The sequence below is a fragment of the Kitasatospora sp. NPDC005748 genome, from assembly GCF_040630735.1.
Classification (GTDB): Bacteria; Actinomycetota; Actinomycetes; order Streptomycetales; family Streptomycetaceae; genus Kitasatospora.
This window is the reverse complement of the sequence record NZ_JBEXYD010000023.1, coordinates 57,084-102,304: the sequence shown is the minus strand read 5'-3', so window position 1 is coordinate 102,304 and position 45,221 is coordinate 57,084. Positions and strand designations below refer to the sequence as shown.

Annotated in this window: 39 protein-coding genes (1 of these 39 only partly in view); 20 read left to right on the top strand and 19 right to left on the bottom strand. The window is 76.3% G+C overall.

All coding sequences use genetic code 11. From position 1 onward, the window contains the following. The 4 genes from ABZ495_RS18890 to ABZ495_RS18875 form a co-directional block, all read left to right on the top strand. Nucleotides 1-473, top strand: a 473-nt coding sequence (locus ABZ495_RS18890) for a prealbumin-like fold domain-containing protein (RefSeq protein WP_359836971.1), incomplete at its 5' end; no start/stop codon positions are given. 237 nt (nucleotides 474-710) lie between these two features. Beyond that, nucleotides 711-1,964: a D-alanyl-D-alanine carboxypeptidase gene (locus ABZ495_RS18885; RefSeq protein ID WP_359836984.1), complete on the top strand. Its 1,254-nt coding sequence runs from the start codon at nucleotides 711-713 to the stop codon at nucleotides 1,962-1,964. A 125-nt stretch (nucleotides 1,965-2,089) separates the two neighbouring features. Then, entirely contained in the window at nucleotides 2,090-3,913 is a 1,824-nt protein-coding gene (locus tag ABZ495_RS18880) for an alkyl sulfatase dimerization domain-containing protein (protein WP_359807469.1), read from the top strand. 44 nt (nucleotides 3,914-3,957) lie between these two features. Further along, nucleotides 3,958-4,377, top strand: a complete 420-nt coding sequence (locus ABZ495_RS18875) for a PPOX class F420-dependent oxidoreductase (RefSeq protein ID WP_359807468.1) — start codon at nucleotides 3,958-3,960, stop codon at nucleotides 4,375-4,377. Here the strand turns inward: ABZ495_RS18875 and ABZ495_RS18870 are convergent. Together ABZ495_RS18870 and ABZ495_RS18865 are read right to left on the bottom strand one after the other, a co-directional pair. After that, nucleotides 4,361-5,239 carry an alpha/beta hydrolase gene (locus ABZ495_RS18870; protein WP_359807466.1) on the bottom strand — a complete coding sequence of 293 codons (879 nt, stop codon included), beginning with the start codon at nucleotides 5,237-5,239 and terminating at the stop codon, nucleotides 4,361-4,363. The genes ABZ495_RS18875 and ABZ495_RS18870 overlap by 17 nt on opposite strands. An 81-nt stretch (nucleotides 5,240-5,320) precedes the next feature. Continuing rightward, on the bottom strand, nucleotides 5,321-5,968 hold the full coding sequence (locus ABZ495_RS18865) for a hypothetical protein (RefSeq protein ID WP_359836969.1): 648 nt from the start codon (nucleotides 5,966-5,968) through the stop codon (nucleotides 5,321-5,323). Nucleotides 5,969-6,451: 483 nt separating this feature from the next. On the opposite strand from ABZ495_RS18865, the gene ABZ495_RS18860 reads away from it, so the two are divergent. Both ABZ495_RS18860 and ABZ495_RS18855 read left to right on the top strand, forming a co-directional pair. Continuing rightward, nucleotides 6,452-8,740 (top strand): heavy metal translocating P-type ATPase, encoded by a 2,289-nt coding sequence (locus ABZ495_RS18860; protein ID WP_359836967.1) that lies wholly within the window; start codon nucleotides 6,452-6,454, stop codon nucleotides 8,738-8,740. Further along, a complete protein-coding gene (locus ABZ495_RS18855; RefSeq protein ID WP_329486115.1) occupies nucleotides 8,737-9,243 on the top strand; it encodes a copper chaperone PCu(A)C in 507 nt (168 codons plus the stop codon). The genes ABZ495_RS18860 and ABZ495_RS18855 overlap by 4 nt, the downstream gene beginning before the upstream one ends. Nucleotides 9,244-9,384: 141 nt before the next feature. Here ABZ495_RS18855 and ABZ495_RS18850 read toward each other — a convergent pair whose 3' ends face one another. Further along, nucleotides 9,385-10,248 carry a universal stress protein gene (locus tag ABZ495_RS18850; RefSeq protein ID WP_359807457.1) on the bottom strand — a complete coding sequence of 288 codons (864 nt, stop codon included), beginning with the start codon at nucleotides 10,246-10,248 and terminating at the stop codon, nucleotides 9,385-9,387. Nucleotides 10,249-10,605: 357 nt separating this feature from the next. Here ABZ495_RS18850 and ABZ495_RS18845 point away from each other — a divergent pair, with 357 nt between their 5' ends. Beyond that, nucleotides 10,606-12,303, top strand: coding sequence for a GAF domain-containing sensor histidine kinase (locus tag ABZ495_RS18845; protein ID WP_359807455.1), 1,698 nt, complete (start codon nucleotides 10,606-10,608; stop codon nucleotides 12,301-12,303). Between the two features lie 34 nt (nucleotides 12,304-12,337). On the opposite strand, the gene ABZ495_RS18840 is transcribed toward ABZ495_RS18845, so the two are convergent. From ABZ495_RS18840 to ABZ495_RS18815, 6 genes are all read right to left on the bottom strand, one after another. Then, nucleotides 12,338-12,799 carry a pyridoxamine 5'-phosphate oxidase family protein gene (locus ABZ495_RS18840; protein ID WP_359836965.1) on the bottom strand — a complete coding sequence of 154 codons (462 nt, stop codon included), beginning with the start codon at nucleotides 12,797-12,799 and terminating at the stop codon, nucleotides 12,338-12,340. Between the two features lie 82 nt (nucleotides 12,800-12,881). Further along, complete coding sequence (locus tag ABZ495_RS18835; protein ID WP_359836963.1) at nucleotides 12,882-13,607, bottom strand: response regulator transcription factor; 726 nt, start codon at nucleotides 13,605-13,607, stop codon at nucleotides 12,882-12,884. Between the two features lie 195 nt (nucleotides 13,608-13,802). After that, nucleotides 13,803-14,336 carry a hypothetical protein gene (locus ABZ495_RS18830; protein ID WP_359836961.1) on the bottom strand — a complete coding sequence of 178 codons (534 nt, stop codon included), beginning with the start codon at nucleotides 14,334-14,336 and terminating at the stop codon, nucleotides 13,803-13,805. 187 nt (nucleotides 14,337-14,523) lie between these two features. Beyond that, nucleotides 14,524-16,335, bottom strand: coding sequence for a cytochrome c oxidase subunit I (gene ctaD / locus ABZ495_RS18825; protein WP_359836959.1), 1,812 nt, complete (start codon nucleotides 16,333-16,335; stop codon nucleotides 14,524-14,526). 313 nt (nucleotides 16,336-16,648) lie between these two features. Then, a complete protein-coding gene (locus ABZ495_RS18820) occupies nucleotides 16,649-17,065 on the bottom strand; it encodes a pyridoxamine 5'-phosphate oxidase family protein (protein WP_359836982.1) in 417 nt (138 codons plus the stop codon). Between the two features lie 101 nt (nucleotides 17,066-17,166). Next, on the bottom strand, nucleotides 17,167-18,018 hold the full coding sequence (locus tag ABZ495_RS18815) for a sigma 54 modulation/S30EA ribosomal C-terminal domain-containing protein (protein ID WP_359836957.1): 852 nt from the start codon (nucleotides 18,016-18,018) through the stop codon (nucleotides 17,167-17,169). Between the two features lie 375 nt (nucleotides 18,019-18,393). On the opposite strand from ABZ495_RS18815, the gene ABZ495_RS18810 reads away from it, so the two are divergent. The 3 genes from ABZ495_RS18810 (at nucleotide 18,394) to ABZ495_RS18800 (ending at nucleotide 25,118) form a co-directional block, all read left to right on the top strand. Then, a complete protein-coding gene (locus ABZ495_RS18810; protein ID WP_359836955.1) occupies nucleotides 18,394-21,489 on the top strand; it encodes a type 2 lanthipeptide synthetase LanM family protein in 3,096 nt (1,031 codons plus the stop codon). Nucleotides 21,490-21,602: 113 nt separating this feature from the next. Beyond that, entirely contained in the window at nucleotides 21,603-21,794 is a 192-nt protein-coding gene (locus tag ABZ495_RS18805) for a hypothetical protein (RefSeq protein ID WP_359836953.1), read from the top strand. Between the two features lie 297 nt (nucleotides 21,795-22,091). Further along, the gene (locus ABZ495_RS18800) at nucleotides 22,092-25,118 is read left to right on the top strand and encodes an AAA family ATPase (RefSeq protein WP_359836951.1); all 3,027 of its coding nucleotides are present in this window, start codon (nucleotides 22,092-22,094) and stop codon (nucleotides 25,116-25,118) included. A gap of 94 nt (nucleotides 25,119-25,212) precedes the next feature. Here ABZ495_RS18800 and ABZ495_RS18795 read toward each other — a convergent pair whose 3' ends face one another. After that, on the bottom strand, nucleotides 25,213-26,097 hold the full coding sequence (locus tag ABZ495_RS18795; protein ID WP_359836950.1) for a virginiamycin B lyase: 885 nt from the start codon (nucleotides 26,095-26,097) through the stop codon (nucleotides 25,213-25,215). Between the two features lie 90 nt (nucleotides 26,098-26,187). On the opposite strand from ABZ495_RS18795, the gene ABZ495_RS18790 reads away from it, so the two are divergent. Further along, the gene (locus ABZ495_RS18790) at nucleotides 26,188-26,760 is read left to right on the top strand and encodes a hypothetical protein (RefSeq protein WP_359836948.1); all 573 of its coding nucleotides are present in this window, start codon (nucleotides 26,188-26,190) and stop codon (nucleotides 26,758-26,760) included. Here ABZ495_RS18790 and ABZ495_RS18785 read toward each other — a convergent pair. The 6 genes from ABZ495_RS18785 to ABZ495_RS18760 all read right to left on the bottom strand — a co-directional run bounded on the left by ABZ495_RS18785 (nucleotide 26,751) and on the right by ABZ495_RS18760 (nucleotide 32,328). Beyond that, a complete protein-coding gene (locus ABZ495_RS18785; RefSeq protein WP_359836946.1) occupies nucleotides 26,751-27,914 on the bottom strand; it encodes an AI-2E family transporter in 1,164 nt (387 codons plus the stop codon). The two genes, ABZ495_RS18790 and ABZ495_RS18785, sit on opposite strands and share 10 nt — an antisense overlap. A gap of 258 nt (nucleotides 27,915-28,172) precedes the next feature. Beyond that, nucleotides 28,173-29,279 (bottom strand): winged helix DNA-binding domain-containing protein, encoded by a 1,107-nt coding sequence (locus ABZ495_RS18780; protein WP_359836943.1) that lies wholly within the window; start codon nucleotides 29,277-29,279, stop codon nucleotides 28,173-28,175. Beyond that, a complete protein-coding gene (locus ABZ495_RS18775) occupies nucleotides 29,276-30,001 on the bottom strand; it encodes a glycerophosphodiester phosphodiesterase (protein WP_359836942.1) in 726 nt (241 codons plus the stop codon). Before ABZ495_RS18775 ends, ABZ495_RS18780 begins: the two co-directional genes overlap by 4 nt. 8 nt (nucleotides 30,002-30,009) lie before the next feature. Further along, the gene (locus ABZ495_RS18770) at nucleotides 30,010-30,456 is read right to left on the bottom strand and encodes a hypothetical protein (RefSeq protein ID WP_359836940.1); all 447 of its coding nucleotides are present in this window, start codon (nucleotides 30,454-30,456) and stop codon (nucleotides 30,010-30,012) included. Nucleotides 30,457-30,522: 66 nt separating this feature from the next. Continuing rightward, entirely contained in the window at nucleotides 30,523-30,939 is a 417-nt protein-coding gene (locus tag ABZ495_RS18765; protein ID WP_329486130.1) for a helix-turn-helix transcriptional regulator, read from the bottom strand. A 195-nt stretch (nucleotides 30,940-31,134) separates the two neighbouring features. Then, nucleotides 31,135-32,328: an ROK family transcriptional regulator gene (locus ABZ495_RS18760; protein ID WP_359836938.1), complete on the bottom strand. Its 1,194-nt coding sequence runs from the start codon at nucleotides 32,326-32,328 to the stop codon at nucleotides 31,135-31,137. Nucleotides 32,329-32,485: 157 nt separating this feature from the next. Here ABZ495_RS18760 and ABZ495_RS18755 point away from each other — a divergent pair, with 157 nt between their 5' ends. The 9 genes from ABZ495_RS18755 to ABZ495_RS18715 all read left to right on the top strand — a co-directional run bounded on the left by ABZ495_RS18755 (nucleotide 32,486) and on the right by ABZ495_RS18715 (nucleotide 40,411). After that, nucleotides 32,486-33,760: an MFS transporter gene (locus ABZ495_RS18755; RefSeq protein ID WP_359836936.1), complete on the top strand. Its 1,275-nt coding sequence runs from the start codon at nucleotides 32,486-32,488 to the stop codon at nucleotides 33,758-33,760. Nucleotides 33,761-33,882: 122 nt separating this feature from the next. Beyond that, nucleotides 33,883-34,668: a dienelactone hydrolase family protein gene (locus ABZ495_RS18750; RefSeq protein WP_359836934.1), complete on the top strand. Its 786-nt coding sequence runs from the start codon at nucleotides 33,883-33,885 to the stop codon at nucleotides 34,666-34,668. Between the two features lie 39 nt (nucleotides 34,669-34,707). Next, on the top strand, nucleotides 34,708-35,256 hold the full coding sequence (locus ABZ495_RS18745; protein ID WP_359836932.1) for an RICIN domain-containing protein: 549 nt from the start codon (nucleotides 34,708-34,710) through the stop codon (nucleotides 35,254-35,256). Nucleotides 35,257-35,299: 43 nt separating this feature from the next. Continuing rightward, nucleotides 35,300-35,866 (top strand): RICIN domain-containing protein, encoded by a 567-nt coding sequence (locus ABZ495_RS18740; RefSeq protein WP_359836929.1) that lies wholly within the window; start codon nucleotides 35,300-35,302, stop codon nucleotides 35,864-35,866. Between the two features lie 121 nt (nucleotides 35,867-35,987). Further along, nucleotides 35,988-36,722, top strand: coding sequence for a VTT domain-containing protein (locus ABZ495_RS18735; protein WP_359836927.1), 735 nt, complete (start codon nucleotides 35,988-35,990; stop codon nucleotides 36,720-36,722). 91 nt (nucleotides 36,723-36,813) lie between these two features. Next, on the top strand, nucleotides 36,814-37,344 hold the full coding sequence (locus tag ABZ495_RS18730; protein WP_359836925.1) for a DinB family protein: 531 nt from the start codon (nucleotides 36,814-36,816) through the stop codon (nucleotides 37,342-37,344). A gap of 268 nt (nucleotides 37,345-37,612) precedes the next feature. Next, nucleotides 37,613-38,005, top strand: a complete 393-nt coding sequence (locus ABZ495_RS18725; RefSeq protein WP_329486140.1) for a cell division protein SepF — start codon at nucleotides 37,613-37,615, stop codon at nucleotides 38,003-38,005. A gap of 214 nt (nucleotides 38,006-38,219) precedes the next feature. Further along, nucleotides 38,220-38,774 carry a helix-turn-helix domain-containing protein gene (locus ABZ495_RS18720; protein ID WP_352292334.1) on the top strand — a complete coding sequence of 185 codons (555 nt, stop codon included), beginning with the start codon at nucleotides 38,220-38,222 and terminating at the stop codon, nucleotides 38,772-38,774. A 65-nt stretch (nucleotides 38,775-38,839) separates the two neighbouring features. Then, on the top strand, nucleotides 38,840-40,411 hold the full coding sequence (locus ABZ495_RS18715; protein ID WP_359836922.1) for an MFS transporter: 1,572 nt from the start codon (nucleotides 38,840-38,842) through the stop codon (nucleotides 40,409-40,411). Nucleotides 40,412-40,487: 76 nt separating this feature from the next. Here ABZ495_RS18715 and ABZ495_RS18710 read toward each other — a convergent pair whose 3' ends face one another. From ABZ495_RS18710 to ABZ495_RS18700, 3 genes are all read right to left on the bottom strand, one after another. Further along, entirely contained in the window at nucleotides 40,488-42,953 is a 2,466-nt protein-coding gene (locus tag ABZ495_RS18710; protein ID WP_359836920.1) for a SpoIIE family protein phosphatase, read from the bottom strand. 150 nt (nucleotides 42,954-43,103) lie between these two features. Continuing rightward, entirely contained in the window at nucleotides 43,104-43,724 is a 621-nt protein-coding gene (locus ABZ495_RS18705) for a TetR/AcrR family transcriptional regulator (RefSeq protein WP_329486144.1), read from the bottom strand. A 68-nt stretch (nucleotides 43,725-43,792) separates the two neighbouring features. After that, nucleotides 43,793-45,221: the 3' portion of a 4-coumarate--CoA ligase family protein gene (locus ABZ495_RS18700; protein WP_329486145.1), read on the bottom strand. Its footprint extends 158 nt past the window's final position; 1,429 of the gene's 1,587 nt are visible here — the last part of the coding sequence; the start codon falls outside the window, past its right edge; its stop codon occupies nucleotides 43,793-43,795.

Sequence of the window (45,221 nt, the reverse complement as noted above, 5' to 3'; positions counted from 1 at the left end):
GCGAAACCACCGCACCCACCGGCTACGACCTCCCCACCGACCCCGTCTTCGGCCCCCTCGTCCTCACCCCCCAGAACGCCACCACCGGCGTCCAGGTGACGGCCCGCGACTGCCCCTCGTCGACGCCGCCGCCGGACGGCTCGATCGAGCTGACCAAGCGGGACGCCAAGACCGGCGAACCGCTGGGCGGCGCGCAGTTCCAGCTCTGGCGGGAGACCAACGGAGTCGCCGGCCTGCAGACCGGCGGAGCGAACCCGGACACCCGCACGGGCCCGGGCTGCACCACCTCGGCCGAGGGCGGCTGCGCCTTCACGCACCTGCCGGCCGGCCAGTACTACCTCCGGGAGACCGCCGCGCCCGACGGCTACCAGCTCCCGCACGACCCGGTGACCGGCCCGTACCGGGTGGACGCCGATGACTGCGTCACCGTGGACCTCACCAACAAGCGGCACCACCACGACGACGACTGCTAGCCGAACGACTGCCGCCCCCCGCCCCCCGGGCGCGGCGCCCGGTACGCCGGACCCGCCGGAGCACCCTCTGCTCCGGCGGGTCCGGCGCGTCCGGGCCGGCCCGCCACGTCCGGGTGCCGGGGCCCGGACGGAGCAGCGCACACGGCGCCCCGGCCGCGCCGCGGGTACGTTCGCGGTGTGCAGCAGAGGTCACACCATGTCAGAGGACCGGCCGCGGCCGGTGCCGTCGCCGCCGCGCTGGTGCTCGCCACCGCGGCGTCCGCGGCCGTCGCGCAGGACGCGACCACCGTGGTCGGCGGCGAGCGGCTGGGCCGCCCCGCCGTCCAGGTGGCCCCGCTGGCCGGGGCGCCCGCGCTGCCGGTCGAACTCACCGGCCGGTCCTGGCTGGTCGCCGACGCGACCACCGGTGACGTCCTGGCCGCCCGCAACGCCCATCTGCCGCTGCCGCCCGCGAGCACCCTGAAGATGCTCTTCGCGGACACCGTGCTGCCCAAGCTGGACCGCTCCCTGGAGCACAAGGTCGCCCCGGCCGAGCTGGCCAACCTGGGCGTGGGCAGCAGCCTGGTCGGCATCAAGGAGAACCTGCCCTACCGGGTGGAGGACCTCTGGCGGGGCGTCTTCCTCAGCTCCGGCAACGACGCGGTGCACGTCCTGGCCCACATGAACGGCGGCCTCGCCCGGACCGTGGCCCAGATGCAGGACCGCGCGGTGGCCCTCCAGGCCCGCGACACCCACGTGGTCTCGCCCGAGGGCTACGACCAGGAGGGGCAGGTCTCCTCGGCCTACGACCTGACGCTGTTCGCCCGGGCCGGGCTGCGCAACCAGGACTTCCGCTCCTACTGCTCCACCCGCACCGCGCGCTTCCCCGGCGGGGTGGACAAGACGACCGGTCAGCGCACCGCCTTCGACATCGCCAACACCGACCGGCTGCTCGGCAAGTACCCGGGCCTGATCGGGGTGAAGAACGGCTACACCACCGGCGCCGGTGCCACCTTCACCGGCGCCGCCGAACGCGGCGGCCGCACCCTGCTGGTGACGGTGATGCACCCGGAGTCGCAGACCAAGGTGTACGACGAGGCGGCGAGCCTGCTCGACTGGGGCTTCGCCGCGGCGGGCCGGGTGGAACCGGTCGGCCACCTGGTGGACGAGCCGGCCGCCGCCGCCGAGGCCCCCACCGAGGCCCCCGCGACGGGCGTCGTGCCGCACGCGATCCAGCAGGCCCACCACGCGCTCGGCCCGGCCGGGTGGACGGCGCTCGTGCTCGGCGGGGCGCTGGCGCTGTGGGCGGCGGGCCGGACCCGGGCCCGGCGACTGCGGCTGCGCCCGGCTGCCGCCGAGGCCGCCGCCGCCCCGCTCGCGTTCGCCCGGACGGGTGCCACCGCGCTGGGCGGCTCGACGGCGGTGGGCGGTCGCGGCCGCCGGCGGGCGGCCCGCGCCCTGCGGTCGACGGTGCGGTCGACCCGTCGGCGGCTGCACAACCACCGGGCCTGACTCCCCGGCGGCCACCGCGCCGCCGACCGCGGCCGTTCGGACCGCGTCGTCCGTCGGGCGGTGCTCCGCCGGCCCGGCGTGCGGCCGGGCGCCGCCCGCACACCACCGATGGAACGGAGCCTGCGATGACCGACCTGCCCTTCGACGACACCACGGACTTCGAGGACGCCGACCGGGGTTTCCTCGGCGCGCTGGTGCCCGCCGTGGTCCGGGCCGCCGACGGGCGGGTGGTCTGGGACAACGACGCGTACGGCTTCCTCGCCGCCGACTGCCCGGACACCGCCCGTCCGAGCCTCTGGCGCCAGGCCCGGCTCTGTGCCCGGCAGGGGCTCTACGAGGTGGCCGAGCGGGTCTACCAGGTGCGCGGCCTCGACCTGTCCAACATGACGCTGGTCGAGGGCGAGCGCGGGGTGATCGTGATCGACCCCTTGATCTCCGCCGAGACGGCCGCCGCCGCCCTCGCGCTCTACCGGGAGCACCGCGGTGACCGGGCCGTCACCGGCCTCGTCTACACCCACTCGCACGGCGACCACTTCGGCGGCGCCCGCGGCGTCCTGCCGCCGGGCAGTGAGGAGGGCGTCCCGGTCATCGCGCCCGCCGGCTTCCTGGAGCACGCCGTCAGCGAGAACGTCTACGCGGGCAACGCGATGACCCGGCGGGCCATGTTCATGTACGGCGACCGGCTGCCGAAGGCCCCCGACGGGCAGATCGGCGCCGGCCTCGGCATGACCACCTCCACCGGCACCATCACGCTCGTCCCGCCGACGGTGGACGTCACCCGCACCGGCCAGGAGGAGACCGTCGACGGCGTGCGGATCGTCTTCCAGCTCACCCCGGGCACCGAGGCCCCGGCCGAGATGAACTTCCTCTTCCCCGACCTGCGGGCACTCTGCCTGGCCGAGAACGCCACCCACACCATGCACAACATCCTGACGCTGCGCGGCGCGGTGGTCCGCGACGCCCGGATCTGGGCCCGCTACCTGGACGAGGCGATCGAGTACTTCCACGGCCGGTACGACGTCGCGTTCGCCTCGCACCACTGGCCGACCTGGGGCCACGACAACGTGGTCGCCTTCCTCTCCGAGCAGCGCGACCTCTACGCGTACCTGCACGACCAGACCCTGCGCCGGCTCAACGACGGGCTCACCGGGACGGAGATCGCCGAGGAGCTGCGGCTGCCGCCCGCGCTGGAGCGGCGCTGGCACGCGCGCGGCTACTACGGCTCGCTGAACCACAACGTCAAGGCCGTCTACCAGCGCTACCTCGGCTGGTTCGACGGCAACGTGGCGCACCTGTGGGAGCACCCGCCGGTGGCCCAGGCGCAGCGGTACGTCGAGGTGGCCGGCGGCGGCGACGCCGCACTGGCCAAGGCCCGGGGCTACGCCGACTCGGGGGACCTCCGCTTCGCGGCCACCCTGCTCAACCACGTGGTGTTCGCCGACCCGTCGAACCGGGCGGCCAGGGAAGCGCTGGCCGGCGTCTACCGGCAGCTCGGGCACGGCGCGGAGAACGGCCCCTGGCGCAACTTCTACCTGGCGGCCGCGGGCGAACTGCTGGACGGCCCCGGGACGGTCCTGCTCGACGCCACCAACCCCGGGATGACGGCGGCCCTGACCACCGCCATGCTGCTCGACTCGATCGCGATCCGGATCGACGGGCCGCGCGCCTGGGACGAGGCGCTGACCATCGACCTGGTGCTGACCGACGAGCGGCTGCGGTACCGGGTGACACTGCGGCACGGCGCCCTCACCCACCGGTCGTTCCCCGCCGGGGACGCGCCCCGGTCGCCGGCCGGGCTGACGCTCACCCTGACCAGGCCGCAGTTGCTCGGCCTGCTGGCCGGCCAGGCCCTCGACACCGTCCGGCACGAGGGCGACCCGGGGCTGCTGCCGCGGCTGTTCGCCCTCGTCACCACCCCGGAGCGGGCGTTTCCGGTGGTCACCCCCTGACGACGGCCACTCCCCCGGCCCACGGCGCGGCCTAGAATGCGGCCATGAGCGCCGCCACCCCCGACCCCGCCTCGCAGGACCGGCTCGCACGCCTGGTCCGGCTCTCCGCCGGGAACTACCTGCTGGTCACCACCTACAAGAAGGACGGCAGCACGGTACCGACCCCGGTCTGGGTGGTCCGCGACGGCGACGCGCTGGGCGTCTGGACCGTCGCCGACTCCTGGAAGGTCAAGCGGATCCGCAACCGCGCCGACGTCCTGGTCGGCCCGTGCGACGTCAAGGGCCGACCGACCGGCGAGCAGTACCCGGCCACCGCCGAGGTCCTCGGCCCCGAGCGGACCGCCGCCTACCGGACGCTGCTGCGGCAGAAGTACGGCCTGCTGGGTGTGCTCACCCTGCTCGGCAGCCGGGTGCGGCGCGGCGAGCGCGGCACGGTCGGCATCCGGATCACGCTGACGGACTGAGCGGCTCCGGCAGGGCCGGCCGGTCCTGCGCCCGGGCGCAGGTGTCCAGGACCACCCGGGCGACCAGCTCCGGGTCGTCGTTCATCGGCACGTGCCCGCAGCCCGACAGCCGGACCAGCCGGGCCGCCGGGAGTTCCCGCAGCGCGCGCACGCCCTGACGGCGCAGCAGGATGCGGTCCCGGCTGCCCCAGGCGACGGTGACCGGCACGTCGCCGGCGGCCCCGGTGAACCGCAGCCCGCGGCCGGCCGCGAGGGTGGGGCCGAAGCCGGTCGCCTCGCGCAGCGCCCTGGTCTCGGCGACGGCGGCGGCGGGCTCCCGGCGGCCGGGGCGGGCGTAGATGGAGCTGACCAGGAGCGCGCGGCCGGCCGCGGAGCGGGCGATCCGGCCCACGGCGGGCGGCGGCAGCAGCCGCGCTCCGAGCCGCATCCCGCCCAGCACCGCGTAGGCGTAGCGGCGTTCGGCCTCGGTCCAGAACCCGGCCGGGGCGAGCGCCGTCACCGAGCGGGCCAGGCCGGCCCGGCCGAGGCCGAGGGCGAGCAGTCCGCCGAGGGAGTTCCCGGCGACGTGCGGGCGTTCGATCCCGAGTTCGGCGCAGAGCCTGCCGAGTACCGGCACCACCGCCTCCAGCCCGTACGGCACGCCCGGCGGCAGGGCGGGCGAGGCGCCGAAGCCCGGCAGGTCGACGGCGATCACCTCGTGCCGCTCGGCCAGCGCGGGCAGCACGGGCTCCCAGGCCTGCCAGTGGTGGCCCACGCCGTGCAGCAGCAGGAGCGGGCTGCCGGACCCGAGCCGCTGGTAGCGGACGGTCACCTCCCCCGGTCCGTGCGGGGCGGGCAGCGCGAAGGTGACGTCGGCGGGCATGCGGCTCCTCTGCTGGACGCGATGTCAGCAAGGATTACCGACGAGTAGCCCGCCCGGCAAGAGGTGCGCCCTGCCGGCCGCTCAGTACCGGACGGCCCTGACCACCACCGGCAGCAGCGTCTCCTCCGCCGGCCGGCGGCTGAACGCGACCGGGGAGGCCTGCGCCCCGACGGCGAGGTGCTCCGCGCCGACGATCGAACTGTCCACGGTCTTCCCGCTGGTGTCGGTGAAGTCGACCTGCACCGCGTACGAGGCGGTGTTCACCCCGTCGTTGGTGATGGTGACCACGACGGCGTGCAGCCCACCGGTCTGCGCCCGCGGCACCCCGGTGATGGTGACGTCGCCCAGCGCGTTGCCGCCGTTCTCCAGCGTGCCCAGCGCGGCCGCCGCGTTCTGCCGCGCCTGCTCGCCCTGTGCCGAGGCGGAGGCCGCGAACGAGGCGGCGGCGGCCGAGCCGGACTCGGCGGCCGCCGACGCCGACGCGAGCGCCGACTCCGCGGTCGAGGCCAGCGCGGACGGCGGCTCCCCCGAGAACGACGACGGGTTGGGCGCCGTACTCAGCGTCGAGGCCTCCGAGCGGGTGACCGACGGATTGGTCGACGAACTGCTGCACGCGGCCAGCACCGCGGCCCCGGTCAGCGCGGCCACCAGCGCCACGGCCCGCGGCCCGGACCACCCCCGGCGAGCACCCTCGGCAGGACGGTTCGGGAAGCTATGGAGTTCACGCACCGGAGTTCCCTCTTCTGATCGGCGTCCAGCGGCCGACGACCGCTCCGTCCCCATGCTTCGCAACGACCGCCCCCGCCGCGAAACCTGCTCCCCCGTTCGGGTACCCCCGGCCTCCACCGACACCGTCGCCGGCGGCGGCCGGCGCTCCTGTTTCCGGCTCGACACCCCGCTGATGGACGGCGGCCCCGGCGCGGTCCCGGGGTGAGGGCCGGGGTGATGGTTCGGGCGTGGTGTTCCGGGGTGATGTGGGGGTGGTGGGAACCGGTGGGGGTGGCGGGCCGACTGGTGGGGGGTGAGTGAGATGACGCCGGGTGGCCGGCCGTGGAGTGTGGTGGCGGGGTTCGCCCTGCTGTTGGTGGTGGTGTTGGTGGCGGCGTTCGCGCTGGGGCGCGGGTCCGGGCCGGTGTCGCCGGGGCTGACGCCCGGGAGCGGCGGGGGCGGGGGCGCGCCGGGGATGAGCGGGCACGACATGGGGGCGGGCCGGTGAGCGCCGTCGCGGACGCGCCGGCCGGGGCGCCGGTCAGCACCGACCTGACGGTCGGCGGGATGACCTGCGCGGCCTGCGTCGGCCGGGTGGAGCGGACGCTGGCGCGGATCGACGGGGTCACGGCCGGCGTCAATCTCGCCACCGGGCGGGCGCGGGTGCTGCACCCGGCCGGGGTGGCCGTCGGGGACTTGGTCGCCGCGGTCGAGCGGGCCGGGTTCACGGCCGCGCCGGCCGGGGCCGGGCAGCCGCCGGTGGACCGCGCCGAGGAGCCCGCGGAGCGGTGGCGACTGCTGGTGACCGCGCTGGCGGCGGTGCCGGTGGTGGTGCTGTCGATGGTGCCGACGCTGCAGTTCCCGGCCTGGCAGTGGGTGTGCTTCGCGCTGGCCGTCCCGGTGGTGACGTGGGGGTCGGCCGGCTTCCACCGGCGGGCCCGGCAGGGGCTGCGGCACGGCACGGCGACCATGGACACGCTCGTCAGCCTCGGCGTGGTGGCGTCCTTCGGCTGGTCCGCGTACGCGCTGGTGTTCGGCGGGGCGGGCGGGCTCGGCATGCGGATGCCGTTCTCGCTGACCGCCGACGGCGGGGGCGGCGCGCACGTCTATCTGGAGGCGGCCGTCGGGGTGCCGCTGTTCGTGCTGGCGGGCCGGCTGCTGGAGGGCAGGGTGCGGCGGCGCACCGGTTCGGCGCTGCGGGCGCTGGCCGAGCTGGGGGCCAAGGAGGTGTGCGTCCGGGATCCGCGGTCCGGGCAGGAGCGGCTGATCCCGATCGAACAGCTGCTGCCCGGCGGGGTGTTCGTGGTCCGCCCGGGCGAGCGGGTGGCCACCGACGGGGTGGTGGTGGAGGGCGGCTCGGCGCTGGACCTCAGTCTGCTCACCGGCGAGAGCGCGCCGGTGGAGGTCGGCCCCGGCGATGCCGTGGCGGGTGCCACGGTGAACGTCGGCGGCGCGCTGGTGGTCCGGGCCACGGCCGTCGGTGCGGACACCCAACTGGCCCGGATCACCGCCCTGGTGGCGGACGCGCAGGCCGGCAAGGCGCGGGCGCAGCGGCTCGCGGACGCGGTGGCCGGGGTGTTCGTGCCGTGCGTCCTGGCGGTGGCGGTCGCGGTGCTCGGCTTCTGGCTGGGGGCGGGCGCCGATCCGCAGGCGGCGGTGACGGCCGCGGTCGCGGTCCTGGTGGTGGCCTGTCCGTGCGCGCTGGGCCTGGCCACGCCGACCGCACTGCTGGCGGCGACCGGCCGGGGCGCGGAGCTGGGCGTCCTGGTGCGCGGGCCGGAGGTGCTGGAGAGCCTGCGCCGGATCGACACCGTGGTCCTGGACAAGACCGGGACGCTCACGACCGGGCGCACCGAGCTCGGTGAACTCACCGTCGTGCCCGGGGTGGAGGCGGACGAGGTGTTGCGGCTCGCGGGCGCGGTCGAGCAACGCTCCGAGCACCCCGTGGGCCGGGCCGTCCTGTCGGCGGCCCGGGCGCGCTGCGGGTCGCTGCCGGCGGTGGCGGCCTTCGCGGCCACCGCCGGGGTCGGTGTCACGGGCAGCGTCGAGGGGCGGGCCGTCCGGGTGGTTCGGCCGGAGGACTCATCGGCGGAGCTGCCCGCCGTCCTGGCCGGAGCGCGGGACCGGGCCGGGGCGGCCGGCCGGACACCGGTCCTGGTGGAACTGGACGGCCGTGCGGTGGCCCTGCTCGCGGTCGGGGACACCCTGCGCTCCGGCAGCTGGCGAGCGCTGCACCGGCTGCGCGCGCTGGGGTTGGAGACCGTCCTGCTGACCGGGGACGGCCCGGGGGCGGCCCGGGCGGTGGCCGCCGAGCTGGGCATCGAGCGGGTGCACTGCTCGGCCTCTCCGGCGCGCAAGGCCGAAGTGGTCGCCGAGTTGCGGGCCGCCGGGCGGACCACGGCGGTGGTCGGCGACGGGGTCAACGACGCCGTCGCGCTGGCCTCGGCGGACCTCGGGGTGGCGCTCGCCTCGGGCAGTGACGCCGCGATCGGGGCGGCCGGGCTCACCCTGGTGCGGGGCGACATCGAGGCGGTGGTGGACGCCGTCCGGCTGGCCCGGCGGACGCTGGCCACCATCCGGGTCAATCTGCTCTGGGCGTTCGGCTACAACCTGGTGCTGATCCCGCTGGCGGCGGTCGGACTGCTGAACCCGATGCTGGCGGCGGTGGCGATGTCGCTGAGTTCGCTGCTCGTGGTGGGCAACAGCCTGCGGCTGCGGACGTGGCAGCCGGGGCGCGGCGCGGGCCGTCCGGGCGGCGGGCCGCGCCGGGGCGCCGCGGGGGTGGCCGGGTGAGCGCCCGGTCCGGCGGCCGGAGGGCCGCACGGCTGCGGGTGGTCGGGCCGCCGGTGGCCGCGGCTGCGGTGGCGCTGGCCCTGCTCGCCGGCTGGACGGCGGTCGGCGGGGCCGGGCGCCAGCGGCCGGTGGAGGCGGGCCCGGGCTGGGTGCTGCTGCCGGCGACCAGCGGGGCGAGCGCCACGGCGGCGTTCTTCACCGTCCGCAACCCGGGCGACATACCCGACGAACTCACCGGTGCGAGCTGGGAGTTCGGCGGCCGGATCACGCTGAAGCGGCATCGGCACGAGGGCGCGGCGGGCCGCTGGGAGCCGGCCGCCGTGCTGCCCGTGCCGGAGCGCGGCGAGCTGGCGATGGCGCCGGAGGACGCCGACCTGATGATCGTCGACCCGCCGGAGCTGCGGGCGGGGCAGTGGGTGGAGTTCACCCTCAGCTTCCGCCACAGTCCGGACCTGCGGGTGCGGGCCGAGGTCGTACCGCCCGGTGGGCGGCGCGCGGGCTGAGCCCGGGCGGCGGGCTGAGTCAGGCGACGGACCGGGGCCGGGCGGCGGGCTGAGAGCAGGCGACGGGCCGGGGCCGGGCGGCGGGCTGAGAGCAGGCGACGGGCCGGGGCCGGGCGGCGGGCGGGCCGCCCGGCCGGGCCCTCACGGGTGCGGCACCACCGCGACGGGGGCGTCCGCGTACGGGAGGACGGCGCTGGTGACCGGGCCGAGCCGCCGGCCGAGGTCGTACGGGCGGTGGCGCCGGCCGACCACCACGAGGTCGGCCGCCCCGGAGACCGCCACCAGGGTGCGGGCGGCGCCGAGCCCGACCTGCTCGACGAGTTCCGTGCCCGGGCGGCGCTCGCGCCACTCGGCGAGGGCGAGCGAGAGCTCCTTCGCCTCCAGTGCTTCGAGTTCCGCGAGTTCGGGCTGGGACGGGACGACGCCCACGGTCGCGAACGCGGCCGGCAGCTCCCAGCCGTGGACGGCCCGCACGCGGGCGCCGCGCAGCTCCGCCGCGTCGAACGCGAAGGCCAGCAGGGCTTCGTCCACCGCCCGGGTGTCGACGCCGACGACGACCTCGGGCACCTCGGGCGGCCCGCCGTTCGCGGCCGGCGGCCGGACCACGACCACCGGTGACGCGCTGCGGGCGACCGTCGCCGTGCTCACCGAGCCGAGCAGCAGCCCGGCGAAGCCGCCGAGTCCGCGCGAGCCGAGGACCAGCAGGCCCGCGTCGGCGCTCTCGGCGACCAGACCGTCCTCCGCGCCGTCGAGCACCACGTCGGCGTGCACGGCCAGGCCGCGGTGGCGGCGGCGGATCGCCTCGGCGGCGCCCTGCACCACCTGCTGGGCGGCGGCGGGCGGCGCCTCGGCGGTGGCGAACCCGGCCCGGCCGTCGGTCAGCCAGGGCCAGGCGTGCACCAGGCGCAGCGGGACGCCCCGGCGCAGCGCCTCCTCGGCGGCCCAGTGGGCGGCGGCGGTGCTCGCGGGCGAGCCGTCGACTCCGGCCAGAACGGGTGGCGTCATCGGTCTTCCTTCCGTTGCGGATCACGGACCACTGCGGCCGGGGGCGGTGCGTCCTGACCCGCCGTCGACTCCCCCACCCTCGTCCCGGGAGCGGCCCCGGTGCCAGGGACCGGCGGGCCCCGGCACCGGGGCCGGAAGTCCCGCCGGGTGTGTACACGACGGACCCCGGCGTCCCGGGCGGGTGTGCACGGGCACTACCGTGAAATCCGACAATCCTCCCGGTCGCTCGACCGGGGACGGCACAGCTGGAACGGGACCCTGAGGAGGACGCCGGTGGGCGGCGCGGACGGTACGCGGACAGGCGCCGGCCCTTCGGCGGACAGGTCGCCCGGCGGCGGCGCGGGCGCCCGCGCGCGGATGCCGCACCTGCGCCTGGACGAGCTGCTGGAGGAGCTCCAATGGCGGATCGACGCGGCGCGCGGCACCCGGGACCGGGTGCACAGCCTGCTGGAGGCGGTGCTGGCGGTCGGCCGCGAACTCGACCTCTCCCAGGCGCTGCACCGGATCGTGGCGGCCGCCGCCGACCTGGTAGACGCCCGGTACGCGGCGCTCGGCGTGATCGGCGCCGACGGCCACACCCTCTCGCAGTTCCTCACGGTCGGCCTGACGGAGCAGGAGATCGCGGCGATCGGCCCGCTGCCGGCCGGCCACGGGATCCTCGGCGAGCTGATCCGCCACCCGGAGCCGCTGCGCTGCCCGGTGCTCTCCGAGCACCCGGCCTCGGTCGGCTTCCCCGCCCACCACCCGCCGATGCACACCTTCCTCGGGGTACCGGTGCGGGTGCGCGGCGAGGTGTTCGGCAACCTGTACCTCACCGACAAGCGCGGCGGCGTGGACTTCGACGCCGACGACGAGGCGGTCATCTCCACCCTGGCGGTGGCCGCCGGGGTGGCCATCGACAACGCCCGGCTGTACGAGGAGGCGCAGCGCCAGCAGCGCTGGCTGCGGGCGAGCGCCGAGATCACCCGGAGCCTGCTGTCGGGCGCGCCCCGGCTCGCCGTGGTGGAGCTGATCGCGCGCCGGGCCCGGGAGATCGCCGGCGCGGAGCTGGCGGACGTCTCGGTCGCGCTGGCCGAGCCCGGCGAGCGGGCCGGCGAGCTCACCGTGGAGGTGGCGCTGGGCCGTGAGCCGGGCGCCCGGCTCGGGGTGACGGTCCCCGTCGACGGCACGCTCTCCGGCGCCGCGTACGCCTCCGGCTCGCCGGTGACCAGTGAGGGGCTGGCGGTCGACGCCCGGTTCGCGGCCGGGCCGCCCGGGCGCTTCGACGGCCTCGGCCCGGCGGTGGCGGTGCCGCTGGGCACCGGGCCCGGGTACGGCCGGGGCGTGCTGCTGCTGGCCCGGGAGTGCGGGCGGCCGCCGTTCACCGCCGAGGAGACCGGCCCACTGCTGGGCTTCGCCGACCAGGCGGCACTCGCCCTGGAGCTGGCCGAACGCCGCCGGGACGCCGAGCAGTTGACGCTGCTGGAGGACCGTGACCGGATCGCCCGGGACCTGCACGACCTGGCCATCCAGCGGCTCTTCGCCACCGGGATGACGCTGCAGAGCGCGGGCCGGCTGATCGAGAGCCCGGGCGCGGCCGACCGGGTCGGCCGCGCGGTCGCGGACCTGGACGAGACGATCAAGATCATCCGCTCGACGATCTTCGGACTGCGCGCCCACGGGGAACCCGACCGGAGCCTGCGGGCCCGCGCGACCCGGGCCGTCGGCGACGCGCAGACCACCCTGGGCTTCGCGCCGCGGCTCAGCATGGAGGGCCTGCTGGACACCGACGTGCCGCAGGAGCTGGCCGAGCACGTGCTGGCCGTCCTCGGCGAGTCGCTCAGCAACGCGGCCCGGCACGCCCGGGCGAGCCGGGTGGAGGTCGCGCTGCGGGCGCTCGGCGGGCGGGTGACGCTCACCGTCACGGACGACGGGGTGGGCGTACCGGCGGGCGGGCGGCGCAGCGGCCTGCGCAACCTGGCCGAGCGGGCGGAACGGGCCGGTGGGAGCTTCGCCCTGCGGGAGGCGGAGGGCGGCGGCACCCGGGTGGTCTGGGAGGCCCCGCTGGGGGTCTGACGGGCCGGTCCGTATACCGCCGGGCGGCGGGGCCTCAGCCCTCGGTGGTCAGCCGCCGGCCCACCACCAGCTCCGGACCGACCCGGATCAGCACCCGCCCCCGGTCCGTGTGCCGGTCCGGTGCGTCGCCCGGGGCCGGGGCCGTCGCCGGGGCCGGGCGCACCTCCGCACGGCCGAGGACGGTGACGCACCAGCCGGTGCCGTCGGTGCCGTCCCACTCGTCGGCCTCGAAGGCGACCACCGCGCCGTCCACCGCCCGGGCCAGCTCGGAGCCGGCCCGGGCGGACAGCAGCACGCCGCCGGCCGCGTCCAGCCGGAAGTGCACCGGGAGCACGGCGGGCAGCGCGCCGACGGTGTAGACCACCCGGCCGACCGCCGCCCCGGCCAGCAGCTCCAGCGCCCTGGTCCGGTCGAGCTCCGGCGGGCCGGGCGGCCGCCGACCCTCCGGTTCCACCTGCACGGACGGCGCGGACGGCGCTTGAGGATCGGGGTTCATACCAGCGATGCTCACCCGCCGGACGGGGCCCGGGCGAGGGCCGATGGTCCCGCCGCGGGTCCCACCTTCCCGAAGCGCGGGGCTATCCCCGCCCGCTGCCGAGGGTGCGCGGGTAGGCCGGCTGGGCGGCGGCGGACTGGCGCAGCTCGGTGGCGATCAGCGCGGCCTGGACGCGCCGCTCCACGCCGAGCTTGGCCAGCAGCCGGGAGACGTGGTTCTTCACCGTCTTCTCGGCGAGGTAGAGGCGCTCGCCGATCTGCCGGTTGGTCAGGCCCTCGCCGATCAGCGCCAGTACCTCCTGCTCGCGCCCGGTCAGCTCCGGCCCGGTGGCGGCGGGCGGCGGCGGGGCCGCGTCGTTGCGCAGCCGGTTGAGCAGCCGGGTGGCGGCGCCCGGGTCGAGCATCGACCGGCCGGAGGCGACCGTACGGACGGCGGTGACCAGGTCGGTGCCGCTGATCTGCTTCAGCACGTAGCCGGCCGCGCCCGCCATCACGGCGTCGAGGAGCGCCTCCTCGTCGTCGAAGGAGGTGAGCATCAGGCAGGCCAGGTCGGGCATCCGGGAGCGCAGTTCGCGGCAGACGGACACCCCGTCACCGTCGCCGAGGCGGACGTCCAGGACGGCGACGTCGGGGCGCAGGGCGGGGACGCGGACGAGGGCCTGCGCGGCGGTGGCGGCCTCGCCGACCACCTCCAGGTCGGGTTCGCAGTCCAGCAGGTCGTGGACGCCGCGGCGCACCACCTCGTGGTCGTCCAGCAGGAACACCCTGACCGGTGCCGGGGTGTCGGTACCGGCCGTCTCGCTCGCCATCTCGCGGCTCCACCTTCCTCGCGCCCGGCACACTGCCGCGGGCCCACCGCATCATCGCCGACCGGAGGGTGCCGGCCCAGGGCCCAAGGACCCCATTCGGGCCGGCTGCCCCGAAGCGGCCCACCGACGGCACGGCCCACCCGGCGCCTCCCACCCGGCGCCTCCCGGCCGACGCCGGCCCGGCGCGGCGCCCGGTCAGGGCCGGTGGCGGCGGGCGTTGGCGAGACCGATCAGCAGGAACGCCGTCGAGACCACCCCCGCGCCGGCTGCCGCTCCGCCCAGCCGGGAGGCGACCGGCCCGCCGGCGGTGAGCAGCAGGGACAGCGCACCGAGCGCGGCGACGGCGAGCCCGACGAGCAGCCAGCCCGCCAGGATCCGGGCCGCCGGGCGCGGGCCGCGTGGCACGGGACCGGCGTCGAGCATCGCCCAGCGCCGCCCGGACTCACGCTGCTCGCCCCGCCGGTGGCGGTACGCGCGGACCCGCAGGACCGCCCCGGCGACCAGGCCCGTCAGGGCGAACCCGGCGGCGGGCCGCCAGTCGGGGACGGCCGGCAGCACTCCCCCGGCGAGCGCGAGCCCCGCCCAGCAGACCACGCAGGCCGCGGCGGCGGTGCGGACGGACCGGGGGCGGTCCTCGCCCGCCCGGAGGTCGGCGACGGCGGGCAGGTACCAGACGTAGCCGGCCGCGGTGAGCGCGGCGGTACCGAGGGCCAGGACGGGGTGGGACATACCGGGTGCTCCTCGACCGGGCGGGCCTCCCCCGGGTCGCCGGGGGCCGCTCCGAAGCGGGTGGAAGGGAAGGGGTGGGACCGGCCCCGCCCGCCCGGGGGCAGCGGAACGGGCGGGACCGGCGTTCGGGGCGGCGCGGGCGGCGGCGGGCGCGGGCCGTCAGCGGGCGCGGGCCGTCAGCAGGCCGTCACCGGTCCGGCGACCGGTCCGGTGGTCCGTCGCCGCGCCGCACCGCCCGGCGGGCCCGCGGGGCGGGGACGTCGTACCGGGCCGGGGTGACGCCGGCCAGGTGCTTGGCCGGTTCGCCGTTGTTCTCCACGAAGTCCAGCGCCGCGATCCCGGGGTGGTGCAGGTCGAACGCCGGGGACTCCGAGCGGATCCGGGGCAGGGTGGCGAAGTTGTGCCGCGGCGGCGGGCAGGAGGTGGCCCACTCCAGCGAGCGTCCGTAGCCCCACGGGTCGTCGGTGGTGACGCGCTCGCCGTACTTGGCGGTCTTCCAGACGTTGTAGAGGAACGGCAGGATCGACAGGCCGAGCAGGAAGGAGCCGAGGGTGGACACGGTGTTGAGGAGGGTGAAGCCGTCCGAGGCCAGGTAGTCGGCGTAGCGGCGCGGCATGCCCTCGGCCCCCAGCCAGTGCTGCACAAGGAAGGTGCTGTGGAAGCCGATGGTGAGGGTCCAGAAGCTGATCCGCCCGAGCCGCTCGTCCAGCATCTTCCCCGTCATCTTCGGCCACCAGAAGTGGAAGCCGGCCATCATGGCGTAGACGACCGTGCCGAACAGCGTGTAGTGGAAGTGGGCGACGACGAAGTACGAGTCGGAGACGTGGAAGTCGATCGGCGGCGCCGCCAGCAGCACCCCGGTCAGCCCGCCGAACAGGAAGGTGACCAGGAACCCGACCGTCCAGAGCATCGGCGTCTCGAAGCTCAGCGAGCCCTTCCACATGGTGCCGACCCAGTTGAAGAACTTCACCCCGGTGGGCACCGCGATCAGGAAGGTCATGAAGGAGAAGAACGGCAGCAGCACCTGGCCGGTGACGTACATGTGGTGCGCCCAGACCGTCACCGAGAGGCCCGCGATCGCCACGGTGGCGGCGATCAGACCCGCGTAGCCGAACATCGGCTTGCGGGAGAAGACCGGGATGACCTCGGAGACGATCCCGAAGAACGGCAGCGCCAGGATGTACACCTCGGGGTGGCCGAAGAACCAGAACAGGTGCTGCCAGAGCATCGCACCGCCGTTGGCCGGGTCGAAGACGTGCGAGCCGAACTTGCGGTCGCACTCCAGCGCCAGCAGCGCGGCGGCCAGCACCGGGAAGACCATCAGCACCAGGACGGAGGTGAGCAGAACGTTCCAGCAGAAGATGGACATCCGGAACATGGTCAGGCCCGGGGCGCGCATGCAGATGATGGTGGTGATGAAGTTGACCGCGCCCAGGATGCTGCCGAAGCCGGACAGCGTGACGCCCATGATCCACATGTCGGCGCCGACGCCCGGCGAGTGGATCGCGTCCGAGAGCGGCGCGTAGAGGAACCAGCCGAAGTCGGCCGCGCCCTGCGGGGTCGCGAAGCCGGCGGCGGCGATCAGCGAGCCGAACATGAACAGCCAGTAGGCCAGCATGTTCAACCGGGGGAACGCGACGTCCGGCGCGCCGATCTGCAGCGGCATGATCCAGTTGGCGAAACCGGTGAACAGCGGCATCGCGAACAGCAGCAGCATCACCGAACCGTGCATGGTGAAGGCCTGGTTGAACTGTTCGTTGGAGAGGATCTGCGTCCCCGGCCGGGCGAGTTCGGCCCGCATCACCAGCGCCAGGACGCCGCCGATCAGGAAGAACCCGAACGCCGACACCAGGTACATCGAGCCGATCGTCTTGTGGTCGGTGGTCGTCAGCAGCCTGACCAGGGCCGAGCCGGGCCGGCGGGCCCGTACTCCGGCCGGCCGGGCGGCCGACGGCGGCGACGGCGGCGCGCTGTCGCCCGGTGCCTCGATGGCGCTCAAGGACGCACTCCTTCGAAGTTCTGCGAATGGATGGTGATCCATGATCAGAACTCGACGGCCCGGCGCCCCAGGGCCGTTGGGCCCGGCGGTCCCGGGTCGGTGGGCCTCCGTCCCGGGCCGGGGCCAGGGACCTCCGACGGGCGTCCGGCGCTCGTCGGATCCCGCCGGGACCCGGGCCCGGGCATCCCGCCGGGGCCCGGACCAGGACGCACCGAAGCGCCGGTGCGGGCCGGAAGCCGGACATGCCGAAGCGCCGGTGCGCCGCCGCGGGGCCCGGGGGCCACCGCGACACCGCACCGGCGGCGGACCGGCGCTACCGGCCGGCGGCCCCGGCCGGGGTCAGCCGGTAGCCCGTCACCAGCTCCGGCCGGATGGCCACGATGTGGTCCGTCCCGGCGTCCACCCAGGGCGTCAGCAGCGCCCGGTACCGGGCCAGCAGGACCGGGTCGGTGACCGGGCGGGCGTAGCCGGTGACGACCACGCTCCAGCCGAGCCTGGTCCGCGGGTCGATGGCGTCGGCCTCGTAGGCGACCACCACGCCCGCCGCGTCGGCCCCGAGCGTGGCCGCGCCCAGCGCCGCCGCGTCGTCCGTCCGGATCACCACGGTGTCGTCGACCAGCAGGTGGTTGACCGGGCGGACGGCGGGCAGCGCCCGCAGCGTGAAGACGATCCGCCCGAACGGCGCGCTGCCGAGCAGCCGCAGCGCCTCGGCCCGGTCGATCGGCACCAGCCGGCGCGGCGGGGCCCCGGTGTGCGGCGGCCGACCGCCGCCGGGCGGCTGCCCCGCGAGGCGGCGCAGCGTCCGCAGCCGGTGGCGGACGGCCCCGGCTCTCACGAGGTGGCCGCGATCAGGCCGAGCAGGCCGTCGAAGCGCCGGTAGAGCACCCGGCCGCGCCGCGTCCCGGGCTGGGCGAAGAACAGGAACGGCAGGTCGGCGGCGCAGAGCCGGTCGACGGCTCCGGCCTCCGTCAGTTCGGGTGCACCGACCGGGCTGAGGGTGAACGGGACGGCCGGGCGGGTGGGCGGCCCGGCGGCGCCGGTGCGCGCGAGCCGGTAGCCGGTGGGGCCGGTCCGGTAGACGACGGCGTCGGTCTCGGTGGCCGGGTCGGTGAACAGGTGGATGTCGAAGTCCATCGCGTCCATGGTCCGGGCCGCCGCGTCGGGCGAGCACCACACCAGGTGGGCCTCCTTGCGCCGCGCGATGTGGCGCGGGCCGGCCGAGGACGCCGCCAGGGCGGGCCGGACGCCGGCGCGCGGCAACCCGGTGCACGGGTGCGCGGCGAAGGGCGCCGCCACGGCGGCCACCGGCGCCCGGCCGGCGCGCGACGGCCCGCCCTGCGCGGGAACGGCGGAGAGCAGACCGGCCCCGGCCGCCCGGCGCGGCCACGGCAGCGGCGTCCAGCCGGTGGTGACGGCCGTGATCCGGGCGCGCAGCCCGTCGGCCAGCCGGTCCAGGGCGGTGGCCCGGTCGGCGGCGGCCTCCTGGACGCGGATCCGCCGCCCGTCCACCTCGGCGTTCACCTGCGCCAGCACGGCCCGCGTGCCGACCGGCCGGATCCGTACCCGGACCGCCTCGACCAGCGCGTCCGCCCCGCCCACCACCGCGGCGATCCGGGCCCTGGCGTCGATCGCGACCCCTCGCGCGAGCCCCTCGTCCACCTGTATCGCGACCAACTCGCCCACCTCAGGCCTCTCCTGTCCCGTCACGAAGTCCGCCGTCCCGTCACGTCTGCCCACCGGTACGCCCCGCACACCCGTCAGGCGCTCACGATCCCGCCGGCGGTCGGAGCCGGAAAGGGCCGAAGGGCCCGTTCGCGCGCGCCGACCGGGCCCGGGCCGCGCCCGCGCGGGCCCCCGGGGGCCCGGGTCGTGCGCACCCCACCCGGCGGGCGGGCCGCCCGGCCCGGATCATGCGGGCGGAGCGCCACAAAGATGGGGGGCCGTCCCCCATGCCCCGGCGGCCGGGGCAGGGCAAGGATCAGCACGAGGGCGGCGGCTTCGACGGCGACGCGGCCCTCTCGCGGCATCGGAGGTGCGGTGGTGGCAGAGGTGGACGCCGTGCGCAGAGCGCACCCCGACGGGGGCGGCGTACCGGTTCAGGGCCCGGTCGCACCGGCGTCCGCCAAGGCCGCCACGACGCCGCACCCTCCGATGCCCGGCGACCCGCCGGCCCGGCTCCACACACCCGCCCCGGCCCCGCTGCACGCCACGGCGCCCCGGGTCCGGCGCACCCGGGCGGACCGGGCCGTCTGGTGGGAGCGGGCGCTGACCCCCGGTCTGCCCCGGCCGCCGGCCCGCCCCGACTGGGCCGCGTTCACCGAGGCCGCCGTCGCCGCCGCCCCCGTGCGGCCGATCGTGCCGCGCGCCGCCTACCCGGGGCTGACCGGCTTCGCCCTGGTCCTGGCGCCGTTCGCCGAGCGCGCCCTCGTCCGGCTGCCGGCCGTGCTCGACCCCGCCGCCCACCGCCCCGGCCGGCCCGGGCGGCTGGACGTCCCCGCCCTGCGGGCCGGCTTCACCGCCCGCCTCGCCCGGCGCCTCGCCCGGATCGCCGCCCGCACCCTGGTCCTCGAACTGCACACCGCGCGGACCGGCGGGCGGCTCGCGGGCACCACCCCGCAGGAACGGTTCCGCTCCTTCCTCGCCCTGACCGCGCGCCGCGACGGTCTCGCCGGGCTGCTCCGCGGGTACCCCGTCCTGGCCCGGCTGCTCGCGCAGACCTGCCTGGACGCCGCCGACGCGCACGCCGAACTGCTCACCCGCTTCGCCGCCGACCGGCCGCTGCTGGTCGCCGGCCTGCTGCACGGCACCGACCCCGGGGCGCTGGTGGCCGTCGACTCCGAGGCCGGCGACCGCCACCGGCGCGGCCGCGCCGTCAGCGTGCTGCACTTCGCCAACGGCTCCGCCGTCGTCCACCGACCCCGCCCGCCCGCCGCCCACCGGCACTTCAACGCCCTGCTCGGCTGGTTCAACGCGCAGCCCGGCGTGCCCCGGCTGCGCGCGCTAGGGCTGCTGGACCGGGGCGACTACGGCTGGACGGAGTACGCCGAGGCCCACCCCTGCCGCACCGGCTACGAGGTCGAGCGGTTCTACCGGCGCCAGGGCGCGCTGCTGGCGCTGCTGCACGCCCTGGACGGCACCGACCTGCACTACGAGAACCTCGTCGCGGCCGGGGACCAGCCCGTCCTGGTGGACGTCGAGACACTGTTCCACCCGCCGGCCCGGGCCTGCCCGGCACCGGACCCGGCGGCCCGGGCCCTGGAGGAGTCGGCCCACCGGGTCGGCCTGCTGCCGCAGTTGCTGCTCGGCGACGAGGGCGCCGTGGACGTCTCCGGCATCGGCGGCGGCCGACGGTCCACCTCCCCGGTGGAGGGCGTGGACTGGACGGGCGCCGGCACCGACGAGATGCGGCTGGTCCGGCGCGCCCGCCCGCTCGCCGAGGCCCGCAACCGGCCCCGGCTGGACGGAGCGCCCGCCGACCCGGCCGAGTACACCGACGCCCTGGTGACCGGCTTCCGGGCCGGCTACACCGCCATCACCGGCGGGCGCCACCAACTCGTCGGCGCCCACGGCCTGCTGCGCTCCTTCGCCGAGGACGAAGTCCGGGTGGTGCCCCGCGCCACCCGGGTGTACGCACGGCTGCTGGACGAGTCGACCCACCCGGACGTGCTGCGCGACGCCGCCGCCCGGGGCGCCGTCCTGGAACTGCTGCGCACCGACGCCGTCGCCGACCCCGGCCGCCCGGAACTCGCCGACCACGAGCTCGCCGACCTCCGCTCCGGCGACGTCCCGCTGTTCACCACCCGCCCCGGCAGCCGCGACCTGTGGACCTCCACCGGCCGCCGGCTCCCCGGCGAACTCGCCGAGACCGGGCTGGCCCGCGTCGAGGCCAAGCTGGCGGCCCTCGGCGAGGTCGACCGCAAGGACCAGGAGTGGATCGTCCGGGCCGCGATGGCCGGCGCCGCCCCGACCCCCGCGCACCGGCCCGGCCGGCCGGCGCCGGAGAACGTCTGGGCCACCGCGCCCGAGCCCGAGCAGCTCCTCGCCGCCGCCCGGGGCGTGGGCGACCAGCTGGTCGCGGCCGCCTACCAGGGGCGGTCCCGCACCAACTGGCTCGGCCTGGAGCTGCTCGCCGACCGCTACTGGCGGGTCCGCCCGCTCGGCGCCGACCTGGCCGGCGGCTACACCGGCACCGCGCTGTTCCTCGCCCAACTGGCCGCCCTCACCGGCTCCGACCGCTACGCCGAGGTGGCCCGCCGGACCCTCGCACCCGTTCCCGGCCTGCTCGACACCCTCGGCGCGCACCCCGACCGGCCGGCCGCCGTCGGCTCGGGCGGCTTCGCCGGGCTCGGCGGCATCGCCTACGCGCTCACCGAGATCGGCCGCACCCTGGACGACCCGCTGATCCGGCAGTGGACCGGCCCGGCGGTCGCGCTCACCGCGGCCGCCGCCGCCCGCGAGACGGACCCCGGTGTGCACAGCGGCACCGCCGGCGGCCTGGCCGCGCTGCTCGCCGTGCACACCGCCACCGGCCGGCCCGGGGCGCTGGCCGCCGCGACGGACTGCGCCGACCGGCTCGCCGCCCTGCCGGTGCCCGCCGCCGCCGGCTTCGCCCACGGCTCGGCGGGCACCGGCTGGGCGCTGCTGCGGTACGCGGACACCGTCGGCGAACCCGCCGACGGACCGCACCACCGGGCGGGCCTGGCGGCCCTGCACGCCGCCACGGCCGCGCGCGCCCGGGAGTCCTCCTGGTGCCGAGGCCGCCCCGGGATCGCCCTCGCGGTGGCCGACAGCCCGTCCGCCCGCGCGGACCGGCGGCTCGCCGAGTGGGCCCAGCGCGCCGTCCGCAACACCGCGCGGGCCGCCCCGACGGCCGATCAGAGCCTGTGCCACGGCGAGTCGGGCGTACTGGAGCTGCTCGGCCGAGGCGGCCCGGCCACCGGCCGGACGCCGTGGGTGCGCCGGGCGGCCTCGCTGCTGGCCGGCGTCGACCAGGACGGCCCGCGCTGCGGCACCCCCGGGTCCGTCCCGCACCCGGGCCTGCTCACCGGCCTGGCCGGGATCGGCCACGGGCTGCTCCGGCTGGGCTTCCCCGAGCGGGTGCCGCCCGCCCTGCTGCTGCGCCCCCGCCCCCCGGCCGAAAGGCCGGCCCCCTGACCGCACGCCGTGTACCGTCCACGACGACCGAAGCGGCGCGGCGGGCGGGCACCGCTCGCCCGGGCCGAACCCGGCCGCACGCGCTCCACCGACGAACGGGAGTACCGCACCGCATGAACGACACCGACCTGGCACCGACCTGGAACCAGCCGGACGCCCGGCCCGAGGAGGCGGTGGACCATCCCGCCGGGGACATCCGGCTGCGGGCCGGCGGCGGGCTGGGCCTGCGCTCGCAGCTCCTGTCCGCCGCCGGCGGCTCCGTCTCCCCGAACTTCGAGTTCCCCACCATGACCGTCCCGATCTGACCGGACCGATCCGAGCGGCCGGGGGCACCGGGCACCGCCCGTGACACCCCGACAGCGATCGCCACGGCCCGGCCGTGAACGGCCCGGCGAACGGGCCGCACGCCACCGACGCCGGACCGTGCGCCCCTGAGGGCGCGGCCGGCCGCCACCGGGGACCGGGCAGCGCCCCGGTGGCGGACCGGAGCGGCGTCTCGCCGATGTGGCCGTACGGTGACCGGCCCGTGCCGGACAGGTGTTCGCTTCGTGGCCGATTCACCACTCTACAGATCGGAGAGGCCGTCAAGTAGCCTGCGGGCCATGCGGACCACTTCGTCGATCACCGTCGGCCGGGCAGCCGAGCTCGGCCGGCTCGGCAGCGCGCTCGCCGCCGCCCGGCAGCGGTCCGGACGGGCGGTCTTCCTGCTCGGCGAGGCCGGGATCGGCAAGTCGCGGCTGGCCGGCGAGTGCGCCTACCAGGCCTACGGGCTGGGCCTGCCGGTCCTGCGCGGGCGCGGCAGCTCCACCGGGACGGTCACCCCGTTCCGGCCGCTGATCGAGGCGCTCTCCTCCCGCTTCCGGGCCGCCGGCCCGCCCACCGACCCCGAACTCGACCCGTACCGGCCCGCCCTGGCCCGGCTGGTGCCCGAATGGCGCGGGGCGGCGGCCTCGGCGGCCGGGGCCGGCGCGTACCCCGAGACGGTGGTCGAGCTCGCCGAGGCACTGCTGCGCCTGCTCGCGGTGCTCGGCCGGGACGCGGGCTGCGTGCTGCTCCTGGAGGACCTGCACGACACCGACGCGGAGACGGTCGCCGTCCTGGAGTACCTGGTCGACAACCTGGCCGGCCTGCCCGTCCTGCTGGTCGGCACCTTGCGGGCCGAGCCGGGCCCGGCGCTGGACCTGGTCCGGGCCGCCGAACGCCGCCGTGCCGCCGCCGTCACCGAACTGCGCCCGCTGCCGCCCGCCGACGTCCGGGCGATGGCCGCCGCCGTCCTGGAGAGCGACGCCGCCGACGTCCCGGCGGCCGTCCTGGAGACGCTGGCCGACCGCGCCGACGGCTCGCCCTACCTGATCGAGGAACTGCTCGCGGACATGCTGGCCGGCGGCGCGCTGCACCGGGCCGGCGGCCGCTGGGAGGTGGCCGGGGGCCTGCGCACCGGCGTGCCGAGCACCATCGTCCGCAGCTGGGGCCGGCGGATCGACCAGCTGGACCCGCCCGTGCGCGACCTGCTGCTCACCGCCGCCACCCTGGGCAGCCGGTTCTCGGTGGCCACCGTCCAGCTGATCACCGGGTACGACGACCGGACGCTCTTCAGCCACCTGCGGTCGGCCTCCGAGGCCAACGTCATCGTGCCCGACGGCGCCGCCCCGGACCGCTACGCCTTCCGCCACACCCTCACCGCCGCCGCCGTCACCGCCGCCCTTGCCCCGGCCGAGCGGGCCGCCGTGGCCCGCCGGGCGGCCCGGGCGATCCTCCGCGCCGATCCGGAACTCGCCGACGAACGACGCCAGTTGGTCGCTTCCCTGCTGCTGGCCGGCGGGGACCGGACGGGCGCCGCCGTGCACTTCGCCGAGGCCGGCCGACGCGTGCTGGAGGCCGGCGCCGCCGGCTCGGCGGTGGTGCTGCTGGAGCGGGCGCACGAACTCGCCGGGGACGCCGAACGGGCCGCCGTGACGGAGCAGTTGCTGCCGGCCCTGGCCGAGGCGGGCCAGCTGGACCGGGCCTTCGAGCTGGTCCGCACGCTGCCCCCGGTCCGGCCGGAGCCGGCGGCGGCCTGCGCCGCGGCGGTCCGCAGCCCGGCCACCGACCGCCGGGTCGACCTGCACACCCGGCTCGCCTGGGCGGCCGTGATGGCCGAACGGGCCGCCGAGGCCGCCGCCCAGGTCGCCGCCGCCCGCGCCCTCTCGGGTGCGCACCCGCGCCCCGAGCAGGACGCCGCACTCGTCGTGGTCGAGGGCCACCTGGCGCTCCTGCCCGACCACGCGCCCACCGCGCCCACCGCGCCCGAGGGCGGCGCGACCGCCGCCGGGGCCCCGGGCGACGAGCACCCCGGACGGGCCCGGCTGGCCCGCACCGAGGCCCTGGCCCGCCGGGCCGCCGAGGTGGCCGAGCGCTCCGGACTGCCGGTGGTCGCCTGCCAGGCCTGGCAGTTGCTCGCCCTGCTGGCCCGGGAGCGCGGCTTCGACGACGCCGACGCCTGCCTGGAGCGGATGCTCGCGGTGGCCGAGGCCCACGCCCTGCCCGTCTGGCGGGTGGAGGCGCTGCTGCGGCTGGGCGCCAACGCCTTCATGCGCACCGGCGACGGCGCCCGCCTCGAACGCGCCCGGCAGGCCGCCGCCGGCCTCGGCGCGATCGTGCTCACCCAGACCCTCGACGGCCTGCTCGCCATGAACGCCGTCCTGCGCGGCGAATGGCGGACCGCCCGCGAGATCGTCGACCGCTGCCTGGACGCCACCGCCCGGCTGAACAACGTCCCCGCGCACCGCTACCTGCTGCTCGGCTCGGCGACCCTGGCCGCCCATCGCGGCCGGGGCCGGGAGATGGAGCGCGAACTGGTCCGGTTCCGCCAGGCCGGCGGCGAGGAGTCCTTCCTGATGCCTCTGCGGCACGGCCTCTGCCGCGCCATCGGCGCGCTGCTCGCCGAGGACCGCGCCGGGGCCCGGTCCGAACTGGCGGCCGGCCTCGCCTGGGAGCAGGAGCACCCCAACGTCTTCTACCTGGCCGGCCGGCACGGGCTGCACCCGCTGCTGGAGGTCGCCGAGGGCCACTGGCAGCGCCCCGACCTGACCCGGGCCATGGCCGCGCCCGCCACCGAACTCGCCTGGAACCGCCAGTTCCTGGGCTTCGCGGAGGCCGTGCTGCTCGGCCGCGAGGGCCGACCGCGGGACGCCGCCCGCGCGGTCGACGAGGCCCGCGCGGCGGCGGCGCCCTTCCCGCTCGCCCACCACCTGGCGCTGCGGCTGACCGCCGAAGCCGCCCTCGCCGACGGCTGGGGCGACCCGGTGGGCTGGCTGCGCACCGCCGAGGAGTACTTCCACGAGGCCGGCGTCCAGCCGGTGGCGGCCGCCTGCCGGGCCCTGCTGCGCCGGGCGGGCGCCAGCGTCGCCCAGCACCGCGGCGGCCGCGACGCCGTCCCCGCCGGGCTACGCAGCTGCGGGGTGACGCTGCGCGAGTACGAGGTCCTCGCCCTGCTCACCGACCGCCCCGGCAACCAGCAGCTGGCCCGGACGCTCTCCATCTCCCCCCGCACGGTGGAGAAGCACGTGGCCAACCTGCTCGCCAAGACCGGCCGCCCGGACCGCGCGGCCCTCTGCGACCTCGCCGCGGAGGTCTGCGCCGGACCGTGACGGTCCGGCCGCCCCGCCGGTGCCGCCTCGCGGACCGCGCGGCTCTCCACGGCCTCGCCGCCGGACCGTGACGGCTCCGGGTCCGGCCCCCGGCTCAGGGAGTGAGCCGGACGATCTCGCCGAGTTCCAGGGCCGCGTACACCGCGCCGTCCGGAGCCACCGCGATGCCGTGCGGTTCGGCGGCCGGCACCGGCAGCTCGTACCCGGCGTAGTGGCCGTCGGCGGTGAGCGAGCCGAGCCGGTTGCCGGCCCACTCGGTGAACCAGAGCCGGCCGTCGGGGGCGGCCGCGACGGCGTGCGGCCGGGCGGCCCGGTCGGGCAGCGGATGCTCCGTCACCCGGCCGTCCACCGTGATCCGGCCGACCTGGCCGGCGCCGATCTCGGCGAACCAGAGCGCACCGTCGCCACCGGCGGCGATGCCGACGGGCGCGGCCCCCTCGGTCGGCAGCGGGTGGACGGTGATCTCGCCGTCGACGGTGATCCGGCCGACGGCCCCGGCCTGGTTGAGGGTGAACCAGAGCGCGCCGTCCGCCCCGGCCGTGATCATCGACGGGAAGGCGCCGGTCACCGGCAGCGGGTACTCCGTCACCCGGCCGTCCAGGGTGATCCGTCCGATCCGGTCCGCGTTCAGCTCGGTGAACCAGAGCGCGCCGTCCGGGCCGGCCGCGATCCCGTACGGCCCGGCGGCCTCGGTCGGCAGCCCGAACGACCGCTCCCGGCCGTCGGTGCCGATCCGTCCGATCCGGTGGTCCCGCATCCGCGCGTACCAGAGCGCGCCGTCCGGCCCGGTCGTGATCACCGACGGTCCGGACCCCGCGGAGCCCGTCCCGAACCGCCGCACCGACCCGTCCGCCGCCAGCCGCCCGATCTCCCCGGCGTGCACCAGCGTGAACCAGACACCGCCGTCCGGCCCCACCGTGATGCCGTACGGACCGGCCTTCCCGTCCGCCACCCGGAACCGCTCGAACTCCCCGCGCATCCCCGCTCCTCGACTGTCGCGACGTGATCGTCTCCATGCTGTCACGCCGTCACCGGCCGTTGTCGGTGGCGTCGTCTATCGTCCTGGGCCATGGGGATCTACCTGGTGAGCGTGGCCGCCGACGACTGGCGCGACGAGGAGGTGCTCGGGCCGGTGGCCGGGGCGGTCGACGCCGAGCTGGGCCGGCGCGGCCTGGCGCCGTTCGTCTGTCCGGAGCCCGTCCGGGCCGGGCGGCGCCCCGGCACCCGGTTCGAGGAGAAGCTCCACCGTCCGATCGGCAGCTTCGACCGGCTCTGCCGGGCGCGGTCCGACGACACCCACGAGGCGCTGCTCGGCTGGGAGGTGCTGCTGCCGGTCGACCTCGCCGACTCCGTGGTCCTGCCGGCGCGGTCGGAGGACGACGACCCGACGACGGTCGGCGGCGCCCGGCGGGCGCTCGCCGCCGCCCGGCGCCTCGCCGACCGGCTCGCGCTGCCCGCCGGGATACCCGAGCACTGCGACGGCCTCGACCTGGGCCGCTGGTTCGACGGCCCGGCGGCCGTCGCGGCCGCCACCGCCCCCGGCCCCTGGAGCGAGGACCTGGACGCCGCCTACTACACCGCGGTCTACCTGCGGGCGGCCGAGCACGCGCTCCGGCGCGGCTGCCCGGTGGCCTACTCCTGACCCGAGCCCCCGCCGGCGTCCCCGCCCGCGCCGGCCGGAGCCGCCCCGCGCAGGCCGCGGCCGACGGGGTCCGCGGTGCCGCGCAGGACGGAGACCACGCCCACCCCGGCGGCGCAGATCGGGACGGCCAGCAGCGCCCCCAGGATGCCCGCGATTCCGGCACCCGCCACCACGGCGACCATGATGGTGGCCGGGTGCAGCTCGACGGTGCGGCTCTGGATCACGGGCTGGAGGATGTTCCCCTCGACGACCTGGACGGCGAGGACGATGCCGAGCGCCCAGAGCGCCGTCCCCAGCCCCCCGTCGGCCAGCGCGACCAGGACGGCGACCGTCCCGGAGAGGAAGGCCCCGACGAACGGGATGTACGCGCCCATGAACACCAGCGCGCCGAGCCCGGGCGCCCCGGGGATGTCGAGCACGAGCAGGCCGACGGTGATGAAGAAGGCGTCGATCAGGGCGATCAGGGTGGTGCCCCGCATGAAGCCGGCCATCGCCTCGAACGCCCGGTCCGCGCAGGCGACGACCGTCTCGGCGCCGCCGCCCGGGAGGTGCGCGCGGAGCGCCTCCGGGGTGCGGTGACCGTCGCGGAGGAAGAAGAAGACCAGGGCGAGCGCCAGCACGGCGCCGGTGAGGATCTGGGTGGCGAGGCCGAGGCCGGAGAGCACGCCGTTGGTCACCGTGGAGATCAGCGAGCTGGTCTCGCCCGAGGCGTTGTCCAGCGCGTGGCGGATCTTCTCGCCGACCGGTCCGAGCCAGTCGGCGAGCCGGTCCCCGGCCTCCTGGAGCGACTCGGCGATCTGCGGGGCGCTGTGCACCAGCGAGTTGACCAGCAGGGCGATCACCCCGCCGACGGCGGCGACCAGGAGGGCGCAGGTCAGCCCGGCGGCGGCGCCGCGGCCGAGCCCGCGGCGGACCAGCCACGGCATCACGGGGTAGAGCAGCGAGGTGCCGAGCAGCGCCAGGATGACCGGCACGGTCGCCGCGCGCAGTTCGACCAGGGCGAAGACGACCAGCGAAGCGACGGTGATCAGGAGGATGACCGCGACCGACCAGGCGGCCGCCGCCCGGACCGGGGGCGGCAGCATCAGATAGGGCCTGCGGTGGTCCGCCCACCGCTCGCCGGGAGCCCTGTCGGGCGGAAGCTCCCCCGCCATGTCCACCTCCGCCTGGCTCGACCGGTCCAATTTCCCCATCTCAGCAGATGATCTGACCGATCGCCCGTTATGTCCGACCCCTGGCGTGCCCGGCGCGACCGCACGGCGGGATCGGGCTTCCGGACGTCCACGCCCGTCGCCGACCACCGGCAGAGCCGATTCAACCGGGCCCGGCCCGGCCGGGCCCGGAGGAATCGCGGAGCCTCACCCCATCGGGAACGGCGCCTCGCACCCCTGTGGCCCGGTCGAACGCCGGACCTACCCGGCCTCCTCGAAGCGGACCGCCCCGCCCCCGCCGGCGAAGGCCAGCACCCGCTCGGCCTCCGCCTCCGCCGCCCGCCGGTCATCCCGGCCGAGCGCCGCGAACGGACGGACCGCCACCGCCCGCTCACCGGCCGGGCCCTCGGTCAGCTGCCAGCTCCCGGCGACCAGGCCGTCGACCAGCACCGTCCCGAGCACGATGCCGTTCTGCGTCATCACCCGCGGCCGGTACTCCTCGGGCAGTACCCGGGTGCGGTCGGCGTGCGAGAGCAGCAGGTTGTCGAAGGGCGCCAGCAACCGGACGGGCGCCGGGACGGCCGGGTCGGGCCGGGGCGCCCCCGGCAGGTCGTACAGCAGCCGGCCGTGCTCGTCGCGGAAGGTGACCAGCTCCGGCGCGAGCCGCTTCAGCACCGCGCCCAGCCGGCTGAGCCCGCACCACTTCTGCAGGTCGGCGACGGTCGCCGGCCCGAAGGCGGCGAGGTAGCGCAGGGCCAGCGCGTCCAGCGAGGGCGCCCGGTCCAAGGACCGGCCCAGCCAGGACTCGGCGGTGGTGTGCGCCGCCGCCCCGCTCCGGCCCCAGAGGCCGCGCGGCGGCACCTGGACGAGCGGCAGCAGGCAGCGCGCGGCCTGGGCCAGGGCGGCGGGGTCGCGGTCGGGCCGGCCGGCGGCGAGCACCCCGCCGAGCTGCTGGAAGGTCAGCGGCCGCTCCTCCAGCAGCACCCGCGCCTCGTCGGCGAGCGCGGTGAGGTCCAGCCCGGCGAGCCGCTTGCCGTAGGCGGAGCGCAGGCCCTGGTCGAGCACCGGCTGGACGAGCGGGCGCAGCGTCCGGCAGTCGTCCGCCGTCACCAGGTGGATGGTGCCGCGGTGGAGGGCGATCCGGACCACCTCGCGCCGCTGGAACAGGTCGTCGAGCAGGTCGGGCGTGAAGCCCTCCAGCCGGCTGAGCAGCCCCAGGTAGGGCGGCTGCGGCACGGCCTGGGCCTGCAGCCCGCCCAGGTGGCCGACCATCGCGGCCGGCGTCATGGCGCTGCGGGCGAGCAGGTGCTGACGGGCCAGCAGGGCGCGGCCGAGCGCGCGGGCCCTGAGGACGGGCGGTCCGGTCACCGGCGGCCGTCCAGCACGTCGCGCAGCAAGCCGATCCGGTTGCTGGTGATCGAGTCCACCCCGGCGGCGCGCAGCCGGCGCATGGTGCGGCGCAGGTCCGCGGTCCAGGTGGAGACGGCGAGGCCGGCGCCGTGGGCGGCGGCGGTGAACTCGGCGGTGGCCAGGCCGAACGGCGGGTTGAGGTAGCGCGGGCGCAGGTCGTCCAGCAGGGCGCGGGCGGGCAGTCGCGGCTGCTTCCAGGTCAGCGCGATCTCGGCGTGGGGGGCGAGCGCGCGGACGGCGAGCATCGCGGTGGCGGGGCCGCAGAAGCCGACCCGGTGCTCGGCGCCGAGTCCGGTGACGGCCTCCCAGGCGGCGGCGACGGGGTGCGGGTCGTCCAGGTCGATCAGCAGCCGGGCGGCCGGGGAGGCGGCCGCGGCCTTGAGCGCCTCGGCGAGCGTGGGCACGGCGAGGTCTCCGTCGCGCAGCTCGTCGAGCTGGTCGAGGGTGACCCGGCGGAGGGCGCGGGGATCGCCCCAGAGCCGTTCGAGGGTCGCGTCGTGCAGCAGGACGGGCACGCCGTCGCGGGTGAGCCGGACGTCGACCTCCACCGCGTCGGCGCCGGCGGCCAGCGCGGACTCGACGGAGGGCAGGGTGTTTTCGCGGTACCGGTACGGGTCGCCCCGGTGAGCGACGGCGAGCACCGGGCGACGGGTGGCGTTGGAGCCGGCGGTGGGGTTCATCGGGGCCCTCATCGGATCAGCCCCGCGAGCCACGGGGACAGGTACTGGTGGGTGACGGACTCGCGGTAGCTCGGCTCGCCCGGCACGGTGACGATCAGCGTGCAGGACGGCGGGAAGGTCCGCTGCTTCACGTGGACCAGCCCGTTCCAGACCGCGTCGAGGAAGGCGGGCACGCTGTCGCGCGGTACGTCGAAGGCGATGTCCTCGACGGTGACGACCGCCTCGTCGTGGACGAAGAGCCGCACGGTGAGCCCGGGGCGGCCGGTGATCTCCAGCAGGGCCTCGTGCGGGATCGCGTCGAGTCCTTCGGCGCGGTCGTGGCCGCCGACCAGTCCGGCGAAGGTCTGGTCGCGCCCGATGTCGTGGGAGGCGCGCACCTCGCGGCCGTGCCGGGCGGCCATCGCCTCGACCGCGAACACGGCGCTCTGGGTGGACGGCAGCGGCGGGTGGGGCATCGAGTGGCGGTCCTCTCGTCGGCGGGGTTCGGCTGTGCGCTCGCCCGGCTCTCCCCGGGCGGGTGGTCAGCGCAGTTCGACCATCACATTGGTCGACTTGATGACCGCCGTCGCGGGCGCTCCGGGCACCAGCCGGAGCTCCTCCGCCGACTCCCGGCTGATCAGCGAGACCACCCGGAACGGCCCGGCCTGGATCTCGACCTGCGCGGCCACGTCACCGAGCACCACATCGGTGACGATGCCGGGGAACCGGTTGCGGGCCGAGGACGGCCGCCCCTCGGCCTCGGCGTTCTCGGGCCGGGCGAGCTCCCGGGCGAAGGCGGCCAACTGGGCGCCGGGGATGATCCGGTGGCCGTGCTCGTCCCGCTCGGCGGCGACCCGGCCGGCGTCCACCCAGCGCCGCATGGTGTCCGAACTCACGCCGAGCATCGCCGCGGCCTCGCCGATCCGGTACGGGTTGACCGGCGCGTCGGACTGGCCCATGTGCGACTCCTGACGGTGGTTCGGTAGCACGTCCGGTGGCACGTGCGGTGTCACGTGTGACACCCCGTCCGGCTTCCCGGCGGGGCGGCGGCGCTGGTCCGGCCGCCCCCGCCATCCTGCCGTACCGGCCGCCCGCCCGGCCAAGCGGAGCACCGTACGCCCGCCGGGGCCGCCCCCGCGCCCGGTCCGGTGCGCCTAGGGCTCGCCGAAGAGGTCGCGCCGGACGGCGTCGCCGGCGGTGAGGACGGCGCCGGCGAGCACCGCGCCGCCGCCCGCCGTACCGGCCCGGACCTCGGTGCGCAGCGGGGAGAGCCCGGCCAGGCGGCGTTCGACCCGGCCGGCGAGTTCGGCCCCGCCGGCCCGGCCGACCTCGCCGCCGAGGACGACACAGCCCGGGTCGAGGACGACGCAGACCGCCGAGGCGCCGACCGCGATCCGCTCGGCCAGCTCGTCCAGGAACGGCCCGCCCGGCTCGCCCTCGCCGCACGCGCCGAGCGCCGTCCGGACGGCGGCCTCGGCGGCCGCGGCGTCGTCGGCCGGGCCGGCGGGCAGACCGTGGGCGCGGGCGAGGCCGCAGACCGCCGCGCTGCCGACCAGGCCGTGGAACCCGCCCTCGCACCCGGCGGCGCTGGGCAGGCCCGCGGTGCCGGGGACGGGCAGGAAGCAGATCTCGCCGGTGCCGCCGGAGGCGCCGCGGCGCAGCCGCCCGTCGAGGATCACCGCGGCACCGACGCTGTGGCCGAGCCAGATCAGGACGAAGGTCTGCTGCCCCCGGGCGACGCCGATCCGGTACTCGGCGCGGCCGGCCAGGTTGACCTCGTTCTCCAGGATCACCTCGGTGCCGGGCAGTGCCTCCAGGGCGGTGAGCAGTTCGGCGTGCCAGCTCGGCAGCGCACCGGTGCTGTAGAGCCGGCCGGTGGCGGGGGCGACCAGCCCGGGGGCGCCGACGGCGACGGTGTGCAGCCGGTCCACCCCGGCCCGGCCCGCGGTCTCGCGCAGGGTGTGGACGATCCGTTCCGCCGTACCGGCGTCGCCCCGGCCCTCGACCGCCAGCTCGGCAGAGGCCAGGGTGTGCCCGGTCAGGTCGGCGACGACCAGGCTGACCCCGCCCGCCCGGACGTCGATCGCGGCGAGGTGGGCGCGCGAGGCGACCAGCGCGTACAGCCGGGCGTTGGGGCCGCGCCGCTGCTCGCCGCGCTCGCCGACCACGGCGACCAGGCCGGTCCGCTGCAGTCGTTCCAGCAGGTCGGCGACGGTGGGGCGGGAGAGCCCGGTGAGGTCGCGGAGCTCGGTGGCGGTCAGTGGCCCCTGGTCGAGCAGCAGGTCGAGCGCCAGCCGGTCGTTGATCGCCCGGGCGGTGCTCGGCGTGGCCGTACGCACGGTGGTCATGGGCGTCATCCTTCCAGAGTGTTTCTATCAGGGTCCCTTCCTGATAATTTATCGGACGACGACACCCGCGCACGAACCACGCGATGGCGGGCATCACTCAACAGGAACCACCCACAGGGCACCGTCGCGCCACGGCGCGGCCGGGAGGGAACACCGGATGACCGACAGCCTGACCACAGGACCACCCCACGGCCGGCCGGCCGCCGGGCCCCTGGCGCACCCGCGCCGCGCCAGGGCGAGCATCGCGCTGGTCTTCGCCGTGCACGGCGCGGTCGGCGGCACCTTCGTCACCCGCATCCCCTGGCTCCAGGACCGGCTGGACCTCTCCCCCGGCCAGCTCGGGCTCGCCCTGGTGATGCCGGCCATCGGCTCCTCCCTCGCGATGCCGCTGGCCGGCCGGTTCGTCCACCGCTACGGGGGCCGGGCCGCGGTGCGCGGGCTGCTGTCGATCTGGTGCCTGGCGCTCACCCTCCCCGCCCTCGCCCCCTCGCTGCCGCTGCTCTGCCTGTTCCTGCTCGTCTACGGTGCGACGGCGGGCATGGCGGACGTGGCGATGAACGCCCAGGGCGTGGAGGTCGAACAGCGGCTGGGCCGCTCGATCATGTCCGGACTGCACGGGATGTGGAGCGCGGGCGGGCTGGTGGCCTCGGCCTTCGGCATCCTCGCCGCCCACCAGGACCTCGACGCCCGGCTCCAGCTGGCCGTCACCGCCGTGGTGCTCCTCTGCCTGGCCCAGCCGGTCTGCCGGGGCCTGCCCGACCTGCGGGCGGCCGAGGAGGACGAGGCCCCGCCGCGCTTCGCCCTGCCGCCGCGCAGCTCGCTCGTGATCGGCCTGGTGGGCTTCTGCGCGGTGTTCGCCGAGGGCGCCTCGATGGACTGGAGCGGCGTCTACCTCAAGGACGTCACCGGCGCCTCGGCCACCGTCGCGGCCGCCTCGTACACCGCGTTCGCGCTCACCATGGCCGCCAGCCGGCTGGCGGGCGACGCGGCGATCCGCCGCCTGGGCGCCGTGCGGGCGACCAGGATCAGCGGCGCGGTCGCCACCACGGGCGGCGTCCTGGTGGTCCTCGCCGACAGCCCGGCCCCGGCCATCGCGGGGTTCGCGCTGCTCGGCATCGGCATCGCCGTCGTCGTCCCGCTCGCCTTCGCGGCCGCCGGCCGGATCGGTACCAACCCGAGCCAGGCCATCGCCGGCGTCGCGACGGTCACCTACACCTCGGGCCTGGTGGCGCCGGCCATCATCGGGGCGCTCGCCCAGGCCACCTCGCTCACCGTCTCCTTCGGCGTGGTCGCGGCGCTCGCCTTCGCCCTGCTGCTGAGCGCCGGCGCCCTGCGCCGGGCCGAGCCGGGCGCCGGGGCGGCGGCCACCGACCACCCGCCGACCACCGGGAAGCGGGCCACCGAGAATGTGATCGCACCGTCCTCGAAATAGCCTTGCCAAGGTAATTGTCGGGCGATATAGTGGCCCCGCACAATTGAATTCTTCGCTAATATCGCCGACTGCCGGATGCATGGAGCATCCGGCAGTTCCGCGACCAGTGGAGGAATTCTCCCGTGTGCTACGACGCCGACTCCGCGCCCCCCGCCTTCACCGCCGCCGGCAGCGCCCTGGCCGAATCCGCCGATCTCACCCTCGTTTCCGGCGACGGCACGGAATTCGCCGCCTTCCTGGCCCGGCCGGTCCGGCCGACCGGCCGCGGCGTACTCGTCCTGCCGGACAACCGGGGCCTTTCCGATTTCTACCGGGCGACCGCCGTCCGGCTCGCCGAACAGGGCCACCCGGCACTCGCCGTCGATTACTACGGGCGCACCGCCGGCGCCGGGCCGCGGGAGCGCGGGCCGGAATTCGGCGAGCTCCCGCACCTGCTGCCGCACCTGCTCGCCCTCACCCCGGACGGCCTCGACGCCGACCTCACCGCGGGCATCGGCCGGCTGCGCGCGACCGGCGTCACCGAGGTCGTCGCCCTGGGCTTCTGCTTCGGCGGCCGCCAGGCGTTCCGGGCCGCCGCCCCCCGGTTCGGCCTCGCCGGTGTGATCGGCTACTACGGCTACCCCGACGCCATTAACGGCGCCCCCGGCCCCACCCAGCTCGCCCCCGGCCTGACCGCCCCCGTGCTCGCCTTCTGGGGCGGCGCCGACGAGCACATCCCCGCCGAGACGGTCGCCGCCTTCGACGCGGCCCTCACGGCAGCCGGCTGTTCACACGAGTTCATGACTTTTCCTCAGGCGCCGCACAACTTTTTCGAACTGGGCGCCGTCGAACACACCGACGCGGCCAGGGAGTCCTGGCTGCGCCTGCTGGCCTTCGCCGCCGCCCCGGGCCCGTCCGGAGCGGCCTGACCCGGCCGGCGACCGTCACGTCCACAGCTCGGGGGACTCATGACCGGCCGAACCAGCAGCAAGCGACGCGTCGGCTCCGCCGCCGCCGTCGTCACCCTCGCCCTCGGCGGCGCCCTGGCGGCCGCCGCACCGGCCGGCCCGGCCCGGGCGGCGACCTCCGCCCCCTTCCAGATCGGGAACCTCGCCACCTACAAGTGCCTGGAGGCGGCCGACTGGCGCACCGACGACGGCGCCCCGGTCCGCCAGTGGACCTGCACCGGCGGCGACAACCAGAAGTGGGCCTGGACCGACGCGAACCAGCTCGTCAACGTCCACAGCGGCAAGTGCCTGGAGATCCCGGGGTACAGCGGCGAACCCGGCACCGCGGTCGGCCAGTGGACCTGCAACGGCGGCGCGAACCAGGTCTGGAGCGACGCGAGCCGGCTGCACAGCGGGCTCCGCCACCTCGTCAACGCCCACAGCGGCCGCTACCTCGACGTGGCCGGTGGCAGCACCGCCGACGGCGCGCCGGTGATCCAGTGGGGCCTCAACGGGGCGGACAACCAGGTCTGGTACTACTCGCCGTTCCCGCCCGGACCGCACCACTGACCATGCCGAAGCCCGCCCGACCACCCGACACCAGGGGGATCCGATGACCGCGCTCCGCACCGCTCAGCTCCGCACCCCGCTCCAGCGCCTCGGCGCGGCCACCGCGGCGCTCGCCGCGGCCGGCGTGCTCACCGCCGCCGTCCCGACCACGGCGCAGGCCTCCGTCCCGGTCGTCGTGACCAGCCCGACCGAGGTCCGCAACGCCATCACCAACAAGTGCCTGGAGGTCACCGACTGGCGCACCGACGACGGCGCCCCGATCCGCCAGTGGACCTGCACCGGCGGCGACAACCAGAAGTGGGCCTGGACCGACGCGAACCAGCTCGTCAACGTCCACAGCGGCAAGTGCCTGGAGATCCCCGGCTTCAGCACCGCCTGGGGCGTCCAGGCCGACCAGTGGGACTGCAACGGCGGGCTCAACCAGATCTGGTCGGAGACCGTCGTCCACCACAGCGGCATCCGCTCGCTGACCAACCGCAGCAGCGGCCTCGTGCTGGACCTCCCCGGGACCAACCCCGCCGACGGCACCCCGATCATCCAGTGGGAGCGCAACTACGGCTTCAACCAGGCCTGGATCTACTCCCCCGCCCAGCACGGCACGCACAGCTGACCGGCGGCCGCGTCAGAAGCCCCCGCCTCCGGGCCGCCCGGTGACCGGGGGCGTCACCGAAGGGGGTCACCGGGGTGAACCCACCGCCCGGAGCGCCGGGCCGTCCGGTTAGGCTCGGGCGGTGCCCGCACCCGCACCCGCACCCGCATCGCCCGCGCCCCCGCCGACGCCCGACCCGACGCCGCCCCGGCCCGCGTCGCGGCTGCGCGCGCCCTGGCCGCGGTTCGCCCTGCTGGTGGTGATCCTCGCCGCGGCGGCCGGCTCGCTGCTGCTCTGGAGCCCGTCGACGCTGCTCTCCGACGGGCTCCCGGCCGGGGTGCCGGGGTACTGGCTGGCACCCGCGTTCACCGCGGTCTACGCGGTCGGCACGCTGGCCTTCGTGCCCCGCCCGGCGCTCAACGCGGCGGCGGGGCTGCTGCTCGGCATCCAGCAGGGCATCCTGCTGGCCGTGCTCGGCACCACCCTGGGCGCGGCGGCGGCCTTCGCCCTGGGCCGGCTGCTCGGCCGCGACGCCCTCCGCCCCTATCTGCGCGGACGCCTGCTGACCGCGCTGGACCGGCGGTTCACCGAGCAGGGGTTCCGCAGCGTGCTGCTGCTGCGCCTGCTGCCCGGGCTGCCGTTCCAGGCCGGCAACTACGGCGCCGCGTTCTCCGGCGTGCGGTTCCTGCCGTTCCTGACCGCCACCGCGATCGGCGTGGTACCGACCACGGCGGTGTACGTCACGGCCGCGGCCAGCGCCGGGGAGCCGGGTTCGGCCGCCTTCCTGCTGTCGGCCGGCGCGATCGCCGTCCTGGCCGTCGGCAGCCTGGTGTCGGTGTGGCGGGCCGCCGCCCGCCGCCGCGTCCCGCAGGCCTGAGCCGGACAGCCCGGCCGGCGGCCCGGACCGCCCGGCGCGCCCGGCGACTATTCGGTCGCCCCGGCCCCACCGGGTGCGCCAGGATGGCGCCATGACCAACGACCCGATCCCCGCCGTCGACCGGCCCGAGCCCCCGTTCGCGGCGGACGAGACGGCGATGCTCACCGCGTGGCTGGAGTTCCACCGCGCCACCCTCGCCCGCAAGTGCGAGGGGCTGGGCGCCGACCAACTGCGGCTGCGCGCCGTCCCGCCGTCCTCGCTCTCGCTGCTCGGCCTGGTCCGGCACATGGCGGAGGTCGAGCGCTACTGGTTCCGGATCATCCTGCTCGGCGAGGAGCCCGGCAGCGCGGGCCTCTACTGGACCGAGCAGCACCCGGACGGCGACTTCGACTTCGTCGACTCCGCCGACGCCGCGGAGGACTTCGCCACCTGGCAGGGGCAGATCACGGCCGCCCGGGCCGCCTGCGAGGGCCTGCCGCCGGAGACGGTCGGCAAGCGACCGCGCCAGGGACGGGAGGTGACGCTCCGCTGGATCCTGGTCCACATGATCGAGGAGTACGCCCGGCACAACGGTCACGCGGATCTGCTGCGCGAATTGGTCGACGGCGTCACCGGCGAGTGAAATCGTTCCCACATCGTTGACAGAAGGTCAATTCGGCGGTGACCACGACCGATATGGTCTACGCGCGCAACCGTCCGCCGTTCCGCTGCGTCGCAACTGTTGCCCGGGTTCGCCCGGGTTTCCGGCGCGGCACGACTCGTACGGGGGTCGCGAGCGGGCACGGGACCGGTGATCAGTGCGATACTCGGACAGTTCCGACGAGTGGATGACGTGTCAAAAGGACACGCGCACCGGGGGACCTGTACGGAACGAGGCAGGGAGGCGCGGCATGGGAGCACTTCGCGACGAGCACCACAACGGGTGGCTGATGCCCTCCGGGAACTACCCGGCCGCGGTGTACGACGACGAGTGGATCGAGCAGGAGACGGTACCGTCCTCCCCGGCTCCCACGAAGATCGTCTCCCTGCGGCCGACGGGCTTCGAGGCCGCGCGAACGGTCGGCGAGCACATCCGGGCGAGCATCCCGGTGGTCATGGACCTCACCGAGATGGACGAGGCCGAGGCCAAGCGCATGGTCGACTTCGCCTCCGGGCTGATCTTCGGCACCTGCGGCGGGATCGAGCGGATCGCCCGCCGGGTGTTCCTGCTCACGCCGGCGGACGTCGAGGTGATGGTCATCGACCGACCGCTGGACGAGACCGGGTTCTACAACCAGAGCTGACCGGCAGCGATCGCCGGCACCAGACCCGCGACCGGGGACGGCCACCGCCGTCCCCGGTTTTGCATGCCCGGACGCCCACCGGGCCCGGCCCCACTGGCTCCGTGCCCCACCAGCCCCACCGGCCCCACGGACCCCGCCACGACACCGGGGCCTCGACTGAGGCATATAAGAAAAGATTGAGACACAGAAGTCTCATTTGGCGTAGACTCGCCCCATGGCCACCGACCGCGACTCCGTCCTCGAAGCCGCCGTGGGCGTGCTCTCCCGCCGCCCGACCGCCCATCTGGACGAGATCGCCCGGGCCGCGGGCATCAGCCGCGCCACGCTGCACCGGCTCTTCCCCGGCCGCGAGGCGCTGATCCGCGAGGTCGGCCTGCTCGGCCTGCGCACCTTCGGCGCCGCCCTGGACGCGGCCGCCGTCGAGGACGGCGACGCGCACGCCGCGCTGCGCCGCCTGGTCGACCGGATCGTGCCGGACGCCGCGCTCTGCGCCTTCCTGGCCGGCGAGAACCAGCTGTACGACGACGAGGACATCAACGAGCTCTGGGACGCCCAGATCAGCCGGCTGCAGGCGCTCTTCCTGCGCGGCCAGCAGCAGGGCGTGTTCCGCGTCGAGCTCTCCGCCGGCTGGCTCAGCGAGGCCTTCTTCGACCTGGTGGCCGGCGTCGGCTGGGCCGTCCAGGACGGCCGGCTCGCCCCCCGGGACGGCGCCTTCTCGCTCGCCGAGCTCTTCCTCGGCGGCGCGCTGCGACCGCCGCGGCCGCACTGAGCCCTCCACCCCACCCACAGCACCTCGGACCACAGGCCCGCACCAGCGGCCGGAAACCGATACCCATGAGCAGCACCGTCCTCACCCGCCCCCGCCAGCGCTGGATCGGCCTAGCCGTCCTCGTCCTGGCCGTGACCCTGGTCGCCGTCGACGCGACCGTCCTGTCCCTCGCGATACCGTCGATCAGCGAGACGCTGCGCCCCAGCGGCACGCAGCTGCTCTGGATCGGCGACGCCTACTCCTTCGTGCTGGCCGGCCTGCTGGTCAGCATGGGTTCGCTGAGCGACCGGATCGGCCGCAAGAAGCTGCTGCTGGCCGGCTCCACCGCGTTCGGCGCCGCCTCGCTGCTGGCCGCCTACGCGCCCAGCGCCGGCTGGCTGATCCTGGCCCGCGCGCTGCTCGGCGTGGCCGGGGCGACCATCATGCCGTCCACCCTGTCGCTGATCCGCAGCCTCTTCCCGGACGACCGCGAGCGGGCCACCGCGATCGGCATCTGGGGCGCGGCCGCCACCGCCGGCGCCGCGCTCGGACCGGTGGTCGGCGGGGTGCTGCTGGAGCACTTCTGGTGGGGCTCGGTGTTCCTGCTGAACATCCCCGTCCTGGTGCTGCTGCTGGTCTTCGGGGCCTGGCTGCTGCCGGAGTCCAAGGACCCGAAGCCGGGCCGCTGGGACGTGCTGTCCGTGGTGCTCTCGCTGACCGGAGTGATCGCCGCGGTCTACGCGATCAAGGAGGCCGCCGCCCACGGCGTGGCGCGCTGGGACGTCCCGGTCGCGGCCGTGCTGGGCGCCGCCGCACTGACCGTCTTCGTCCGCCGCCAGCTGCGCCTGACCACCCCGCTGCTGGACGTCCGGCTCTTCTCGGACCGGCGCTTCACCGCGGCGGTGCTGGCCTCGCTCACCGCGCTGGTCGGGCTCTCCGGCGTGGTCTTCGTGACCTCGCAGTACCTGCAGCTGGTGCGCGGCTACGAGCCGCTCAAGGCCGGTCTGGCCGAGCTGCCGGCCTTCGCCGGAGCCGTGGTCGGCGGTCTGCTGACCGCTCGGCTGGCGCGGCGGGCGGGAGCCCGGGCCACCCTGACGCTGGGCCTGCTGGCCATGGGCACCGGCATCGGCCTGCTCGGCTGGGTGCAGCAGGACTCCACCTACCTGGTGCTCGCCGCGGCCTTCCTGATCGTCGGCACCGCCGAGGGCGTGGTCTACACGCTCGGCGCCGACCTGGTGCTGGGCGCCGCGCCGGCCGACAAGTCCGGCGCCGCCTCGGCGGTCTCCGAGACGGCCTACGAGCTGGGGACGGCGCTCGGCATCGCCCTGGTGGGCTCGGTGGTCGGCTCGCTCTACGCGAGCGGGCTGACCGTGCCGGCCGCGGCGGGCCAGGCCGCCGCCACCCAGGCCGGCGAGTCGCTCGGCGGCGCGGTCGAGGTGGCGCACGGTCTGCCGCAGACGCTGGCCGGTCCGCTGCTGGACAGCGCCCGCGACTCCTTCGTGCACGGCATGAACATCGCCGCGATCCTGGCCGGCGGGCTGCTGCTGGCCGCCTCGGCGCTCGCCTGGCGCCTGCTGCGGGGCCTGCCGAAGGCCGCCGACCAGGAGCGGGCCGAGGCGGCGGCGCGGCAGCCCGACCGCGAGAAGGCGGCGCACTGACCCCGGGCCTGACCCCGGGCCGCGCGCGGGACCTCGCACCCCTCCCCGGGGTGCGAGGTCCCGCGCGTCGGTGCGCTCAACCGGTGCCGAACGGCAGCTCCAGCTCCGCCCAGACCACCTTGCCGTCCCTGGTCAGGCGGCTGCCCCAGCGCTGGGCCAGCTCGTTGACCAGGAACATCCCGCGGCCGCCCTCGTCCTGCTCGGCGAACGGGCGCAGCTGCGGCGTCTGGCCGCCGGAGTCGGCGACCTCCAGGGTGAGCACCCGGTCGCGGAAGAGCCGGAGCCGGCGCGGGGTGTCGGAGTAGAGCAGGGCGTTCGTGACCAGCTCGCTGACCAGCAGCTCCGCGTAGTCGGAGAGCGCGGACAGGCCCCAGCCGTCCAGGGTCGCGCGGGTGAAGCGGCGGGCCGTGCCGGGCAGCCGGCCGCCGCCGGTGAGCGAGAGGGTGGCGATCCGGTCCGAGGGCAGCGGCAGCACCCGGGCCATGATCATCGCGATGTCGTCGTCGGTGCCGTCGGTGACCAGCGCGCCGAGGACGGCGTCGCAGTTCTCCTCCAGGGTGCGGCCGGGGCCGGAGAGCGTGCGGGCGAGCAGGTCGATGCCGTCGTCGAGGTCCTGGCCGCGCCGCTCGACCAGGCCGTCGGTGTAGAGGGCCAGCAGGCCGCCCTCGGGGAGGGTGAAGCCGATCGACTCGAAGGCCACGCCGCCGACCCCGAGCGGGGCGCCGGGCGGCACGTCGATCCGGCGGGCGGTGCCGTCCGGCGCGACCGAGACCGGGGGCAGATGGCCCGCCGAGGCCACCTGCACGGTCCGCTCCAGCGGGTCGTAGACGGCGCAGATGCAGGTGGCGAACTGGCCCTCGCCGATCCCCGAGGCGGTCTCGTCCAGCCGGGTCAGCACCTGCTCGGGCGGCATGTCCAGGGTGGCCAGGGTCCGGGCGACGGTACGCAGCTGGCCCATCGTGGCGGCGGCCCGGATGCCGTGGCCCATCACGTCGCCGACCACCAGCGCGACCCGGCCGCAGGAGAGCGGGACGACGTCGAACCAGTCGCCGCCGACCTCGCTGGTCATGCTGCTGGGCAGGTACCGGTAGGCGATCTCCAGGCCGAGCGTGCGGTGGATCTCCTGCGGGAGCAGGCTGCGCTGGAGGGTCAGCGCGGTCTCGCGCTCGCGCCGGTAGAGCCGGGCGTTGTCGATCGCGATCGCGGTGCGGGCGACCAGTTCCTCGGCGAGCGCGACATCGGCGTCGGTGAACGGCTCGGGGTTGCGCATCCGGATGAACTCGGAGCCGCCGAGCACCATGCCCCGGGCGGTCAGCGGCACCATCAGGTACGAGTGGATGCCGGCGCCGATGCCCGGTGCGACCCGCTCCTCGGTGGCGACCAGGCCGCGCAGCACGTCCTCGTCCACCTGGGCGCGCAGCAGCGGGCGGCCGCTGCGCAGGCACTGGGTGTAGCTGCGGTCGGGGGCGTACTCGGAGACGTCGCCGACGGTGTCGACGGCGTGGACCAGGCCGGACTCGTAGGACTCGCCGACGGCCACGGCGCGCAGCTGGACGGAGCGGTCCTCGGGGATCGCGGCGGGCTCGGCGCCGCGCAGCACCGGCTCCAGCAGGTCGACGGTGGCGAAGTCGGCGAACCGGGGGACGACGGCCTCGATCAGCTCCTCCGCGGTGCGCTGGAGGTCGAGCGTGGTGCCGATCCGGGCGGTGGCCTCGGCGATGGTGGTGAGGCGTTCCTGCGCGCGGGCGGCGCGGGCCTCGGCCTGGAACCGCTCGGTGACGTCGATGATGGACGAACAGACGCCGAAGACCCGGCCGGTGGAGTCCTCCAGCCGGAAGTAGGAGGCGGACCAGGCCCGGTCGCGGCGCGGGTCGCCGGGGACGCGGCCGTGCGAGCGGGCGTCGACCACGGGACGGCCGGTGGTGAGCACCTGTCTCATGGTCTGTTCGATCTCGGCGCTGTTGATGCCGGGCAGGACGCCGCTGATCCGGCGTCCGAGGTGGTCCTCGACGGGGACGCCGTTCATCCGGGCCAGCGCCAGGTTGAGCCGGACGTAGCGCAGGTCGGTGTCGTAGACGGCCATGCCTATCGGGGACTGGCCGAAGATCCCGTCGAGGACGGCGAGGTCGGCCTCGACCCGGTGCAGGGCCTGGGTGTCCGAGGCGGTGGCGAGCAGCAGCAGGGTGCCGCCGGGGCCGGCTATCGGGTAGGTGCGGAACTCCAGCTCGACCACGTGGCCGTCGCGGTGGCGGACCGGGAAGACGCCGGACCAGCCCTTGCCGCTCATGATGCGCTCGAACAGGGCGAGCACCTCGGGACGGTCGGTGCGGCCGGTGAGCAGCTGGGCGGCGTAGCTGCCGACGGCCTCCTCCGAGGAGAAGCCGAGCAGCGCCTCGGCGTCCTCGCTCCAGTGGAGGATGAGGCCGTCCTCCTGGAGCAGCGCGGTGGCGAGCGGGACGAGGCGATGGCCGTCCAGGCGTACGGAGGCTCCGCCCGGTGCGGGGCCGGCGGCGTCGGTCTCGTCCCATTCGTGTCCGTGCATGATCAGCCAGCACCCCGCGTTCGGCTCGTGTCCGGCCGGGCGGGGCCTCGTGGTCCGTGCCGGCCGGGGTTCTTCTCCAGACTGCACGGACATCGGCCGCCCGGCGACCCCTTGGTCAGAGGTTCCTCGGACGGACCTGTCGTACGGGCGTCATGGGCGTACCGGCCGCAGCGTACCCTCCAGAAGGCCCGCCCACTGCCGGATCACTCCGGATCGTCTGGCGCTGTCGTCGGAGAGCAGGTCGGCCAGTCCGAGACCGCGTGCCATGTCGAGGGTCGCCTGCACCGTCTCGCGCACTCCGGGGCGGCTTTCGTCGGCGTCCAGGAACTCGACGGCGGCCCGGTGGGCCTCGCGGCCGACCCTGCCCTCAAGTGCGACGATCCGCGCACGCAGCGGTTCGTCGGTGGCGGCGGCGACCCACAGGTGCAGGGCCGCGCGGAACAGCGGACCGGTGTAGAGGCGCACGATCATGTCGACCACGGCCACGGTGCGGTCCGGTCCGGCGGCCGGCAGCTCGTCCGCGTGGGCGCGGACGGCTGCCAGCCGCTCGGCGGTGACGTGCTCGACGGCCGCGGTGAAGAGGTCCTCGCGGGTCGGGAAGTGGTGCTGGGCGGCGCCGCGGGAGACTCCGGCCCGTTCGGCGACCACGGAGACGGTGGCGCCGTTCCAGCCGACCTCGGCCAGACAGTCGACGGCCGCCGCCAGCAGCCGCTGCCGGGTGGCGCGGCTGCGGTCCTGCTGGGGGGTACGGGCGGCGGGGTGGGCGGTCATCGGCGGCGACTGGTCCTGTCCGTGGGGGGGTCCGGGCGGGGTCGATCCTCGCAGATCCGCCGCCCGCCTCAGCGGGCGGCCTCGCGGGCCCGCAGCTCCCGGCGCAGGATCTTGCCGGCGGCCGACTTGGGGACGGCGTCCAGGAACTCCACCGCCCGCACCTTCTTGTAGGGGGCGACCTCGGCCGCCACGAAGGAGGTGACGTCCTGCTCGGTGAGCGCGCTGCCGGGGGCGCGGACCACGAAGGCCTTGGGGTACTCGGTGCCGTCCGCGTCCACGACGCCGATCACCGCGGCGTCGGCGATCTGCGGGTGGCTGAGCAGCAGGGCCTCCAGCTCGGCGGGGGCGACCTGGTACCCCTTGTACTTGATCAGTTCCTTGACCCGGTCGACGACGTACAGGTAGCCGCGCCCGTCGACGTGGCCGACGTCGCCGGTGTGCAGCCAGCCGTCGGCGTCGATGGTGGCGGCGGTGTCGGAGGGCCGGCCGAAGTACCCCTTCATCACCTGCGGGCCGCGGAGCAGCAGCTCGCCCGGCTCGCCGGGGCCGAGGTCGGCTCCGCTGCCGTCCAGGGCGACCACCCGCAGTTCGGTCGAGGGCACCATCCGGCCGACCGAGCCCGGCGGGGGGTCGGTCTCGGTCGGGGAGACGACGTGCGAGACCGGGGACAGCTCGGTCATGCCGTAGCCCTGGAGGATGTGCGGCAGGCCGAGCCGCCGGGCGCAGGCGGCGGCCAGGTCCGGGTCCAGCGGGGCGGCCGCGCAGAGCAGGTACTCCACCGAGGAGAGGTCGAAGCGGTCGACCACCGGGTGCCTGGCCAGGGCGAGCGCGATCGGCGGTGCCACGATCAGGGCCTGGACGCGCTGCTCCTCGATGGTGCGGCAGAACTGCTCCAGCTCGAAGCGCGGCAGGACGACGACGGTGGCGCCGCACCGCAGCGGCTGGTTGAGCAGGGCGGCCAGGCCGTAGATGTGGAAGAAGGGGAGGACGGCGAGGATCCGCTCCCCCTCCCGCGGCCGGTACAGGGCGTCCGTCTGGGCGAGGTTGGTGGCGATCGAGCGGTGGGTGAGCATCACGCCCTTGGGCAGGCCGGTGGTGCCGCTGGAATAGGGGAGGACGGCGAGGTCGCTGCCGGGGTCGATCGCCGGCTCGGGGTCGGGGCCGCCGGAGGCGAGCAGGTCGGCCAGCGAGCGGTGGCCCTCGGCGCCGTCCAGCACGATGATCTCGGCGAGCGCCCGGCCCTCGGCGGCGAGCTTCCCGGCGGCCTGCCGGGCGGTGTCCAGGAACGGCGAGACGGTGATCAGCCAGCGCGCGCCACTGTCGGCCAGCTGGCCGGCCAGCTCGCCCGGGGTGGCGAGGGAGGACACCGTGGTGACGGTGGCCCCGGCCCGGGTGGCGCCGTAGAAGGCCATCGGGTACGCGATCGTGTTGGGACTGAACAGTGCCACCACGTCGCCCCGGCGCACGCCGGCCTCGGCCAGCCCGGCGGCCGCCCGG

Bases quoted from the DNA above. Each gene is read 5' to 3' on its own strand.
- ABZ495_RS18830 (WP_359836961.1), bottom strand. From the start codon at position 14,336: ATGTCCCACCCCGTCCTGGCCCTCGGTACCGCCGCGCTCACCGCGGCC.
- ABZ495_RS18880 (WP_359807469.1), top strand. From the start codon at position 2,090: ATGACCGACCTGCCCTTCGACGACACCACGGACTTCGAGGACGCCGAC.
- ABZ495_RS18800 (WP_359836951.1), top strand. From the start codon at position 22,092: ATGCGGACCACTTCGTCGATCACCGTCGGCCGGGCAGCCGAGCTCGGC.
- ABZ495_RS18705 (WP_329486144.1), bottom strand. From the start codon at position 43,724: ATGACCGCCCACCCCGCCGCCCGTACCCCCCAGCAGGACCGCAGCCGC.
- ABZ495_RS18870 (WP_359807466.1), bottom strand. From the start codon at position 5,239: ATGCCCGCCGACGTCACCTTCGCGCTGCCCGCCCCGCACGGACCGGGG.
- ABZ495_RS18715 (WP_359836922.1), top strand. From the start codon at position 38,840: ATGAGCAGCACCGTCCTCACCCGCCCCCGCCAGCGCTGGATCGGCCTA.
- ABZ495_RS18745 (WP_359836932.1), top strand. From the start codon at position 34,708: ATGACCGGCCGAACCAGCAGCAAGCGACGCGTCGGCTCCGCCGCCGCC.
- ABZ495_RS18710 (WP_359836920.1), bottom strand. From the start codon at position 42,953: ATGCACGGACACGAATGGGACGAGACCGACGCCGCCGGCCCCGCACCG.
- ABZ495_RS18790 (WP_359836948.1), top strand. From the start codon at position 26,188: ATGGGGATCTACCTGGTGAGCGTGGCCGCCGACGACTGGCGCGACGAG.
- ABZ495_RS18795 (WP_359836950.1), bottom strand. From the start codon at position 26,097: ATGCGCGGGGAGTTCGAGCGGTTCCGGGTGGCGGACGGGAAGGCCGGT.
- ABZ495_RS18775 (WP_359836942.1), bottom strand. From the start codon at position 30,001: ATGAACCCCACCGCCGGCTCCAACGCCACCCGTCGCCCGGTGCTCGCC.
- ABZ495_RS18730 (WP_359836925.1), top strand. From the start codon at position 36,814: ATGACCAACGACCCGATCCCCGCCGTCGACCGGCCCGAGCCCCCGTTC.
- ABZ495_RS18840 (WP_359836965.1), bottom strand. From the start codon at position 12,799: ATGAACCCCGATCCTCAAGCGCCGTCCGCGCCGTCCGTGCAGGTGGAA.
- ABZ495_RS18835 (WP_359836963.1), bottom strand. From the start codon at position 13,607: ATGGCGAGCGAGACGGCCGGTACCGACACCCCGGCACCGGTCAGGGTG.
- ABZ495_RS18740 (WP_359836929.1), top strand. From the start codon at position 35,300: ATGACCGCGCTCCGCACCGCTCAGCTCCGCACCCCGCTCCAGCGCCTC.
- ABZ495_RS18785 (WP_359836946.1), bottom strand. From the start codon at position 27,914: ATGGCGGGGGAGCTTCCGCCCGACAGGGCTCCCGGCGAGCGGTGGGCG.
- ABZ495_RS18805 (WP_359836953.1), top strand. From the start codon at position 21,603: ATGAACGACACCGACCTGGCACCGACCTGGAACCAGCCGGACGCCCGG.
- ABZ495_RS18760 (WP_359836938.1), bottom strand. From the start codon at position 32,328: ATGACCACCGTGCGTACGGCCACGCCGAGCACCGCCCGGGCGATCAAC.
- ABZ495_RS18770 (WP_359836940.1), bottom strand. From the start codon at position 30,456: ATGCCCCACCCGCCGCTGCCGTCCACCCAGAGCGCCGTGTTCGCGGTC.
- ABZ495_RS18845 (WP_359807455.1), top strand. From the start codon at position 10,606: ATGCCGCACCTGCGCCTGGACGAGCTGCTGGAGGAGCTCCAATGGCGG.
- ABZ495_RS18765 (WP_329486130.1), bottom strand. From the start codon at position 30,939: ATGGGCCAGTCCGACGCGCCGGTCAACCCGTACCGGATCGGCGAGGCC.
- ABZ495_RS18875 (WP_359807468.1), top strand. From the start codon at position 3,958: ATGAGCGCCGCCACCCCCGACCCCGCCTCGCAGGACCGGCTCGCACGC.
- ABZ495_RS18720 (WP_352292334.1), top strand. From the start codon at position 38,220: ATGGCCACCGACCGCGACTCCGTCCTCGAAGCCGCCGTGGGCGTGCTC.
- ABZ495_RS18755 (WP_359836936.1), top strand. From the start codon at position 32,486: ATGACCGACAGCCTGACCACAGGACCACCCCACGGCCGGCCGGCCGCC.
- ABZ495_RS18850 (WP_359807457.1), bottom strand. From the start codon at position 10,248: ATGACGCCACCCGTTCTGGCCGGAGTCGACGGCTCGCCCGCGAGCACC.
- ABZ495_RS18725 (WP_329486140.1), top strand. From the start codon at position 37,613: ATGGGAGCACTTCGCGACGAGCACCACAACGGGTGGCTGATGCCCTCC.